Origin of the sequence: Niabella soli DSM 19437 (assembly GCF_000243115.2) — a bacterium.
Lineage (GTDB): Bacteria > Bacteroidota > Bacteroidia > Chitinophagales > Chitinophagaceae > Niabella > Niabella soli.
The window spans coordinates 1,671,801-1,729,471 of the sequence record NZ_CP007035.1; the positions used below are offsets into that span (position 1 = coordinate 1,671,801).

The window sequence follows — 57,671 nt, forward strand, 5'->3', positions numbered from 1 at the left end:
GTTCGTCCATATATCAGATTATTTACGAGTTTCTCTTTTTATATTCGGCAATAACTTGCTCCAAATGTTTTTTAAAACGTCCTTTCAGATCCGGTAACGCATCATAGGGAAAGCCATCCGGCGCCAGGCGTTTTTCATCTTTATCCAGGAAAAAATAAAAAGGCTGTGTGTTGGATCCAAAACGGGACACCTGGATATCGGCGTTCCGGTCGCCCAGGTCTTCGATCTGTTTTCCCAGGTCCTTGGAATAATACTGTTCCGCCTGCGGAAGATCTACCCCGTTGTGCACATCCACATATAAAGAAACAATTACAAATTCATTTTTCAGCAATTGCATCACCTCGGGATCGCTCCATACCTGGCCTTCCATTTTGCGGCAGTTCACGCAATTGATACCGGTAAAATCAAGCATCAGCGGCTTTTTTAGTTTACGGGCCACTTCGAGCGCTTCATTATAATCGAAATAAGTGACCAGCCCGCTGTTTACCACCACATCGGGTTCGTACTTCTTCATTACCGCCGCATAGTTAACCGGCTCCGGTAAGCCGCCGGTGTAATGGGCGGTAGTGTCGTTTTTACCGCTACTGTTTTTAGACAGCGTCCTGAGGTCAAAACCTGGCGGCAGATCATCTGCATTAAAATCCTGGGTGCCCATTGGCGGCAGAAAAGCAGACAACCCTTTTAGCGGTGCGCCGAAAAGGCCCGGCACCATATATACCACCATACTAAAGGAGGCGATTGCAAAAAACAGACGTGTGACTGAAAGATAGGGCAGCCCAAAATCATTCTTTGGCAATTCATCATCATGTTTGAATTTTATTTTGCCCAGCAGGTAAAGCCCCAGCAGAAAGAAGATCACCACCCATAAAACGATAAATACCTCCCGGTCCAGTATGCGCCAGTTCTTTACCAGGTCTGCATTCGACAAAAATTTCAATGCCAGCGCCAGCTCCAGGAACCCCAGGGTTACCTTGATTGCGTTCAGCCACCCTCCTGCTTTTCCCAGTACGTTCAATTTGCTGGGGAAAAAGGCAAATAGGGCAAAGGGCAATGCCAGGGCCAGCGAAAAGCCAAACATCCCGATCAGCGGACCGTAATAGCTGCCTTTGGACGCCGCCACCAATAAGGGCCCGATGATGGGACCGGTACAGGAAAAGGAAACAATAACAAGGGTCAGCGCCATAAAGAAGATACCCCAAAAGCTACTGGTGCCCGCTTTACTATCGACCCGGGTTGACCAGGAACTGGGTAACGAAAGCTCAAAAGCACCCAGGAAGGAAATCCCAAACAACACAAAAATCAGGAAGAAAATAACGTTGGCCACCCAATTGGTCGCCAGGTTATTTAAAGCGGCAGGGCCGTAAATAAGCGTTACCAGGAAACCGATAAAAGTAAAAATGATAATTATTGAAAAGGAATACTGCAACGCATTTTTGATGCCATCCTTTCTTGTTTTGCTTCTCTTGGTGAAAAAGCTTACCGTTACGGGTATCATCGAATAGATACAAGGCGTTAACAGCGCCAGTAGCCCTCCGCCAAATGCAGCCAGGAACACCCACCACAAGGGTTTTGTTTCAGCAGCATTGTCCGTTGGTGCGCCCGTACCCGCGTTGCTGCTTATAGTTCTCGTGTTTTTTACAAAAAATTTAAAAGGCTCTTCAAAACTCGAAAACTCCTCTCCTGATTTATAAGAATAGGTAACGCTGCCTTTAATGACCGCGCTGTCATTTTTTCTCAACTGCACCACCTGGGCCCATTGAATAGAGTCCCTTACATAGGCAACCGGTACATTTAATATGGAATCCCGCGCCTGCACCAGGTTCCCCTGCTGTTGTAAAGAGTCTTTCAGGTAGTTTTTTCCGGTTGAATCAAATACAACTGCTGAAAATATGCCACTGTTTTCCGGTGTTTGGATACCAAATAATTCCGTTCCCGGATGGAGTACCCGCGCCGTTATAATCAGCCGTATTTGATCGTTACCGCTTTGCTCCTGCCGGTAACTAAACTTTATTTTTGACGAGTCCTGGGCTGCTGAAAACTGGGCAATTAAAAACAATAACGCTGTTAGTACTACGAATCGCTTCATTCATTTACATTTATACAAGTATACAAGCTTCAAATATATACAAATAAAAAAACGGAACAGAGGCCTTAGACGACCTCCTGATTATTTAAATAAATTTCAAAATAAGGCGGATCCTGTTCCAGGACCTTTAATAAAAACACCCGTTCATCGGATTTGTTATGCTACTTCCATCATTTCGATACATTTTTTTAAACTACTTTCCCAGTAGGGTATATTAAGATGGAAGGTATCTTTAAAGGATGACTTATCCAGAACAGAATAAGAAGGCCGTTTTGCCGGAGTTGGAAAAGCGGAGGTTGGGATCGGGTGCACCTCACAGCTACTGCTGGCAAGTTTTTTTATAGCAACGGCAAAATCGTACCAGGTGGTGGTGCCTTCATTTGTGTAATGATAAATACCCGCCACCCACTTGCCTTTGGAGACCAGGTCCAGGATTGCCGCGGCCAGGTCGCGTGCATAAGTGGGCGACCCCTGCTGATCGCTCACTACATTAATAGCAGGTCGCTCACTCATCAGCCGGAGCATTGTTTTTACAAAATTTTTCCCAAAGGAAGAATATACCCAGGCGGTGCGAATGATCACGGCATCGGTATGCGCCGCTGCCAATTGTTCTCCCTTTAACTTGGTAGCTCCGTAAACGCTTACGGGGTTAGTGGCGGCATCCGGCCGGTAAGGCTGATGAGCCGTTCCATCAAATACATAATCCGTTGATATATGAACCAGTTTTGTATTATGGGCCGTACAGGTCCTTGCCAGCAGCTCCACAGCATCGGCGTTTATCTGTGTTGCAATAACCGCGGCTGCAGCCTCTTCCGCCTTGTCAACCGCTGTATAGGCGGCACAATTGATACAGTAATCCGGCTCAAAATCCCGGAAACAGCTTTCAACAGCTTCGGGATCGGTTATCGACATATTGGATCGATCCGTAAATTTAAAAACAAGAGCCGGGTATTGATGGCTCAAGGCGTTTAGCTCTGACCCCACCTGCCCGTTTGAACCCGTTACCAAAACTTTTATTTGCTTATTCATAGCAGAAATGCGAATTAATACATTGAAGATTTTTTTCAAACATTAAGAAGTTAAAAAATTTAAGGGAGAGCCCTTAGTCACCTTAATTCCTTAATGGTTTTACAAACTAAAATAACTTCTCTTGCTGATCTTATTTCTATAGATCCCCTTTAGATCCGCGATCAACGCGTCCTCCTTCGTAATGCTACAAAAATAGTCTTCATCCAAGTGCAGGTATTGCCGGTGTGGTACGGTAATAATGACGGCATCATAATTATCCGAAACTCGTTCGGTCAGTCCAAATCCGAAGGCTTTTTCAAGCGCCCCGGAGGAGGCAAAGGGATCTTCCACATGCACCGCTATAGAATATTCTTTTAAAGCAGCTACCACATTTGCCACTTTGCTATTGCGGATATCACTAATATTTTCCTTAAAAGTGGCCCCTTTTATTAGCACCGCCGCATCCGCTATATTCATACGTTTTTTAAGAATATGTTTTACCACTTTTGCCGCTACCTGTGCGGCCATCCGGTCGTTAATATTGCGTCCTGCCAGGATCACATCCGCATTATAGCCCAGTTGTTCTGCTTTATGCGTTAAATAGTAAGGATCCACATCAATACAATGCCCGCCTACCAAGCCCGGCTGAAAATTTAAAAAATTCCACTTGGTACGTGCAGCAGCCAGTACATCAAAAGTATTGATCCCCATTTTGTCGAAAATAAGCGAGAGCTCATTCATCAAAGCTATATTAAGATCGCGTTGCGTATTCTCAATAATTTTTGCGGCTTCCGCAACCTTTACCGACGGCGCTTTATGCACCCCCGCGGTTACCACCAGTTTGTACACTTTTGCGATCTCATCAAGCGCTGTTGCATCACAACCCGAAACAACTTTCACTATTTGAGACAGGGTATGTGTTTTGTCTCCCGGATTGATCCGTTCGGGAGAGTAACCCGATTTAAAATCGGCGCCGTTCTTCAATCCGGCTATTTTTTCAATGACGGGTAAACAGTCTTCTTCGGTGCAACCCGGGTAAACCGTTGATTCAAAAACGACATAATCGCCTTTTTTCAAAGCGCGACCAACCGTTGCCGATGCACTTAACAAAAAGCTAAGGTCCGGAACATGGAAGGCATCAACCGGAGTGGGAACCGCAACAATAAAAAAGCGGGCATGTTTCAGTGTCTCCGGTTCGTTCGTAAAAACAATATCCGCATTTTCAAAAGCGGCAGCATCCAGTTCATTGCTGGGATCTATCCCCTGCTTCATTAAATCGATCCGCTCTGGATTGATATCAAATCCGATAACCTGGATTTTCCTGGCAAACGCCAAAGCGATCGGTAATCCCACATACCCCAGGCCAATAACGGCCAGCTTAGTTTCTTTATTAATCAGTTGCTGATACAATGCTATCTCTTATAAAACCGATAATACTGATTTGGTGATGAACTCAAGTTGTTCGTTATCCATTTCTGTATGGATCGGCAACGAAAGGACCCGCTCGGTTAAATAAGTGGTAACGGGCAACTCCAGATCACCTACACCAAATTGTTTAAACATTCCCTGCTTGTGAGCAGGTACGGGGTAATAGATCATGGAGGGCACGCCGGTGGCATCGAGCTTTTCCTTAAAGCCATCCCGATCCACCCCGTTTAAAAGAATGGTGTACTGGTGATATACGTGGTCTGTATTATCCGCCTTGTGGGGCGTAATTATTTTATCTGTTTGCGCAAAGGCCTTATCGTAATAGGCGGCCACTTGCTGGCGCGCCTGGCAATAGGCGTCGAGGTGCTGTAATTTGATGTTCAGAATAGCTGCCTGTATGGTATCGAGGCGGCTGTTGCAGCCTACCATATCATGATAGTAGCGCCGCTGCTGGCCATGATTGGCGATCATCCGGAGCTTTTCGGCCAATGCCCCATCGTTGGTGAACAGTGCGCCGCCATCGCCAAAGGCGCCCAGGTTTTTACTGGGATAAAAGGAGGTGCAGCCAATATGCCCGATAGTGCCGGTTTTTTTTGAACTGCCGTCAGCAAAATGAAAAGAGCATCCGATGGCCTGGGCATTATCTTCCACTACGTATAAATGATGCTTTTCTGCAATTTTCATGATCGCCTCCATGTTGGCCGATTGCCCGTACAAGTGCACCGGGACAATTGCCTTTGTTTTGGGCGTGATGGCGCGCTCGATGGCCTCGGGATCGATACAAAATGTTTTGGCATCCACCTCAACAAATACCGGGGTCAGTCTCAGCAAGGCAATCACTTCGGTAGTGGCAATAAAAGTGAAAGACGGCGTAATAACTTCGTCACCCGGCTGCAGATCCAGCGCCATTAAGGCAATTTGCAGCGCGTCGGTGCCATTGGCACAAGGGATCACATGCTGCACATCCAGGTAAGCAGCCAGGTTATCGGAAAACGTTTTCACCGGTTTACCATTAATAAAAGCACTGCTTTCCATCACCTCCAGCACTGCCTTATCTACCTCACTCTTAATTTTCTGATACTGCGACTGCGTATCCACCATTTGCAAAGGTTTCATGTTGATTCGTTTGGGCTGCAAAGGTAGTTAAATTGGGCTTTTGTTTTGTCGCCAAGGCGGGAAGATACCGGGGGCATTTAAATGTTGTGAACTACATTTTCATTGCAGTAGCGCATGTCTTTTCTGTGTTTCAGCGTTTCTGTGGCTGATTCTTGCCACAGAAGCACAGAACCGCTGAGGGATTTCGCGGACCGTCCGGTTCATTCGTGCCTGCCCCCGCCCGAATGTGCCATTCGGTACAGGCGGGTATTAGTGGCAGCATTTGAAGCAACGTGGTCGCCCTTCAAATACTTCGCGCCCTGGCGTCTTTGCGGTTTAACCCCGGGAACGTTACATTTGCAAAAAAACAATTTGACCGTTCTTCTTTATACTATTTTCATCCGCTTGTACCGGGCCGGCATCGGTATCGCAGCATTATTCAATCCAAAAGCAAAACTTTGGACAGCGGGCAGAAAAAATATTTTATCCCGCCTTCAGGCCGATTTTGCGGGCAATGCGGCTAAAGTGATATGGATGCATTGCGCTTCTTTAGGAGAGTTTGAACAGGGCCGCACCGTGCTGGAAGCACTGAAACAAAAATACCAGGATCACAAAATATTGCTTACCTTTTTTTCCCCTTCGGGATTTGAAGTGCGTAAAAATTACCCGGCTGCCGACTGGGTGTATTACCTGCCCCTGGATACCCGTTATAACGCTGCCACCTTTATAAAAACGGTCCGGCCGGCTTTGGCCATTTTTGTTAAATACGAATATTGGTATCATTTTCTGAAAAACCTGAATCGGGAAAAAATACCCGTGCTTTTAATCTCGGCTATTTTCAGGGCAGATGCCATTTTCTTTAAACCGCAGGGCGCCTTTCACAGAAAGATGCTGCATTTTTTCAATCATATTTTTGTTCAAAATGCAGAAAGCAAAGAACGGTTGCGTGCCATCATCGGCGAAAATAAGATCACGGTGGCAGGCGATACCCGGTTCGACAGGGTAACTCAAATTGCCGCAGGCTTCGAACCGATACCCCTGATAGAATCTTTTATAGCACCCGGTAAATTTGTAATTGTTGCAGGAAGCACCTGGGTAGACGATGAATACAACTTGTCATATTTCAATAAATTAGACAATAATGATTCTATTTTAATAATAGCTCCCCATGAAATCGATCCGGCTCATATAAAACGAGTGAAAGGACTTTTCCCCGGCTCGGTATTATTTTCAGAATTGAAAGGAACTTCCTATTTAAAAAGCACCATCTTAATCATCGATAATATAGGCATGCTTTCAAGATTATATTACTACGCCACTATAACCTATATAGGGGGGGGATTCAACCCGTCGGGTATTCACAATACCCTCGAAGCTGCTGTTTTTTCAAAACCAGTGCTGTTTGGCCCGAATTATCAAAAATTTTTAGAAGCAATAGAGTTAATTAAAAAAGAAGGTGCAATTAGCTATTATGATGATAAAGAATTATTTATAGAAATAGAAAAACTAAAAACACAACCCGGTTTATTAAACAGGTACAGCACTAACGCCGGAACATTTGTGAAAGAGCGCACAGGCGCTACGGGTATTATCTGTAATTATATTCAGTTGAATTTTCGATAAACCAGCCGGTCAAAATACTCTACATCGCTGTTATTGACCCATCCCAATTTTGTTTTAAGCTCCCGCATCACCCAAAACTCAGCCTCCGCCAGTGTGCGGAAGTTATTAATCGTTTTCACCGAACGGTTATACATGATTTCATCCCCCCTGAAAAGATTTTTTACAAACCGGTCCTTGTCCCCCGCCGATACGTCCTTTGTGAGGTCATTTATAAGCTGCGGCGTCCGGGCTACAGGACCATCGGCCACAGCACTAACAGGCTCACGATTCGTGGCACTGTTCAACCTGCCATTATTTTGCTGTAAAAATAGCGTCGGTATTTCTTTAATAGTATATGGGCAATTGGCATTCAGTATATTATTATAATTTATATCATTTTTAGGTTTAGAATCCTGAGTTACTTCTTTTTTATATAAACCGGCCTGGTGCTGTAACTCCAGCAATCGCAACTCTTCCTCATCTGCATCGGCTTCATCTATCGCTTCCAATTGAAAATACTCATTCTCTACCCCATTATGATCCTTCCTTGTATATCCTTTGTTCACCGAGGGGGCATTGGGAATGAAAACCGCCACGTTGCTGGAGCCCAGCACGGCGGTTTCTTTCTTCTCTCCATTAATTTCACGTTGAATCATCTGTGTGGTGAGAAGCATTTGAGAGAGGGCCGCCTTATTTTTAAATTGTGTTCTTAATTTTTCTATTAGTGCTTCTATTCGCTGCATTATCCTACTTTTGATCAAATATTTTATGGGCGCAATGTTAATGCAAAGTACCTACAAATAGCAGTCCAAAAATTGTTGCAATAATAATAAAAGCGAACATGTTTATAGAACCGAACCTTACGGGCGAGCGACGCGGATGGATTGAAGTGATTTGCGGTTCCATGTTTAGCGGTAAAACCGAGGAACTGATCCGGCGGTTGAAGCGCGTGCAATTCGCCAATCTGAAAGCGGAAATATTTAAGCCCGCCATCGACACCCGCTATGATGAGGAAAATATTGTTTCCCACGATACGAGCATCATTCATTCTACTCCCGTCGACAATTCCCAAAAGATCCTGTTACTCGCCCAGGGGGCCGATGTTATTGGTATTGATGAAGCGCAATTCTTTGACCCCGAGCTTCCGGGCGTTTGCGACCAACTGGCCTACCAGGGCATCCGCGTTATTGTAGCCGGGCTTGATATGGATTATACCGGCAAGCCCTTTGGCCCGATGCCCGAGATACTGGCCCGAGCTGATTATATTACAAAATTGCATGCAATCTGTGTAAAATGCGGAAACATAGCTAATTACTCCTACCGCAAAATCCCGGACGAAGAGCAGGTTATGCTGGGGGCCATCGACGTTTATGAGCCCCGTTGCAGAAAATGTTATATTGATAAAGTCTAAAATAAGTGGCAAGACAAGGCGCTCCTATATTGGTTTTGATAAAAAAGGATTTGTTGCTGGAAATCAGGCAACAATATAGCTTTTATGGCATATTGCTTTATATAATTTCTACCATATTTGTGCTTTTCCTGGTTATGGACGAGCCCGAAGGAAAGATCTGGAACGGTTTGTTTTGGGTGATCCAGTTGTTTATTTGTATTAACGCCGTTGCAAAAAGTTTTTTGCAGGAAAGCCGGGGGCGGATGCTCTACTTCTATTCCATCGCCTCCCCCGTTCATTTTGTTTTAGCCAAGCTATTATTCAATTCAGCCCTGATGCTGATTATGTCGTTCATCAGCCTGCTGCTCTTCTTTGCGTTTTTGGGAAACCCCATTCAAAAAGTGCTTCCCTTTACAGGGCTGGTTCTTTTGGGCGGCTGGAGCCTGAGCATGGTATTTACTTTTTTAGCAGCAATAGCAGCAAAAGCACATCAAAATGCCGCTATCATGGCCATCCTCGGATTTCCGCTTATTGTTCCGCAGTTGATGCTTCTGCTAAAGATCACTTCGGGCACGTTTAACCCGGCTCTGCCTGTCTTATGGAATGATATTGCCCTTTTAATAGCGCTCGATTTATTGGTGGGCGTACTGGCGGTTATCCTTTTCCCGTTTTTGTGGCGGGACTGATGATCGCATAAGAACCTATCACACTAACATACGTTTGCTTATTTTCTTAAAGACATTAGTTAAGGAATACGCTATTTGTTGTCAAAACAGAATTGCCAAAGGGTTTGACTTATATAATTTCTATTTTATACTCCTTTTAATTACTCATTTTTTAATTTTTATTTAATCATCAACTTTCCACTTACTTTTGCGTTTGTAGATTTCTAACGAATACTGATAAGATTAGAATATGTATAAAAAGTGGTGGAAAATTTGCTGTGTCCTTCTCCTGGTTTTTGCTGTTATTGCCGGATTACTCGTTAAAACCCCCAATCTTCCAGCCCTCGATGAAACCATCCGCAATGTATTTTATCATGTGGGCATGTGGAGTGCCATGATGGTCCTGTTCATCTGCTCTGTTGTACATTCAATAAAATATCTCAGAACATCGGATTTGAAGTATGATATTCTTGCAAAAAATTACGCCTCGGTGGGCCTTTTTTTTGGACTGCTGGGGTATGCAACCGGGGCCGTTTGGGCCAGCTATACCTGGGCCGACCCTAACAACCCTGCTTTTGAATCCTTTGGCGCCGTAGCGCGTGATCCACGACTGATCGGCACCGCCGTAGCGCTGCTGATCTACTGTGCTTATTTTATATTAAGAAGCTCAGTATCCGATTTTGATAAAAGGGCTAAAGTAAGCGCTGTGTATAATGTTTTCGCATTTGCGATGCTGTTCCCCACCATTTTTATTATCCCCCGGATATTGCCCAGCCTGCACCCCGGCGGTGAAGGGAATCCCGCGCTTAACTTTAAAGACTCAAGTCCCATTATGCGCTTGGTACAGTACCCGGCATTTATTGGCTGGGCGTTGTTGGGCGTATGGATCGCTACCGTGAAGATCCGCATCAATTTATTAAAAGAAAAATCCCTGCTTAAAAAATGAAAATGAAAACAAAAGGGTTATCCATATTCCTGTTATCCTTATTGCTGTTACCCAATCTTGTAATGGCGCAATCTTCAGTGGATTCATTAATGAGAAGCAGTGGCCGCATCTATGTGGTGGTAGCCGTATTGCTGATCATCCTGCTAGGCGTATTCTTTTACTTATTTGGGATAGAGCGCCGGCTAAAAAAGCTGGAGGAGCAACACAAAAATTAAGCCGCCCGGCCCCGTTTGCTTATTTGCTAAATTGAAAATACAAAAGCTATGTCAGAAAACAATTACAGTTTCTTTGGAGCTGTTGAAAAAAGCTTCCATAAAGCCGCCAAATTTACCAAATGGGATAAAGGCGTACTGGAACAGATCAATGCCTGCAATTCGGTTTACCGGATGCGTTTCCCCATAAAAAGAGAGAACGGCACTATCGAGGTTATTGAAGCCTACCGCGTGCAGCACTCGCACCACAAAACACCCTGCAAAGGAGGTATCCGTTTTTCCATACAGGTAAACCAGGACGAGGTGATGGCGCTTGCTGCCCTGATGACCTATAAATGCGCTATTGTAAATGTTCCTTTCGGTGGCGGCAAAGGCGGTATCAAAATCGATCCGAAAAATTATACGCCTTACGAATTGGAAAAAATAACCCGCCGGTATACTACTGAATTAATAAAGAAAAATTTTATCGGACCGGCAACGGACGTTCCGGCGCCCGACTATGGGACGGGTGAGCGGGAAATGGCCTGGATCGTGGACACTTACAGCGCTATGAAACCGCAGGAAATTGACGCTGCTGGTTGCGTTACGGGTAAACCGGTAAGCCAGGGCGGCGTAAGAGGCCGCCGGGAAGCTACGGGCCTGGGGGTGTTCTTCGGCATCCGTGAAGTGTGCAATATGCACGATGAAATGGAAAAACTGGGCTTAACACCTGGTATTGCCGGCAAGCGGGTTATCGTGCAGGGACTGGGAAACGTAGGCTATCATTCCGCCAAATTCTTCCAGGAGTCTGGTGCAAAAGTGGTGGGCATTGCTGAATATGAAGGCGGCATTTATAATGCAGAAGGCCTCGATGTGGAGGAAGTGTTCCAGCATCGCAAACGTACCGGCTCTATCCTGAATTTTAAAAGCGCTACTAATTTTAAAAACTCGAAAGAGGCAATGGAACAGGAGTGCGATATCCTGATCCCGGCCGCACTTGAAAACGTAATTGATAAGGAAAACGCGCCGCGCATAAAAGCCCGGATCATCGGCGAAGCCGCCAACGGCCCCTTAACGCCCGAGGCCGACGAGATCTTCTTAAAGAAAAACGTGCTGGTGGTGCCGGATATGTACCTCAACGCAGGCGGGGTTACGGTATCTTATTTTGAATGGCTAAAGAACCTGAGCCACGTGCGGTATGGCCGTTTGGAAAAACGCTTTACAGAAAATGTAAACACGATGATCCTGGAAGAACTGGAAGGCCTTTCCGGAAAAAAGGTTGCCGAAAGCAACCGCAAAATGATCATGCACGGGGCGGATGAAATTGACCTGGTGCACAGCGGACTGGAGGAAACGATGATCACCGCCACGCGGGAGATTATGGAAGAATGGCGGAATAACCCTGCCATCCCCGATATGCGCACAGCGGCTTATGTGGTGGCAATCAATAAAGTAGCTACTACGTATGCGGAGTTGGGGATTTTCCCATAGCAAAGAATGGCAAACCTGCGAGGTTTTTAAAAACCTCACAGGTCTTTGCCTTAAAAAACTTCGTATTTTAAGTAAAATCCCGTACCTTTGCACTCCTAATTAAATGGAGGCAGTTGAGTCATGGCTTACAGAAGAGAGTATGATATAGCTTTTGTGGGTTTAAAACCTGGAGTTCATGAGTTCAATTATGCTATAACAGATCGGTTCTTTGAGGCATTTCAACAGCAGGACTTTGCAAATTGCAAAGGGCAGGTAAAACTTTCGCTTGATAAAAAAAGCAGTTTTATGATGCTGAAATTTGAGATCGGGGGTACTTTGGACGTCGTTTGCGACCGGTGCAATAACACCATCGCGCTGGATCTTTGGGATGAATTTGTGATCACCGTAAAAATGGTGGAAGAACCGGAAGTGATGAATGACCAGGAAGAAGATCCGGACGTTTATTATATCAGCCGGGGCGAAAGTCATATAAACATAGAGAACTGGATCTATGAATTTATCAATCTCAGCATCCCGATGCACAAGACCTGTGGTTTTGAAAATGCTGATGGCCCCCAATGTAACAAGGAGGCCTTGAAAATGCTGAATAAACTGGGCGCAGAAATTAAACCGGAAAAAGATACTAATCCGTTGTGGAAGGATCTGGAGAAGTTTAAAGGCCTGGACAATTAAGTTTGTAAATAAGAAAAGAAAAATAATTTAGAACTATTTAATTTTATTAGTTATGCCAAATCCGAAACGCAGGCACAGTCAGCAGAGAAGCGCAAAACGCAGAACGCACTATAAAGCAACTTCAACTACATTAACTACCGATGCAAGTACGGGCGAAACCCACGTACGCCATCGTGCTTATGTAAATGAGGGAAAGCTAATTTACAAAGGGAAAGTAGTAGCAGAAAAAGCGCCTTCAAAAGCTTAAAAAAAAGAGCTGACTCAGCTTTACTTAACTTGTTCATTCCAAATTCATTGACGACCTTTGGTTGGTAATGTATTTGGAATTTTTAATTTTAGCCGGTATATGATGAATGTTGGAATTGATACTATGGGGGGCGATTTTGCGCCACAGGAAGCGTTACGCGGAGTAAAAAAATATCTGGAAGAAGATAAGAGCAATGGGATCAAGATCACCCTATTTGGAGACGCTGAGGCGATAAAAGAAATTATTGTTGCGGAAAACATTCCAACTGGTTCCATTGAAATCGTGGCAACCACCCAGGTTATTGGGATGCACGAACATCCCACCAAAGCGTTAAAAGAAAAAACCGACTCTTCTATTGCCGCAGGATTTCAATACCTGGCCAAAGGCAAAACAGATGCGTTCATCAGTGCCGGGAATACAGGCGCCATGCTGGTGGGGGCTCTTTTTAATCTAAAAACGATCGAAGGGATTTTACGTCCCGTTATTTCATCCATTATCCCCAAACAAAACGGTGGTACGGGTTTGATCCTGGATGTGGGTTTAAATGCCGATTGCAAACCCGAACAGCTCAACCAGTTTGCCACCCTTGGTGCGGTTTATGCACGGCACGTGCTCGAAATAGAAAACCCTAAAGTGGGATTGATCAATGTAGGCGAAGAAGAAGGCAAAGGCAATATATTAACACAAGGCACCTACCCGCTGTTAAAGGAAAATCAACAGATCAACTTTATCGGTAACATTGAGGGCCGTGATACCTTTAACGACAAAGCCGACGTAATGGTATGCGATGGCTTTACGGGGAACATCATTCTAAAACTTGCCGAATCCATTTACGATATTTCAAAAAAGGAAGCGCCGGAAAGCGGCTACCTCAACCGTTTCAATTTTGAAATTTACGGCGGCACACCGGTGCTGGGCGTAGCACACCCGGTAATTGTAGGACACGGCATTTCCAAAGCCACTGCGTTCAGCAATATGATCCGCGTAGCGGAGAAGATGCTTAAAACAGATGTGCTGCACAAATTAAAAGACGCTATACAGCCGCGTTAAATAACGCTTGTCAACCACACAAACAGAGTAGCCACAGAGGTCGCAGCGGTTTGGTAAAGTACTGTGCTCTCCGTGTAAGACCTCTGATTCCTCTGTGCCAGCCCGAAAGATTCATTCTGGCGGGGTTTTATTCCTACACTTTAGGTCCGGCTGCTGATACCGCTGCAGCAGCAACCGTTGCATATTTTTCAAAGTTCCGGGCAAACTGAAAGGCCAGTTGTTTTGCCTGCCGGTCGTATGCCGCCGGGTCTGCCCAGGTATTCCTTGGCGTTAATACCCGCTGCTCCACGCCCGGGCAGGTATCCGGGATCATCAATCCAAACACCGGATCCTTATGATACTCTACGGTATCCAGTTCCCCGTTCAGCGCCGCCTGTATCATGGCCCGCGACCAGGCCAGCTTCATACGGGATCCCGTTCCGTAGGCGCCCCCCGTCCAGCCGGTATTCACCATCCATACTTTTACGCCATGCTTCGTCAGCTTTTCCCCCAGTAAAGCAGCATATTTTCCCGGGTGCAGCGGAAGGAACGGAGCGCCAAAACAGGCACTGAACGTGGCTTTCGGCTCGGTTATTTCCGTTTCGGTGCCTGCTACCTTTGCCGTATACCCGCTGATAAAATAATACAATGCCTGCTCTTTTGTTAAACGGGAAACCGGCGGTAAAATCCCGTAGGCATCACAGGTCAAAAAGAAAATATTGCGCGGTATACCCCCGGTTTCAGCAGGCACACTATTTTCAACAAAATTTAGCGGATAGGCTACACGGGTATTCTCCGTAACGGATGCATCATCAAAATTGATCTGATTGGTACCGGGGTAAAACGTTACGTTCTCTACCAGCGCCCCTGGTCTAATAGCATTATAAATTTCCGGCTCCTTTTCTTTGGAGAGATTGATGCATTTGGCATAACACCCACCCTCAAAATTAAAGACCTGTGTTTCATCCCATCCATGTTCATCATCGCCGATCAATCTGCGATCCGGATCTGTGCTCAGTGTCGTTTTCCCGGTGCCACTTAATCCGAAAAACAAAGCCGTATCTCCCCTTGGGCCAGTATTGGCAGAACAGTGCATACTCAGTACCTTCCGGTTCTCCGGGAGGAGATAATTTAAGATAGAAAAAATACCTTTTTTTATCTCCCCGGTATAACTGCTGCCCGTGATCAAAATCATTTTATGTTTAAAGCTAACCACCGTGGCGTTGCCCTGCCGCACCCCACAGCGAACAGGATCCAGTTCCAGACCGGGCGCGGAAAGTATATGCCATTCAGGGCTGAAAGATTCAAGTTCCTGTTCTGTAGGACGCAGAAACAAATTATGGGCAAATAAATTCATCCAGGGCAATTCATTAACCACCCGGACGTTCAACCGGTATTCCGGCGCTGCGCAAGCATACGAATCGCGTATCCAAAGCTTATCCCGCGTGTTCAGGTATTGTTGTACGTCTGCAAGAATGATCTCAAAATATTTTTCTTCAATGGCATTATTAAAATTGCCCCAATCAACGGTATCCGAGGTTATAGCATCCTCTGCAATAAATTTATCCTTAGGCGATCTTCCGGTGAATTTACCGGTACTGATCACCAAGGCGCCGGTGTCATTCAATACGCCCATTTGCTGCTGCAGTGTTTCGTCAATCAGCTCCTCCGGCGTTAACTGGTAATAGATTTGGTTGTTCAAACTGAGCCCCATCTTCTTTAATTGTTTCAAGGGAATCTCCAATGGCTTTGTAAGCATAACGGGTTTATATTTTTGATTAGAACACAAAAATATAATTTGAAAATATCTAAAAAAAATAATTTTAAAACCTTATTATTTTGATTTTTTCAAATACAATAAGGCTGTTTAATTAAAAATATTCAAAAATAAAATGTTAAACTAACAATTGTTAGCAATACATTACTGATTCCCAAATACTTGTAATTTGAACGGCATATTTTTTTGTTTCCGTTCCGTTTCCTAACTTTGATGCCCTCCCCTATTTTATGGGGTCAGAAGATCTTTAAATTTCTCCCGGCAATACCGGGATCTTATCAAGAAAGGCAGAGGGTTTGGCCCAATGAAGCCTTGGCAACCTGCTACGTACAAGCGTGGCAAGGTGCCAATTCCACCTCCCGTAACCGCGGGGGAAAGATAAGTCAGGCAGCTATTTTTAATCGTATTTACAATAACAGCTCACCTGGGTTTATCCGGTGGGCTTTTTTTATGGCCATATCGCCTGCCGTGATAATTTTTTGAATATGAAAAAAAACGCTGTTAAATTCGTGGTCCACATGACACAAGAAGCAACATACACTGTTCCTACCATTACTCCTGTAATGCGCTGCTGCATTTGCTGTATGCCTTAGCAGGCATACATTTACATTCACCCCTGGCGGGGGCATCCCCGGAATTTTTCAAGAAAATAGATTCTTCATCTTCATTAAATCATATTATTTATGAGCAATCCCTTACATTTTGATACCCTGCAGGTACATGCAGGACAGCAACCCGACCCAACTACAGGAAGCCGTGCGGTGCCCATTTATCAAACCACTTCTTTTGTATTTAAGAATGCGGAACATGCCGCCAATCTTTTTGGACTAAGAGAGTTTGGAAATATCTATACCCGCATTATGAACCCCACTACCGATGTCTTTGAGCAGCGCATGGCGGCATTGGAAGGTGGTGCGGCAGCATTAGCAACCGCTTCCGGCCAGTCGGCGCAGTTGCTTACCATAGCCAACCTGTTACAGGCGGGTGAAAACTTTGTAACCTCACCCTTCTTATATGGCGGAACTTTTAACCAGTTTAAAGTTTCTTTTAAACGATTCGGCATTGATGCCCGCTTTGCCGCTGATGACAACCCGGACAGCTTCCGGCCGCTGATTGATGATAAGACAAAAGCCATTTATATTGAAACGCTTGGAAACCCAAGACTGAATGTTCCCGATTTTGAAAAGTTTGCCGTGTTGGCGAAGGAATACGATCTTCCTTTGATCGTGGACAATACTTTTGGAGCCGGCGGCTATTTATTTCGGCCCATTAAACACGGGGCCAACATTGTTGTGGAAGCTGCTACGAAATGGATCGGCGGGCACGGCAACAGCATCGGCGGTATTATTATAGACGGGGGCAATTATAACTGGGGCAATGGTAAGTTCCCACAATTTTCTGAGCCCTCCGAAGGGTATCACGGGTTAAATTTCTGGCAGGTGTTTGGTGAAGGGAACCCGCTGGGGCTGCCCAATATTGCGTTTGCGATCCGTGCGCGTGTGGAAGGATTGCGCGACTTCGGCCCTGCCATCAGCCCCTTCAACTCTTTTCTGCTGCTGCAGGGACTCGAAACGCTTTCCCTGCGGGTACAGCGCACGGTTGATAACACATTGGCGCTGGCGCAATGGCTGGAGCAGCATGATAAAGTTGATTTTGTATGGTACCCGGGCCTGGAAAGCAGCCCCTATCATGCCCTTGCAAAAAAATACCTGACCAATGGGTTTGGCGGCGTGTTGCAATTTGGTATCAAAGGGGGACTGGAAAATGGAGCCGCTTTTATCAACAACTTAAAACTGGTAAGCCACCTGGCAAATGTGGGCGATACAAAAACGCTGGCGATTCATCCCGCGTCTACCACACATGAGCAGTTAAGCGAAGCAGAAAGAAAAAATGCCGGCGTGCTGGACAATCTTATCCGCATCAGCCTGGGCATTGAACATATTGATGACATCAAAGCAGATTTTGAACAGGCATTTGCAGCGGTGTTTAAATAAGAATAAAAGACCTATAAGGTTGTAACATGCCCGCAGTGGCGGAACCTTATAGGTCTTCATTGAATTTTGAAGTTACACACATGACCCAACAGGTTTTTACATACGACCAACCTTTTGCACTGGAAAGCGGTGCGGTGTTTCATAACCTCCGGCTGGCCTATACCACTTACGGAAGTATGAACGGGGATCGATCCAACATCATCTGGATCTTCCATGCGCTTACCGCCAACAGCAACCCGCATGAATGGTGGCCGGAAATGATCGGCGAAGAAAAGATTTTTGATCCCGCGCGTCACTTTATTATTTGTGTAAATATGCCCGGCAGTTGCTATGGCAGCAGCAGTCCGCTGGATACAAATCCTGAAACGGGCGTTCCTTATTATCACAATTTTCCTTTTTTTACGATTCGGGATATGGCAGGCGCCTACCGGCTATTGCAAAAAGAGCTGGGCATTACTAAAATAAAGATCGGTATCGGGGGCAGCACCGGCGGACAGCAGTTGTTGGAATGGGCCGTACAGGACCCGGAACTGTTTGAACATATTATTCCACTGGCTACGAATGCGGTACATTCTCCCTGGGGTAAGGCATTCAACGCATCGCAACGCTTTGCCATTGAGGCCGACCAAACCTGGAAAAACAAGGCAGCGGACGCCGGATTAAAAGGCATGGAAGTAGCCCGCGGCATTGCCCTGCTTTCCTACCGTAATGCAACCGCCTACAACAAAACACAATCAGAGTCCTCCGAAGACACGCTTGAATCTTTCCGAAGCGAAAGTTACCAGCGGTACCAGGGGACCAAACTGGCCGCACGTTTTAACGCATTCAGCTACTATGTGCTAAGCAAAAGCATGGATAGTCATAACCTGGGGCGTGGACGCGGCACGGTAATAAAGGCATTAGAAGCCATCCGGGCAGCCACTTTGGTGCTGGCGCTGGAAGGCGATCTGTTGTTCCCCCCGGAAGAACAGGATTTTTTAGCAGAGCATATCCCGGACGCCATAGTGCGGCATATCAGCACCGATTATGGCCACGACGGCTTCTTACTGGAATTTGAGCAAATATCGGAAGCGATCAAAAAATTTATCACACATCACGCTGCCAGCGTGATCACAAAATAAAATATAAAATAATGAGCGAACATAAAGAACTTGTGATCGGGTTATTTGGGTTTGGAGTAGTTGGGGAAGGACTTTATAAGGTATTACAGCAAACCCCCTCACTAAAAGCAGTTATAAAAAAAGCCTGTATTAAACACCCTGACAAAAAAAGAAACGCCCCCGGCAGTCTTTTTACAACTGACCGGAATGAGTTATTAAACGACAAAGACATCAACCTGATCGTAGAAGTGATTGATGATGCGAAAGCCGGTTTCGAGATCGTAAGCACTGCATTAAAAAACGGGAAAGATGTGGTCAGCTCTTCGAAGAAAATGATCGCCGAAAACCTGGAAACCCTGTTGAAACTACAGCAGGAAACGGGCAGTTCTTTACTGTATGAATCCGCTGCCTGCGCCTCCATTCCGGTTGTCCGCAACCTGGAAGAATATTACGACAACGACCTGCTGCACAGTATACGCGCGATTGTGAACGGTAGCACCAACTTCATCCTGACGAAGATCTTTGAAGAAAACCTTTCGTTCAGAGATGCGTTGCTGCTGGCACAACAGTTGGGCTTTGCGGAAAGCGACCCCACACTGGATGTAGAAGGCTTTGATGCCCTTAACAAATGGACCATCCTCTTATTACACGCATACGGGATCGTGGCGCATCCTGAAGATATTTTGTTTAACGGCATTCAGAATATTGCAAAATCCGACGCCCAGGTGGCAAAAGCCCGCGGCCAGCAAATCAAATTAGTGGCCCAGGCCAAGAAGCTGATCAATGGCGGTGTTGGGGCTTATGTATTGCCGCAATTTGTATCAACCGAAACACCGTTGTCTTTTGTAAAGAACGAATACAACGGCGTAGTTATCGAAAGCGGCTTTGCCGATCAGCAATTCTTCTATGGAAAAGGCGCCGGCAGTTTCCCCACTGCATCAGCAGTATTGAGCGATATTTCCGCGCTGCGTTATGAGTATCGTTACGAGTATAAAAAATTATATCATCATCAACCGCACCAACTTAACGACGATATTTATCTAAAAGTATTTATAAGCTTTACAGATCTTGCTTTTGTACCGAAAGAAGCATTTGAGTGGATCGAGGAATGGCATGCACAGGAAAGCCGTAAATATTTATCAGGCGTTATTGCATTGAAAAAATTAAAGGAACAGTCCTGGTGGAAAGAGAACGGCACTTCCTTAATTGTAGAAGCCGATGGTATTATTGAAGATATTGAAGAGCGCAAACTCAAAAAGAAAAGTCTGGAGCTGGCGGGGTTGTTGTAGTTCAACGTTTCAGGTTCAAGGTTCAATATTAGCGTCAAAGATTGAACCTTGAACTTTGAGCTTAAAACCCTCTGGCCATAGACGGCACATCCAACGTGGCAAAATCCTTTTCAAGGTACTTGTAATACCCGGTGATAGCGATCATGCCGGCGTTATCGGTACAATACTGAAAATCCGGGATAAACGTATTCCACCCTTTTTCAATGCCCATTTCTTTGAAGGCTTTGCGCAATCCGCTGTTGGCAGAAACACCTCCTGCAATGCAAAGATCTTTAATACCCAGGTCCCGGGCCGCTTTGCTGAGTTTATTCAGCAGGATAGTAATGATCCGGCTTTGAATGGAGGCACAGATATCCGCAAGGTTTTCGTCAATAAATTTTTTGCGCGCTTCTTCCGTTGCCGCAAATTCTTCTTTATAAACCTGCGCCGTTCCCGCATTCCGGAGGAAATATAAAATCGCTGTTTTTAATCCGCTAAAGCTGAAATTATACCCAGGGATTTTGGGCTCGGGAAACCGGAAGCGGTTGGGATCACCGTCTTTTGCATATTTATCGATCAGCGGGCCACCAGGGTAAGGCAACCCCAATAGCTTCGCCGCCTTATCAAACGCCTCTCCCGCTGCATCATCAATGGTTTCACCAACGATCTCCATTCGTGTGGGCGCCAGGCATTTTACAATTTGTGTGTGCCCCCCGCTTACCGTGAGGCATAAAAAGGGGAAGGATGGTTTTTGATCCGGAATAAGATTGGCCAAAACATGCGCCTGCATGTGGTTCACGGCTATCAATGGCTTATCCATTGCCACCGATAATGATTTTGCAAACTGCCCCCCTACCAGCAGACTGCCGATCAAACCCGGCGCCTGGGTAAAAGCGATGGCATCAATATCCGTCAAAGGCAAGCCGCTTTCCTTTAAAGCAACATCCACCACCGGAACGATGTTTTGCATATGGGCACGGGAAGCCAGTTCAGGCACTACTCCTCCGTGCGCTGCGTGCACCGCCTGCGTAGCAATACGGTTGGACAATATAGCGCCATTGCTGCAAACTGCCGCCGATGTTTCGTCACAGCTCGATTCTATTGCCAGTATGTTGATTTGCTTCATTATAAATTACCCTTTTTTGATGCGGAACATGGAACGTACAATGCTTAATGCGAAACGCATAATGCAGCACGCCGCCCATTCACAATTCACTATTGACTATTGACTGACCTAGCTCCTGATCGCTGCCACCGGATCCATTTTTGCGGCCTGCATTGCCGGAACAATCCCTGCAATGACCCCCACCAATATACAGATCAAAAAAGTCCATATCATATTACCAACAGATATAAATACCGGAAAGTTCAGCGCTTTGCTCAGTATCTGCGCCAGTACGTACACCAGCAGCAACCCGATCGTTCCGCCCACCACGCATAAAAAAGCTGACTCCAGCAGGAACTCGGTAAGAATGATCTTCCGCTTCGCGCCCAATGCTTTTTTCAATCCGATCTGGGCCGTACGTTCCTTTACCGTTACAAACATAATATTAGCCACCCCAAACAGTCCAACGATCAAACTAATACCCCCGATCACCGCCCCACCGATATTCAGGCCCACAAAAGCGCCGGAAAGCTGGTCCCTCACATCATTAATATCATTCAAACTAAAGTTGTCTTCCTGCTTGGGGTTTAATTTATGTATCTCCCGCATGGTCACCATCAATTGATCCTTTAGTCCTTTACTGGAAACATTATCCCAGCCCTGCACCATAATTACCGGATCTGTTTTCAACTCGTTATAAATGGTCCTGCCAAACTGAAAGGGAATTACCACGCTCTGATCGAACCCCCAGCCCCCGATCATTTGTTTTCCCTGTTTTACGATAACGCCCGATACCAGTATCCTGCGGCCGGATATGGAAATGGTCTTATTTACGGCCAGCTCGGGGTTAGTAAATAATTTTTCGGCGATCTCGTTACCAATGACGCCAACATTGGTTCCATAACTAAATTCTGCATCGCTGATATAGCGCCCATAGGCCATCGCCAGTGGTTGCACTTTTATAAAATCTTCGTTAACGCTGTACACGTTAATACCGTTTAAAGTAAACCCCGAATACTCCACCTTATTATTAGCGGTACGCTGCAGGGCAAATGCAACATACCGGGCATTAGGCGTACGATCCTTTATTTGCTTTACCTCTTCATACCGGGGAACCGGACGGTTCACATATTTCCACCAGGGGTAATCGGGGCCGCCTTTATAATCCCATTTGTCTACATAAATCGTGTTAGACCCCAGTGAGTTGATCTCATTCTGGATATTCCGTTGCAGACTGTTCACCGTTGCCAGCACGCCGATAATGCAAAAGATGCCGATGGTAACACCAAAAAGCGACAGGAACGTACGCAGCTTATTTTTCCATAGCTCCTGCATCGCCATGCGAAAACTATTGCCCACAATTTCTATCGTACGTCTGAACATCCCGGCAAAGATAAATCAAACTTTAGCAGCAAATACAATCGGCACACATGCCTTTCGGGAGTGCCCACAAATAAAGTCGGTTATTTTTTTTGCCAAAAACATTCGTACCCTTACTTTTGCCGCGGAGAGCTGGCAGAGTGGTCGAATGCGGCGGTCTTGAAAACCGTTGACTGTAACAGGTCCGGGGGTTCGAATCCCTCGCTCTCCGCCGAAGGGGAACATTAATGTTCCCCTGTTTTTATAAGAGGATCTCCTTTTCTCTTTCCTTAACTAATTGCTGTTTGTTTTGGGATCAGATGAATAACTCCTCCACACCAAAACAACTTTCAATCTATACAACCTCCTCCACATCATATTTTAGACTTTAAGTTAAAATGTCTGTAATTTCATTCCGGTGGCCGGCAGTTTGAACAATTAAAAATCCTTACTACTTTCTACCAGCCACCCACGTTTAAATATGCAGAACTGAAAGAATTAACTATGCAATTATACAAGCCTACAAATAAGAATTCTTTTTTAAAAAGGATAAATAATGTATGGTGCCAATTAATAGGAAGCTCCGCAGATTTCACATTAGAGGCCAGGATATTCCATTCTATCAGCATTGGGTTAATTACCCTGGCGGTATTTTATGTTCCTTACAATTTGTTTGCCGGGCTTTATGTAGCGGCAGTTTCCGGTATATTGCTTGCTGGTTTTTTTTATTTTCAATATAATAATTCCAGGTTCCGGAATAAACCGCATAATAATACTATAGCTGCTTTAACGGGGATACTCATTTTTTCAGTCAATTATTTTTCAAATTCAGGTATTAACGGCTCTACCGACCTGATATGGCCCTCGTATTTTGTATTGCTATTAGCCATCTCACCTTATCGTCAGCATTTATTATGGTTATTCGTTTATATTGTGTCCTTCTCTATGCTGCATTTGATCGAATATCGCTATCCTTCTTTGGTAAAGCACCCCTTTGATCTGGGCAAGGGGGAATTTATTGACAGGATTACCGCATTTCCCATACCCATTATTGCTATCACCATTATTATCGGCTTCTTAAAAAAGAGTTATGATAAAGAAAAAACTATCGTGGAAGAAGAGGCCAGGGCCATAGAACTGCGCAACGAACAGATTGTACAGCAAAAACAGGAGCTGGAGCAAATCAATACCGAAAAAAACAAACTCCTGTCCATCATCTCGCACGATCTGCGGGCGCCTTTTGCCAATATACAGAATTACCTGTACCTGCTGAATGAAAACATGCTTGAGGGGCCCGAGCGTCAATTATTGGAAAACGAATTACTCAATGCCACCGACCAAACGATGGAAATGATCTCCAACCTGCTGTACTGGGCAAAATCACAAATGGAGGGCGTTACCACTAACCTGGCGGTGGTAGAACTGCTCCACCTGTTACAGAATACCCTGGAGATCGAAAAGACTCTGGCAGGGAAAAAGGCTATTACCCTGAACTATGAGATCGACACGGGAATAATGATAACTGCCGACCCCGATATGCTGCAGTTAGTGGTACGCAACCTGATCAATAATGCCATTAAATTTACCCCACAGGGTGGAGTAATCCATATTAATGCCCAGGTGCTGAATGCCCAGTGTAAAGTGAGTATTAAAGATAATGGCTGGGGTGTCCCACAGGATAAAACTGATACGCTGTTTTCGATGACATCCGGATCCACATTTGGTACCAATAATGAAAAAGGGGTTGGCTTGGGTTTACCCCTTTGTAAAGAGTTCATGGAGCGACAGGGCGGTAGCATCGGTTTTGAAAGTACGCCTGGGCAAGGCTCTGACTTTTTTATTCTTATTCCGCTGAGCATGCCGCCTGACGCCGATTCCAATTCTTCTTATTCGCCAATCTGCACCGGATAGATTCCGGATACAGGATTTATACCAATCAGACTTTTAAATTACATCAACAGAAAGATATGTCAGGCTGAGGATGACAGCGTTTTTTAATGTCTAATTGGTATTATTCCTTAAAGTTTTTCTTTATAAACACTACCAGTGCATCCGTTAACCGCGTGGGCCATCATACTTCCTTTTCCATTGCAAACACCGGCGGTAGGCAAACCGAAGGCAATGTCCGATATTGCCGGGCCGCTCCATATCCACAACTAACGCCTTCCGTTGCAGCATATGCAGGTCGGGCATAAAAGGCTGGTGCTGCTGGATCTTTTTTAATTGGGCAATTGCCATATCCCCAAAGGAGCAAATAGCCAGCATGCTGGTAAGAAACCGTCGTTTCCGTGGGGCAGGAACGGGAATACGGGCAATTTCAATTTCTAACTGATGCACCCGTTCCAAAAAATAAACGTGAAAGGCATGCGCATCTTTTATAGTTACCGGCAGCGTGCTTATATGCGCCTGCAGATCTTTCCAGATATCAAAAAGATCATTCGTAAGCTGGATAATACCCCCGATCAGGTACCAGCAATTTTTTTCCGCCTCCGAACTCTCCTGATCCAGGTAAAAGGGACAAAGCAGCACTGCATAGCCCCCTTTTTCAAGCGTGATACGTTCCAACTCAGCAGCGCTGAGCGTTGAATGAGCCTGCTGCAATGAATCGATCTGGGCTTTGAATAATTTTTGTACAATCACTTCGTATTCCTTCTTATACCGCACCTGTTTTTTTAATTCCAGGTGTCCGTATAAAAAGGCACGTTCTTCCACACTTGCCGGCTGAAAGGTTTCGGGCGACCAGGAGATGGCAGAAAGATTCTCGGAAGAAAGCGTCTGTTCATCTAAAAAATCATCAAAAGTAGTGCTGCAGATAAAATACAAAAGGATCCGTTCTTTTTCCTTTTGACTGATCTTCTGCGCCCGCAAACCGGAGAAGGAATCAATGATCATCGGCAGATAAATGCTATAGGAAACTATGATCTTGCGAAAGGCCTGCTCACTAAGGCGGCCGCCCAGCTCTTCCTGTAAGTTATTTAAATAGCGCTGCGCCCACCGGGCCTCCTTCCGGCGGGTGAACAGGATATGCACTAATTTGAAAATAATATTTCGGGCAAATTCAAAAAAATACATTATCCTATTTCAGGTTTATAAACAGGAAAAAAAGCATCGAAAGAATGCCGGTAAGCATTACCATTTTTATATTACTGCTTAGCTGGTGGTATTCTTTAACGGTTGTTGCGTTCTTAAATATTTTTTTTGTAATGAACCCAAGAGGAACCAGCACCAGCAAGATTGAATAAAGAGATAACAGGAATGGCTTCATTCCTATCTTCCATAATAAAGGCTGAAGCATTGCAATAACCAGCGTCAGGGCTATCACACTTATTCCGGCAATCTGGTGCACCTTTTTAGCGCCCAATATAATGGGCATGGTCCGGCAGCCGTACCGGCGGTCTCCCTGTTCGTCTTCCAGGTCCTTTACCACTTCCCTTACAAAGGTGATCAAAAAAGCAAACCCCGTATAAAGCAATGTCAATTGCAAAAGAGTGCCATAGGTACTTCCTGTAAGAAGGAAGGCCGGGCGCACGGGAACCAGCAATACGGGGATAGCCGATGCGGTAACAACCGCCACAATAAGGTTACCGATCAAAAAGCGCTTTTTGAACCAGGCCGAATAAAAAAAGAGCAGCAATTCACAAAGTATTATACAGGCGAGCAGCAATAGTCGCTCCCGGGATGGAGCAACAAATACAACCAGCAGCATTGCGGCTGCGTTCATGAGAAAATACGCCAGCAGGGCCGCCCGTTTACTTATGGTGCGCGATATATATATTTTTTGAGGTTTATTAATCAGGTCCAACGGAAGATCATACCAATCATTAATAATGTATCCGGCCGCTGCAATCAATTGGAAACTCAGGGCGATAATCAAAAAATCTTTTGGGCCGGACGCCGGCTGTATCCCATGCTGATCCAGCAACGGACGGATAATACAATATTCAAACAACAACTGGGTTAAGAAAATAATCAGCAGGTTTGGCCATCGGATCAGTTTAAGAAAGCTGAATATCGTTTTCATGCATGAAAAATATTTTGGTTGCCCGGATCGTTCCAATCGTACTATCATTAAACCCTGTCAAGACCGGCCCCCATCCATCAGCATCAAAAATAATGTATTTGCAGAAAATAAAAATGAATATCCCCCGGTTATTGCAAATAGTTTGGAGCCCAACGCTGGCCCCAGATATTGCTATAAGCCGCGCCGGGCAAAAGATCTCCCGTTTTAAAAAATAAACAGTAGCTTGCGGGGAACGATCGTATTTAAATATGAATAAACAAATCCTGCGCAGCAGCAATTGGTTTGGCCGTACCGGGAAAGATGGATTTATTTACCGGTCCTGGATGAAAAATAACGGCATCCCGGATCATGAATTTAAAAAACCGATCATCGGGATCTGTAATACCTGGAGTGAGCTGACGCCGTGTAATTCCCATTTCAGAGACCTGGCGGAATATGTGAAACGGGGCGTGCTGGAGGCCGGTGGCTTCCCGGTCGAGTTTCCCGTAATGTCGCTCGGCGAAACGCTGATGAAGCCCACCACCATGCTTTTCCGCAACCTCGTAAGCATGGATGTGGAGGAAAGCATCCGGGGCAACCCCATTGATGGAGTGGTGCTGCTTTGTGGATGCGATAAGACAACCCCTGCATTAGTAATGGGAGCCTGTAGCGTGAACCTCCCCACCCTCGTGGTTTCAGGCGGGCCGATGCTTACAGGAAAACATAAGGGAAAAAGCATTGGCACCAGTGAGGTGTGGCGCCTGGCCGCAGGGCTGGAGGATGGCTCGGTTACTGAAGAACAATTACGCTCCATGGAAGGCGATCTTTGCCGCAGCCAGGGACATTGCGCGGTAATGGGCACAGCTTCTTCCATGGCATGTATGGTAGAGTCCCTTGGTTTATCGCTGCCGGGTAATGCCGCTATCCCCGCGGTGGACGCCCATCGAAAAGTATTGGCGCAGGCATCAGGCTATCGTATCGTGGAAATGGTAAAAGAAGACCTCACCTTATCCACCGTTCTTACAAGAAACGCATTCGAAAACGCCATCATGACCAATGCGGCCATCGGCGGCTCTACTAATTTTATCATTCACCTCCTTGCCATTGCAGGCCGCATAGGGGTTTCTTTGGAACTAAGCGACTTTGACACCTTATCTAAAAACATCCCGCTGATCGTAAACCTGCAACCATCAGGGCAATTTTTTATGGAGGACCTGTATTATGCCGGCGGACTGCAGGCGGTTTTAAAACAACTGGATGCCGTACTGCATAAAGATACACTTACCGTAAACGGAAAAAGTATTGCCGAAAATTATGCAGCGGCGGAATGTTATGATGACGCGGTGATTGCACCGTTTCACAAACCCTTTTCCGACTTCACCGGACTGGCCGTATTAAAGGGAAACATTTGCGGGGACGGCGCTGTCATTAAACCTTCGGCTGCCAGCCCACAGCTTTTGCAGCATACAGGCCCCGCCGTGGTTTTTGAGAATATTGAGGATTATAAACAACGAATTAACAGTGAAGAGCTGGAAGTGGATGCCTCCAGCATTCTGGTATTAAAGAATGTAGGGCCAAAGGGATACCCCGGCATGCCCGAAGTAGGCAATATGACCCTGCCCAGGAAATTGTTGCAGCAAGGCATTACCGATATGGTGCGGATCTCCGACGGACGCATGAGTGGCACAGGCTTTGGCACCGTGGTGCTGCACATTTCGCCCGAAGCCGCCACAGGAGGCAACTTCAGCGTTTTGAAGACCGGCGACATTATAACACTGGATGTGCCGGCCCGGACGATCCACGTGCACCTTAGCGATGAAGAGCTGGAGAAAAGAAGAGCAAAAGGACAACCGCAAACAATGGAGGCGCCCCGGGGCTACGTACATCTTTATACCCAACATGTACAACAGGCACACCTGGGGGCTGATCTTGATTTTTTAACCGGAGGCAGTGGCAGCGAGGTTACCAAAGATTCTCATTGACACATACTCTTTTTAAGAGAACGGGTATTATAAATACTGCTGTCACGTTCACTACAAGAGGAACCTGTAGTACCGGGAAACGATAAACGCGGGTTATTCCTGTTTCACTCCGAATGGCTATAGGAATGACCTTTTACGATTCACTTAATACTAATAACACAAGCATGAACTTTGAAGATAAAGTAGCGATCGTAACCGGTGCGGGACAAGGGATCGGATATGAGATCTGCAGACAACTGGCCGAACAGGGCGCCGGGGTTATTTTAAATGATGCGGTGCCGGGGTTGTCAGAAAAAGCAACAGCACAAATCAATCAGCAATATCCTGGCCGGGTACAGGCACTCCCCGGCGATTGCAGTGACCCCGCAATCATCAACCGGATGGTTCAGTACGCCATTGAAACCTTTGGGCAACTGGATATAGTAGTGGCCAATGCGGGAATCACCTTGTTTGGCAATTTTCTTGATTATACGCCCGAAGCGTTTGCTAAAGTGATGCAGACCAATTTGGGAGGCTCTTTCTTCCTGGCGCAGGCCGCTGCAAATCAGATGAAAAAGCAACAGCAAGGCGGCTCCATTCTTTTTATGTCCTCCGTCACCGGTCACCTGGCACATAAAGGGCTGGTGGCCTATGGTATGAGCAAGGCCGCATTAGAAATGCTGGCGCGCAATTTAGTGATCGAATTATCGCAATACGGTATCAACATCAACAGCATCGCCCCTGGCGCAACGCTCACCGAACGTACCACCGCTGATAAAAATTATGAAAGGGTATGGAAAAAGATAACCCCCGGGGGCCGGCCGGCAACAGTGGGCGACATCGCCAACGCCGCATTGTTCCTTGTGCATGAGAACGCCAGACATATCAATGGACAAAATATAGTTATCGACGGCGGATGGACAAGCGTTGGCATCCAGCCTGATTAATGCTATTTACAATGATTGAAATTGCCTGTGAACATAAAACACAATTAGGAGAAGGCCCTGTATGGGATGAACAAAAAAATATCCTTTATTGGGTAGACATTGCAAAGGGTATTATCCACGAGCTGAACGTTCTAAGCGGGAAGCACGCTTCATACACTATCGGGCAGCTTACGGGGGCGATCGCATTATGCAATAACAATGACCTGCTGGTAGCGGCACAAAAGGGCCCGGGTATTTTCAATACTCATAAACATTCTTTTATTCAACAGCCTCCGCCCTACCCGGCAACAACAGCAAATCGTTTTAACGATGGCAAATGCGATGCTGCAGGCCGTTTCTGGCTGGGAACAATGGCGCTGGATGAAAAAAAAGCGGCTGGCAGTCTTTTCTGCATGACTGAAGATTTTACCTTCAGGAAAATGCTTCCCCACCTGACTATTCCCAATGGTATGGCATGGACGAGCGACAATAAAATCTTTTATTTTATCGACACTCCTGCTTTTGCTGTGATGGCCTATGATTTCGATTTAGCCACCGCACAAATCTCCAATCCCCGCAAAGTGATCACCATAAAAGAAAAGGAAGGAGCCCCAGATGGCATGACGATCGACAAGGAAGGGATGTTATGGATCGCTCATTGGGACGGGTGGCAGGTTACGCGTTGGGATCCCGAAACCGGCGCACAACTATTGTCGGTACGGCTCCCCGTTGCCCGCGTCACTTCCTGCACTTTTGGAGGACCTGCCTTATCCGATCTTTATATTACCACCGCCTGCGACCGGCTCAACCCCGATCAATACAACGCGCAGCCCCATGCCGGGGCCTTATTCGTGTGGAGTAATTCGGGGTTTACGGGAATGCCCGCAAACCGGTTTCAAACAAAACATGTTCTGCCGGCCATCTGATATAAAAGGGGTTTCTGGTTAAAGCGGCACTTCTATGCAGCATTCGGGGAATGTTAATAATAAAAAAATGGACATACTTGTTATTGGTATAGAGCATATCCATTGTAATCAAACCCGTAAAAAACCGTCTCAGAAGCACGTTGGTGGCTCATGTTCAACTAGCAACGGCACGATTGCACATCAAAATAGTGATATTGTCTTTTAGGGCATCAACAGCATCAGCAATTTCGAAGCTGCAAAAATAACCAATTTATTTCATAACTCAACAACCAGTGAGTTATGACTGTGCTTTTGAAGGCCGCTACTAAACAAAACCGAATCAACAGGCTGTTACCCGGTAAAAAAATCAAACTTAAACCCTTTGAATTCATAAAAATACAATTGAACTCCAAAAGATTTTTAATTCTTCTAAAAATGTCAAATTTAAAAAACAATGATCTTTGCCTGGTATTTGAAAAGACATGAAAACGAGGAAAATTCAGGGACCGATAAGGGATAAGCAAAAAACCATGCAAAAGTTGCTACAGGCAGTGGGAGCTATTTTAAAGAGCGAAGGACATAAAGGACTAAAAGTGAGTAAGATAGCGGACCGGGCAAAAGTAGATAAAAAACTGATTTACAATTATTTTGGAAGCCTCAACGGATTGATCGACTGCTATCTCAAGGAGCACGATTTTTGGAAACGCACCGATCATGTTTTGAAGGCTAACCCCATCACGGATGTTACCCCCGGGCTGATGAGCGGTATCTTTAAAAACCAGTTTGATTTTTTAGAGCGTTCGAATGAAATGCAGAACATCATTCTTTGGGAGCTGAGTGAATACAACCGGCAGCTTTCCGAATTGGTGGATGAGCGGGAACGCTTTGGGGAAGGTATCTTTCAACTTTCGGATAAATATTTTGCCGGCACACCGGTGAATTTCCGTGCGGTTAACGCATTACTCGTCGCAGCGGTGTATTATATTGTGTTGCATAAGCGGTACAATAAAAACACGTTCTGCAGTATTGATGTAACTACTCATGAAGGAAAAGATCAAATTCTTAATGCGATTGACCAAATCATCAACTGGTGTTATACGGAGGCAGCAAAATCAAAAAAGGCAACCGGAAAAAAAATTAATCCGGCGTCGTAAAGCCGTATTTATGGTACACCGCTTTTGCGTCGGCAGTTTTTAGAAAATCAATAAAGTCTTTTGCAGCCTGTTTATGCGGTGCATTCTTTAATATGCCTGCCATATAGGTTGCTGTTATGTTCTCTTTATCGGGGATCGCAACCAATGCAATGGGATGATCGATCAACTGCTGATAATACGCTTCAGAATACCAGACCGGTCCTGCATCGCATTTTTGATAAAGGATCCATAAAGGTGTTTGACGGTGATGGATCTGCGTTAACAGGGTCGTTCCTTTGCTTACCTTCTCCTTCATGATCGCATTTTCCAGGGCTGCGCCGCCCGCTTTAACATAGGCCGCCACAATACGCTTTCCAATACCTTCAAATTCAGGATTGGGCATTGCTACTTTAACATCGCTCCTTGCCAGATCTTTTAAGCCTGCAACCCGTTTCGGGTTTCCCTTTGGTACCATTATGGCTAGTTTATTATACGCATACGCTATGGTGTCGGAAAAAGCATTGGCCATTTGATCAATCCTTGTTTTGCCGGCCGTGTAAATATCCGGCTTTAGGGTTATCCTCATATTACCTACCGTTAAAGAGCCGCCTTCCACCTGCTTTGCAAGGATTCCGGGGGGAAGCGTTTCCGCAAATATCCGGGTATACTGCGGATGCTTTTTTTTAAATGCCGCCAGCAGCTCATCAATACACATAAATTGATTGCCCGCAAAAAACAATACTAATTGCGGATCATTAATATCTCCGTACAGGTCCGGCACATTATCGATGCCGGGTACGGTAAATAGTACGTTGCTTTCGGGTGGCTTGTTCCAGGGCGGATCAAAGCGATGTTCCTGTGCGTTCAGGTCAACCAGGAAATTAAAACTCAATAACAACAGGATCAGGATTCTTTTCATTTGTTTGTTTTTAAATGCAGCGCCGTTCTGAGACCGGCTGGAACATATTTGATTAGCGCCGGATGGCGCTAAAGCGGCGGTTCTGAAACGATTAGCAAACAGGAGCTTCCCGCCTTCACGTCTTCCCGGCTTCCATTGTCGTGCCTCAGGGCTTTATAACCGCCCATCCTTCTGCCTGACGGAGGATCAGTTCCCCGTTGCCGCTGGGCACTACCCCTATAAACGGATAGATCTGGGCTCTTTCAATTTTCCGCTCATGCAATGTATTGGCGCATTGCGCAACGATAACGCCGCGCTCCACCAGGCTTTTTAATGCGGCCTCATATTTACTCCCTTTAATGTAGGCATCGGTTCCGCCGCTAAACGCGATCAGCTCTGCCTGCAACTTCCCTTTCAGCCTTGGATCTTCCAGGGCATTATTAAGATTCCGCAGTACTTTTTCAATGATCTTGGGATCGCCGTTATCCATTTGATAAATCACATGGTATACTTTCTTTGTTGCCTGCGCGCCGGTGACGGCGCTGTTTTTCTTCTCTATCGGGGTCAGCCCCTGTGCAGTAACAGCCATAGCCAAGCTAATTGTAAAAGCAAGCAGTAAAATTTTCTTCATTGTATTTAATTTAAAAGTTTATGACAAACGCCGTTTAAATTTTGCAAAAAATGCTAAGCAACTGTAATCAAAAAACCGCATCAACGTTTTTTATTTATGCGGCACAGCAGCCTGCGCCAATTGTATCGGTCCATAAGGCCCATACTTGTGCTGATGCTCCGAAAAACTATCAACATAAGGACCATAGGGCATATCTACCGGCTTCTTACTTAAAACAGGCCAGTCGGCGCTTTGATCAAACTTCGGCCTTGGCTGGCTGTTAATAAAAGCCGCCACATCCCAGGCCTCCGCATCTGATAATTGCGGACTTTGATACGTGGTGCCCAGCGGCATATTATTTTTCACAAACCCGGCCATGCTCCCGATCCGGAATAAACCCGCGCCGTCATTAAAACTGTTTTGGCCCCATAGCGGCGGATATACAAAACCCGTTTCATCGGCAGTGCGCGCGCCCGCCCCGTCTGCTCCATGACAGCGCGCGCAATTAGCCTCATAAACAATGCGCCCTTTCAGGGGATCGGCCGCGCGATCCATTGGCTTCAGTTTTGCAAGAGAGGTACCTTTATAGATCTTTCCTTTGGGCACCCCTTCCCCCACCCATTTTATATAGGCATAAATGGCCTGCATTTCGGAAGAAGATTTATCCAGCGGTTTGCCATTCAGGCTTCTTTCAAAACAGTCATTGATCCGCATATAAATATCCTGTATCCCGTTATTACGTCCGCGGTAAAGCGGGTAGGTAGAAAAAACTTTGCCAAAGTTATTTCCAAAAGGAACGATCCCGCCATTCAGGTGGCAGTTCTGGCAGTTCATTCCATTGCTGATGGCAGCCACGGTCCCTTTGGGACCCAGGTAATGAGACGTGTTAGCAATTAACTGATAGCCGTAGGCAATTTCTTTTCCGGTTGCGGTATAATCGGGGATCTGATAATGATTCCATCCCCACCAGATGGTATCCTTAGCTGTTGGCAGCCCGCCGGCAACTGTCTTGTGTTGCTCCTCTTTTTTATCATTGCCTTTACACCCGTTCTCAAACAATACAATGACTGCCAGGGATGTGAAAATTAAAGCCGGAACCAGGAATACTCGCATCTTGTTTTTTATTTCTATCACAAATCTACGCACAAAACTATCGTTTAAGTTATCAAGAAAAGCAATTGGCTATAACTTCAGGTTATCGCAATTTTCTATAATATTCCTTGTCAAAAAGGGTGCTCATTCGTTTTATCCTTCCTGTTCCAGTTGTGCTTTATATTGCTGAACATTGGCTTTCACTGCATCGCCGACCGCCGGATATTCAATATCCTTATATTTTTTCAGGGTTTCCAGCAGGATATGGGCCACCAGATACCGGCAAATATCTTTATCATCTGCAGGTAATGCATACCAGGGCGCCCTGTCGGTACTGGTATGTTTTATGGCTTCTTCGTAGCAATGCATATAGTCATCCCACCGTTCCCGTTCAGCCAGATCACCCACTGAAAATTTCCATTGATGTTTTCCTTTCTCCAGGCGCCGGAGTAAACGATCTCTCTGTTCCTTTTTACTCAGGTGCAAGAAGAATTTAAACAGGATCGTGCCATTGTCCACCATGTGTTGCTCAAAATTATTGATCTGCTCAAAACGTTTTTTCCAGAAATTCTTTGGCAGATCGGCTACTGCAGTTATCCCAGGCATCCGTTCATTTAATAAATATTCCGGGTGCACACGTGTTACCAATACATTCTCATAATGCGTGCGGTTGAATACACCGAACTTTCCTTTCTCCGGCAATGCAATGGCATGCCTCCATAAATAGTTGTGCTGCAGTTCCAGGGTAGTAGGCGTCTTAAAACTGTTCACGACCACGCCCCGGACGTTAAATTCCTTAAACACTTCCCTAACCAGGCTGTCTTTACCCGCCGCATCCATCCCCTGTAAACAAACCAGCACTGCATATTTGTTATGCGCATACATTTTATCCTGCAGGGCGCTTAGCTCAACACGTATTTTTTTTAGCCGGCTCTTTGCTTCTTCCGGGCTTATTTCATCCCCGATGCTGGTTGGATAGTTATCAAGCTTAAAATCCTTCCGGGCGGCAAATAACTTTTTTGCGTTTTTTTTCATAAAGCGATCATTGATGATGGTTGAAGATAAAAAATATTTGTTAAGTTGCACGCAACGATACAAAGACTTTCCCGCGGCGATGCAGTGATGCAGCGGCACGCGCGCAAATACATTAAGGGTTTAAACTCTGTGAAAATCCGCGGAATCTGTGAGAAAAAAATGTGTGCGCTCTTTAAGTAAACAAAACTATTATGCTTCCACAGCATCCGCCGTCTTCCTGTTATTCCGCTTTAATAAAACGGCGTGCAAAACAAGCGTAAGACTTATGATGGTAAAGCCGAGGTAGAAACCCTGGTTTAAGGTTTTGTTTTCCTTGAGAATTACAAAGGCCATTAATATGCCATAAAGCGGCTCCAGGTTATACGATAAACTTACGGTAAAAGCAGACAGTTTTTTTAGCGCATTCATCGAAAACTGGAAGGCGATTACTGAACAGAACCAGGCCAATACCAGCAGCCATAAAAAATCAGTCAGCGACGGAAGCAGGGTAGCCACCGGAAAAACCTTCAGGTAAAACGGCATAATGGCAGACAAAGTGATCAATCCCCCCGTCATTTGCCAGGTTAATACCGTTTGCATATTGGTACGTTTCATCGAAAATTTGAGAAGAATGGGAAAAAGCGCCGCAAAAAAAGATGAAATAAAACCCAGTATAATTCCCAGTTTGAACCGTGCATCAAAATGAAAAATGAGGTAGATCCCGAACACAGAGCATATTCCCAGTAATAATTCTTCCTTTTTTATCGGCTGACGCGTGAGCAATGGCTCAAGAATGGCGGAAAAGAAACCGACGGCAGACAGGCAGACCAGGCCGATCGATACATTCCCATACTTAATAGAGGCGTAAAAGAGCACCCAATGGAGCGCAGAAACAAAACCGATCCCCCCGATCTTTAACGCCTCTTTTACAGGAATTTTTTCCAGTTTTCCGGTTACGCTCATCAGCACCCACAAGGTAACCGCGGTAATAAGCAGGCGGTACCAGACCAAAAGGCCGGCATTCAACGAAATGAGCTCTCCCAGGATGCCCGTAAACCCCGCCAGTAAAACCGCTATATGTAGTTGTAAAAATGCTTTTTTCATCCGGAGCGCAAGCTAATTAATTTACTTTGCCGGCAAGCATTCATTCCTGTATTTTTGTCAATAACAAGCGTTAGCAACTTACAATAAAAAAAATATTGATGAAAATAAAAGTGAGTTCGGAGATCGGGTTATTGAAAAAAGTATTGGTGCACAGCCCGGACAGTGGCATTGGCAAAGTGATTCCCTCAAAAGCTCAGGACTGGCTTTTTGAAGATATTGTGCACCTGGATACCATACGGAGAAAAGAGTACGATTATTATACCAAGCTCCTGCTGTACTTTTTAGATCCTTTGTTGATCAAAGGGAAATTAAAAACGGTTGACGCGCCAAAGAACAATTATGATTTTTTTAAACCTGGTAAAAAGGGCTTTCATAATTCTCAAAACGTTATAGAGATACAGGTGCTGCTATCGGATATTCTCAAGGACAGCGCCATCAAACAAAAGCTGGTCGCCTCCGTATGCGCTATTGAGAACTGCTCCTATAAAACCCAGGAGGTCTTATTGAAACAAGACGCGGAAGAGCTTGCAAAAATATTTATCAGTGGAACGGGGAATAACCTGGATATGTTATTCCCCCCCGTTCCCAATTTTATTTTTACAAGAGACATTGGGATTGTGATCAACGACCACATTTTACTGAACAAGCCGGCCAAAAAAGCCCGGCTACGCGAAGCCTTGCTGATGAAATATATTTTCTTTACCCATCCCTTATTTAAGGGGTATAAAGACAAGATCATTGAATTGGCCGATAGCCCGTACCATTTCCTGCTTCCCGTAGATGCAGACGAGTATAATGTTACCCTGGAAGGAGGTGACGTTATGGTAGTAAGCAGCAACCATGTTATCATAGGTATTAGTGAACGCACCAGCATGGCCGCGGCGCACCAGGTAGCTACCCAGCTTTTCAAAAAGAACATTGTTACAAAAGTTTCACTGGTGCAGATCCCCCGGAAAAGAGAATACATGCATATAGACACGATCTTTACGCAAATAAAAAAAGACATCTGGGTGATGCTCGGTTCTTTTTCAAAAAAGCGCACAAAGGCTGCATTGGGCGATGCCATTCTTAAAGCCATTGAAGAGCAGCAACCGGGAACGGCGACCAGCATTATACAATTTAGAAAAAATGATATAACGAAACCCGTCTATTTCGACAGCCTGGAAGACCTGCTGGTTGATATCAGTAAAAAAGACCTGAAGGTAAAAGGGAAAGTAAAGATCATTCATTCCGGAAATGATGAATTCCCCTTCGACCTGCGGGAGCAGTGGACCGATAGCTGCAACCTGCTGGCGCTAAAGGACGGTGTGGTTGTGGGTTACGACAGAAATGATAAAACCCTGGAAGCCTTCCGTAAAGAGGGTTTCAGCATTATTGACGTAAAAGAATTGTTACCGCAACTGGAAAACGGCACCCAAACAACCAACACGCTGAAAAATGTATTTATCACGATCCCCTCGGCAGAATTGTCGAGAGCCAGGGGGGGCTTCCATTGCATGAGCATGCCCCTGCTCCGCGACGACAACTAATTACCAGCAATAACAGAAAACCAAATGCAGACGACATCCCATTTACTAATGATACGGCCCATAGCCTTTGGGTTCAATAAAGAAACAGCCGTTAATAATTCCTTTCAGAAAGAAGGAACCGACTGGAACGTGAATGAAAAAGCACAACAGGAATTTGACCGGTTCGTTGAAGTATTGAGAGCGCAGGACATTAATGTACTGGTGATACAGGACCAGCCGCTACCCTACACCCCCGATGCCATCTTTCCCAACAACTGGATGTCGCTGCACAGCGACGGGCAAATGGTGCTGTACCCGATGTTTGCTCCCAACCGCCGTTCAGAACGTGGCAAAGGTGTTACCGATAAACTAAAGGAGCAGTTTACCGTGTACTCAACTATTGATCTTACAGGATACGAAAAAGAGAACCGCTTCCTGGAAGGCACGGGCAGCATGGTTTTGGACCGCGTGCATCAAATTGCTTACGCCTGCTTATCCCCCCGGACAGATAAAAAGGTATTGCTTGATTTTTGCGCGATGCTGGACTATAAACCGGTTTTGTTTCATGCGGTTGACAAAAGGGATGCGCCCATCTATCACACCAATGTAATGATGTGCATTGCCGATACTTTTGCGATCATTGCAGATGAAACGATCCGCGATCCGGCAGAACGCGCTTCAGTCTTACAAATGCTTAAAGAAGCCGGCAAGGAAATTATACCGATCAGCATTGCCCAGATGGAACAATTTGCCGGAAATGCCTTACAGGTAAAAAACAATAGCGGTGAACCTTTTTTGATCATGTCCGACAGCGCGTATCATTCATTGACCCCGGAACAAATTAAAGTTATTGAGACCTTTAACCCGATCCTTCACGCTCCTTTGAACACTATTGAGCAGAATGGCGGCGGCAGCGCGCGTTGTATGATAGCTGAGATCTTTCTGCCCCGGCATTAACCTTATGGTGGCTTACAAACTATCAATGGGATAAAGAGCAGCTCTCTTTTTTTTCTGGCTCTCCCGTTTCTTTGTATTAAATATCTTATTGCTCAGGGTAAATAAAACACCTCTTTCAGCGGAACAGACACCGGAGAATGGTCCGCATGGGTTTCCATAATATCCTTCATGTGATCCCACCATTTTTTCATCACGGGATGAGCAGGAAGCTGATCCAGGTTCGCCGGATCGGTTATCTTCATGGTCGCAAAAAGAATATTCGTTTCCCTATCCCAGAAAATAGAATAATCCGTTATACCCTGTTCTTTTAGCAGCGCACTCAATTCAGGCCAAATGGCTGCATGCCTTTTCTCATATTCCGATTCGAGGCCCTTAAAGAGTTTCATTTTAAATGCAAGTCGTTTCATATAATTATGTAGTGGTTTTGATTTTTGGAGCTAAATGCGGAACGCGAAACGCATAATGCCAAGCCCCGCGTAGACTATAAACTATTGTCCATTGTCTATTCACAATTCACTCCCCAGCCAGCCGATACACTTCCGTTCCCGCAAGCAGGAAACAGCCCAGTCCGTAGTCTTCAAAATCCGGTTTGCTATTATAGGTAACCGGCTGTCCGTCTTTAGGCTCTTTTCCCGTACCCTGCACATACCCCAATGAACCATCGGGGTGCACCGCGTCTTTAACCATTGCGTTCCATGCTTTGGTAAGCGCCGGCAGGTATTGCTTTTTGTCGAGGAGCCCGTTACGGACCCCCCAGGCAAACCCATAGGTGAACAATGCTGTCCCCGAAATTTCTTTCCCTCCAAAATGGTTCGTATCATGAAGGCTGACCGTCCACATACCGGTAGCCTGCTGACACTGCAATAAAGCGGCGCCCATATCCTTAAAGTCCTGCAGGTATTCTGCATAATGCGCATCTGTTTTGGGAAGGGCATTCAACACCCGTACCAGCGCTGCAAACACCCAGCCGTTGCCCCGGCTCCAATAACAGTTTGCTCCGTTCGGCTCCTTATAGGGTGGTACAAAATCTTTATCGCGCCACCACAGATGTTCTTCTTTATTATATAATCCCTTGCCGCCATGAACATTTTTCGTATAGGCATAGATCTGGTACATTTTATCAAAATAGCGGTGCTCCTTATAAAGCGCCCCCAGCTTTACATATACCGGCATTGCCATTTGTATGGCATCCACCCAACTCCAGTCATCGTTCTTATCAGACGCCACCATATTATCAATACTGGTTTTGATCGCTTTGATCCGCTCCGGCATTTTATCCAGTTTATAAAGATCGATATAAGTTTGCCCGCAACACTGATCGTCGGCATTCCTCGTGGTAATGCCGCTGCGCAGCCCCCATTGATGTTTCGTACCCCAGTCTACCGCATAATCATAGTAGCTTTTCTGCCGGTCGATGGTATACAGAGCCATCAACCCCTCATAATAAACGGCGCGGGTCCATATATTGCTCGGGCGCTCTTTATTGGTAACGATCGGCTTTCCCGGATCAGGCCACTTATTCATAAAGTAGGCATTGCACAGCCGCATTGTTTCGAGTATCTTTTTTTTGGATAAAGTACCTTGCGCATTGCCCGTAGTTGCGCTTAATAATAATACAAAAACCAACAATCGTTTCATAATTTTTTCATTTTGGATGCTGAACTCCGGTTATAAGTCACTGGTTACTGGTTACCCTATTGCCAATCAGAAATCGAATATTCGGCATCATCGCAACCCATTTACTATTAACCATTGACTATTCACTTCCTCCAACACAATGATACATATTAATCCCGTCCCCCGCATCCTGTAGTGTCCTGCATCCGGGGCAGGATTGTGCAGGATTGTTGGTTGGCTGGAAGTTTTATCTTTATTGCCGGCGATTGATCTTTATAAAAAGCGTATTCCTTTATACAATGAATTATTACCGATTATTTTTTTTGCTGCTCTTTTTAAATGGGGCAATAGCTGGTTTTGCACAGCCCGGAACTACAATTGACCGCAAAGCGCTGGTGGAGCGCCATACGATCAAAATAAATAAGGCCGATACACTGGCATCTTTATCGGTCGGCAATGGAGGTTTTGCTTTTACTGTTGATGTAACCGGCCTGCAATCCTTTCCCAACGCCTATGAAAAAGGCGTTCCGCTGGGAACAGAGAGCGAGTGGGGCTGGCATGCTTTTCCCAATGTAAACAACTATCAATTCAAAGACGCGCTAAAGACTTACCATTTAAACGGGCGGGATGTACCCTACGCCGTTGAATGGGGCGGTGGCCCTGAGGCAAATCGAAAAGCTGCAAACTATTTCCGGCAAAATGTGCACCGCCTGCAACTGGGGAATATCGGGCTGGAAATTTTAAAAAAAGATGGCACCCTGGCAACTCTGGCAGATATACAAAACATACACCAGGAGCTGAACCTATGGACCGGCGCCATCAAATCTTATTTTACTATTGAAAAGGTACCCGTCACTGTTTTTACTTACGGGCACCAGAAGCAGGATGCCATTGCGGTAAAGATCAACTCCCCTTTGCTGCAACAAAAAAGACTGCATATCCGCATCCGGCTGCCCTACCCCACCGGCAACTGGGCCGATATGGGTGATAACTGGAACAATGACGACAAGCACCATTCCGCTATTATTGCTAAAAAAAACAACAGCGCTATCATCGAACATAGTTTAGACACCACCACGTATTATCTTTCTGCATTGTGGAAGGGCAAAGCCACATTCATTCAGAAACAGGCACATTATTATTTGCTGCAACCTGCAGCCGCAGGCAGTTTTGAATGTAGCATCCGTTTTGACCAACAGCGCAATACCATACCCCCTCCCACTTTCAGCGCAACAGAACAAAACAGCGCGTTGCGCTGGCAACAATTCTGGACCAGCGGGGGCGCTATCGATTTTTCAGGCAGTACCGATCCCCGGGCGGCAGAACTGGAAAGAAGGATCGTATTGTCGCAATACCTTACAAAGATCCAGTGCGCCGGGGACTATCCGCCGCAGGAAACGGGTTTAACCTATAATAGCTGGTTCGGCAAACCCCATATGGAAATGCATTGGTGGCACGGTATTCATTTTGCATTATGGGGGCGACCCGAATTGCTGGAGAAAAGTTTATCCTGGTATGCACACAATTCCGCCGGCGCAAGGGCCATCGCACAGCGGCAGGGATACAAAGGTGTACGATGGCAAAAGATGACCGACAACGAAGGGCGTGAAAGCCCTTCCTCTGTAGGCGCTTTCCTTATCTGGCAACAACCGCATTTTATTTATTTTGCCGAGCTCTGTTATCGCTCCCGTCCCGGCAATGAACTGCTCAACAAATACAAAGACCTGGTCTTTGCTACGGCAGATTTCATGGCCTCATTTGCCGTATACGATTCAGTAAAACACCGCTATATTTTAGGCAAAGGGGTTATTCCCGCACAGGAGCGCTTTAAACCCGAACAAACCTTTAACCCCACCTACGAGCTGGTCTATTGGCATTGGGCATTAAGCACCGCTCAAAAATGGCGGGAACGGCTACACCTGCCGCGTGATAAACAATGGGACAAAGTGCTGCAAGGGTTATCACCCCTTCCCAAACAGGGGGATAAATACTTATTTACGGAAAGTGCCACGGATTCTTATACCAACCCTGAATTCAGAACGGATCATCCTTCGGTGTTCGGCGCATGGGGCATGTTGCCGTATACTTCCCTGATGGACAAGCAGACAATGCGGCACACATTTGACTGGATCTGGAACAACTGGACCTGGAGAAAAACATGGGGCTGGGATTTCCCGATGACTGCCATGACGGCCACCCGGCTGGGTTTGCCCGGCAAAGCTATTGATGCGTTGCTGATGAACATTCAAACGAATACCTACTTGCCCAACGGGCATAATTACCAGGACGGACGGCTGACTATTTACCTGCCGGGTAACGGAGGACTACTGGCTGCCATTGCCATGATGTGCGCGGGGTACGACCAGGCGACCACCCCCCTGCCAGGTATTCCCAAAAACGGGCAATGGAAGGTAAAAGTGGAAGGGCTCCGGAAAATGCCCTGATTGCACGTATTGTTTAGCCGGTAATGCTTGGAGACGACATCAATTCCCCAAAGACTATTCACTTTTGCCACTATAGCCTGAAAAGCGATGCGGCGCGGTGCTTGTTGCTTTCCGCTCCAATTAAAAAATATCAAAGAAGAACGAGTTCATCTGGGGCTGACTAAAAAGTCCTCATTGTCATGCCCCCGATAGCCATCCATATGCGTCAAGATAAGGAACACGATTCAGGCGCTGTAAGCGCCGCGTGTTTATAGTATTCATGATCCTCTACGCAACGCATCGGCTCTCCCGCCTCAGCGGGACCGTGTAAACACGGGCATCCTATGGGGCCTGAACAAATACCATTGCGATTGCTATAAACACAACGCTCCTAACGGTGCGGAAATGACTCAAAATACTGGTGTAGTTACAGTTCCGGCAGATTGAATGTCGTGCTTAGCTTGACGCGCATGCGATGGCCATCGGGATGATCCGGCGTCTAAATTTGCGAGTGCTTCTTAATAGATTCTGAAACAAGTTCAGAACGACAACGGGTTCTTAACGGGTTTTTTGGTCAGCCTCCCATCTTCTAATGTCTTTTGCGATAAACCGAAGGAAAATCAAATAAACCCGTGACAAAAAAAATACGTTCCGCAAACGTTTGCGCAGGACGGAGCAGGATGCATGATCGTTTTTACGAACGTACTTTAGATCCAACATTTTTTTTAATTCGTAATTGTAGCTATATGACACAGATGCTTAAATACAGACGTTTGTTCCTGCTTTTTATTTTCCTGCTTTTTTTAACCGCCCTGGTGCAGGCGCAGCACCCGGCAACCGTAACCGGGAAAGTAACAGACAATACCGGCCAGCCTATGGAGGGCGCCACCATCCAGGTAAAAGGGAGCGCCGCCACAACGATCAGCGATAAAGACGGTAATTTCAAAATAACTGTTCCTGCGCAGAATGCCGTTTTGCTTGTTACCAATGTTGGTTACGACGATCAACAGGTTTCAGTGGGTAAACAAACCCAGCTAACGGTTTCCATGAAAGCTTCCACCAACTCCATGAACGAAATTGTTGTGATCGGTTACGGAACTGCAAAACGCAGAGATGTAACCGGCGCAGTAAGTTCCATGAGCGGTAAGGGTATTGAAGAAAAACCCGTGACGCGTATCGACCAAGCAATGATCGGGCAACTGGCAGGGGTACAGGTGCAACAACAAACGGGGATGCCTGGTCAGGGATTGAGCATTGTGGTCAGGGGCACCGGCTCGGTATCCAGCGGAACGGAGCCTCTTTATGTTGTGGACGGTTTCCCGTTGGATGTAGTGGCCAAAAACTCTGCCGGAGGCTTTACCTCTAACCCCCTGAACAATTTAAACCCGGACGATATTGAATCCATACAGGTTTTAAAAGATGCCGCTGCCGCCGCCATATACGGATCGCGTGCGGCAAATGGGGTTGTAATGATCACCACAAAAAGAGGGCAGATCGGCAAGCCCAGGATCTCTGCAAATATTAATGGAGGATTCAGCCAGATCGCAAGAAAGCTCGACCTGCTGAGCGCGCAGGAATGGGTCGATATGGCAACCGAGCTTGCTAATGCCAAGTGGGTAGCATCGGGCACGGGCAGAACAGCCGATCAAACCAATGCTCAAAGAAGAACAATTTTAGGCTTGGCGCCAACCGCTAATAACTACACCTACATGACAGATGATCGCTGGACCCAACCCGGGCATCCCGGTTTAACTTACGTTGACTGGCAGGACAAGGTATTTAGAAAAGCGCCCTTCCAGAATTATCAGTTGTCCGCCAGCGGCGGTACAGAATCGGTACGGTATTATTTCTCGGGCTCCTATCTGAACCAGGATGGTGTGTTGCTGAACTCCGGTTACAAAAATTATTCAGGAAGGGCCAACCTGGAAGTAAATCCCAGCAAAAGATTAAAAATGGGACTGAACCTGGCCCCCTCTTATGCCGAGACCAGAACACCCGGTGCAGAGGGAAAAGATAATATCCTGATGAAAATGTATTCGATGGCACCGATCGCTGAAGACACCTCAGGTCTCGCAACCGGCGCCGGAAAAAATAGTGTTTATGGATGGAGCTCGTCTTCTGTAAGCCCGGTCGCCTATTTGAATAATACGATCAACTTTTCAAAAACCAACCGCATTCTTGCTTCTGTATATGCAGATCTGCAAATTATACCAGGATTGAATGCGCGTACAACCGTCAACTACGACGACCAGAATCTAAACAGGAAAACCTACACTTCTGATTATGTAGCGGGTAATATCACCAACTACCTGACGGCCCCGGGCAAGAGCTCCTCCGGCTCCTATAGCGGCAATAAAAAGCAGACATTTGTAAATGAAAATACCCTCAGCTACAACAAGACCTTTGGCGATCATTCGCTTTCAGCAGTGGGCGGTTTTACTTACAACTATGTGCATCTGGAAACCTTTACCATCAGCACCGCCGGAGGCTTCGCCAATGACATTGTAACCACGCTTAACGGAGCCATACCCAGCACCGCCGGTGTAACGGTAACCGGTAATACCACAGAGAGCAACAACTCCATGTTATCGTATTACGGAAGAGCCATCTACAATTATGCGGATAAATACATGTTGCAGGGTAGCATCCGCAGGGACGCGTCCTCCAGATTCGGTAAAGAATCCCGCTGGGGCACTTTCCCTGCGGCGGCGGCGTCCTGGCGTATCTCACAGGAACCCTTCATGAAGAATAGTTCATTGTTTAGCGACCTGAAACTACGGGCAAGCTGGGGCAAATCCGGCAGCTCCAATATCGGGGATTATGCCAACCAGCAAACCTTCTCCAATACCGCGTATAGTTTCGGCGGCTCTTCATCTGCCACCGCAGTCAGCGGCGTAACGATAAGCGGCTTATCCGACCCCAAATTACATTGGGAAACTTCAAACACTTATAACCTCGGCATTGATGCGTCATTTTTAAAAAACAGGATCAACCTGATCGTAGACGCCTACCAGAAGAAAACAACCGATCAGTTTTTAAGATTGCCGGTTCTGGCAACTTCCGGCTTTACCGCCATGCTAACCAATTTTGGAGCCGTAATGAACCAGGGCATTGAGTTTACTGTTAATTCGGTAAATATCCGCAAGGGCGATTTTCAATGGAGCACCAACGCCAATATCGCATTTAATAAAAACAAGGTAGTGGAACTAAATGGCGACGCCGCCGTAAATATTTCAGCAGCCTATAGCGGCAATCCTCCCTTTTTACTGGAAAAAGGTTTGCCGATGTTTTCCTATTATCTGATCAAATCAAACGGCATCCTGACGGCCGATGACGTTGCCAATCCTAAAGTGGCGAAACTAACCGGGGAAACCGTTGGTGACATCAAATACTATGACAAGAACAGCGATGGCATTATTGATGCCAATGACCGGGTTATTGCCGGTCAGCCTACACCAAAATATACCTGGGGATTCACCAATACGTTCCGATATAAGGGCTTTGACCTGAATATACAGGCCTACGGCCAGCACGGCGGATCCATTTACTCCTTCCTGGGACGTGCCATCGACAATCCTGCTAACGGACGGCAAACCACGTTGGGCGTATGGAGCGACCGGTGGACAGCCGATAACCAGAATTATAATGCCCCTCGCGGAAAAATCAGTTATAGCTATACGATCCCGCTGTTTACGACAGACTGGTTATACTCGTCTGATTTCTGGAGAATACAGAATATAACATTGGGATATAATTTAAAAAGTCTGATCAAGACAGGCGTCATGAGCGGCGCCCGTGTTTACGCAACGCTGCAGAATTATTTCGGAAAAGATAAATATAAGGGCGGCGGTAACCCCGAAGCACAAAACACTAACGTAAGCGGCGACAGCAATTTCCCCCTTCCGGGTGATTATGGATCGATGCCGCTGAATAAAACAGTCACTTTCGGGCTAAACCTTTCCTTCTAACTTTTTAAAATATATTCGAAATGAAAAAATTTATATATAGCGCCATTTGTATTTCCAGCCTTTTGATCACGGCCTGCTCAAAGGACCTTACCCAGATACCGGTATCCAGTATTACCACCAATAATTTTTACACTAATGCAAATGATTTCACACAAGCGGTAACGGGCGCCTATAGTGGTTTAAAAGCCTATCCGGATCAGGCACTTTGGATGGGCGAGCTTCGCTCAGACGATATTGCCGCAACATCAGACGGTAACCGCGACTGGCAGGGCATCAACAACTTCTCCCCTAACCTCACCACAACGGCATTTATTGTTAACGCCTGGAATAACAATTTCAATGCAGTTTATAATGTTAACAATGTACTTGACGCGCTGGCAACAAAGGGGGATAAAATTGGCAATGATTCATTGAAAGCCCGTTTTACCGCTGAGTTACGTTTTCTCCGCGCTTTTTATTATTTCAACCTGGTAAAATTTTATGGAAAACTTCCCATTATCGATAAAGTGTATACCACCTACGAGGTGACCACTATCGGCCGCAGCCCGGTATCAGAGGTATACAACTTTATAATTGCCGATCTTCAATACGCAATGGCCCATCTTCCTGTAAGCTATTCGGGCGCGAATATAGGGCGAGCTACCAAATGGGCTGCTGAAGGCTTACTCGGATTGGTGTACCTGACAAAATCCGGACCGACGTATAATATTGAAGGTCCCGGCCTGAACAGCAACGAATACGATAAAGCCCTGGCGTTGTTTAATGATATCATAACTAACGGGGGGTTCAAGTTTGCAGCTAGCTATCCTTCTATCTTCTCTTATACTGCCGAAAATAATCCGGAAGTTTTATTCGACGTACAATTTATGTCTACCAGTAACGGGGCCGATTATCCCAGCCAGTTGGTTCCCGGCGCATACTGGACCGGACTGGGACTATCAAGTTATGACAATGGCTATGGAACCGCAACCTACAACGTATCAAGAAACCTGCTGAGCTCCTACCGGAACAGTGCAGGAACGGCAACTGATATAAGAGATACTTTTTCCATTAGACATGGATTTGCATTGTCAACTTCCACTCCTAATACATTGGACACTACCCGCCCTTTTATCAAAAAGTATATCGACGTAAGCCGGAGGGGCACCAACCGGGCCGATTGGCCGGTCAACTTTATTGTGATGCGCTACACTGATGTGCTAATGATGAAGGCCGAATGTATCCTGCATGGAGCTTCCGGCACGCAGGCCGATGTAAACAGCATTGTAGCACAGGTGCGGGCCAGGGCTGGCGTTCCGGCCCTTACAACGGATGTAACGCTGCCGCTGCTTATGGAAGAAAGAAGAAGGGAATTTTTGGGAGAAGGGTTGCGCTGGAACGACCTGGTGCGCGAAGGGTTGGCCGTTACCACTATGAACGCATGGATAGCAAGCGACACCCTGTCAGCTACCATAAACCAGGTAATGCCCAATTATGTTATCTACCCCCTGCCGCAAGCAGAACTATTAACCGCTCCCGGATTATATACGCAAAACCCCGGATACAATTAATTTCATAAACAATAGCTGTCAACATAATGAAACAAACGATCCTTCCCCTTTTATTAGCCATTACATCCATTTCCTCCTTTGCACAACCCGTACTGGAAACAGGGCCGGGCATGCCTGCGGAATGGATCGACAAAGCTACGGGCCACAAAGTAGTGCGGTTGACCAATAATGGCCGCAACAACCTTAGCTTTTATTTCCACAATAATCCATTTGTGGGTCATAACATGGTATATTACAGCAGCGCAAAAACAAATGCACCCCGCGCGGCCAAGGTAGAAACCTATAACGCCGTTGGCAACGACAAGCAATTATACCTGTTGAACCTGGAGAATCGTCAATCGGAACGGTTGACCAATCACCCCGCCCCCATGCTGGGAGAAATCGTTTCAGCAAAAAGAAACGAGGCCTTTTACCAGGTAAAGGACAGTGTGTTTGCCGTGAACCTTTCCACAAAAAAAGAACGGTTGGTCTATGTTTTTCCGGAAGATTTTAAGGCCAGCATCACTACTATCAATGCGGATGGTACACTCCTGGCGGGGGCAAGAGCAACGGATGAAGAGAAACAGATATTCAAAAACAATCCTAGCAAAAGCGATTACTTCAATAAAATTTACGAAGCAAAATTGCGCAGAACATTGTTTACGGTAAATATTAATACCGGCAAACTGGATAAAATATTTTCAGATACGGCCTGGCTGAATCACATTCAGTTTTCCCCAACCGACCCGGCTTTGTTAATGTTCTGCCATGAAGGTCCCTGGCATAAGGTAGATCGTATCTGGACAATTAATGTGAACTCTAAAGAGGTAAAACTAATACACAAAAGAACAATGCCGATGGAGATTGCAGGGCATGAATGGTTCAGCGCAGATGGCAAAAAGATCTGGTTCGATCTGCAGCAACCGCGTGGCGCCACTTTTTTTGTAGGCGGGACCGACCTGGCAACCGGCACAGAAACCAAATACCAGTTGCAGCGAAATGAATGGTCGGTGCATTTTACCTCCTCTCCCGATGGAAAATTATTTGCCGGCGATGGGGGTGATCCGAATGCTGTTGCAAAAGCCCCGGATGGTAAATGGATCTATCTGTTTACTCCAAACGGCGATCATTTTAACGCAGAAAAGCTGGTAAATATGAAACAGCATAATTATCACTTGGAACCGAATGTACACTTCACCCCAGACCAGCAATGGATCCTGTTCCGGGCAAATTTTGAAGGAAAGGAAGACATTTATGCAGTAGAGATAAAACCGTCAATGGTCAATAGTGAATCAATGTCGTTTCCTTAGGTGCGGATTCCCTGGGAATGTAGAATAAGGAATATTGAATAAAAAATGTAGAAGGGCATTAGTTTAGTATCATGCGATGCTCGTTCCTTTCTGAGGTTTTTTGATTGGAACAGAAAGCAGCAACCTATTGACTATTGACTATTAACTTTTCACCATTGACTTTTCACCGAATAACATTGTATGAAAAAATATTTGTTTACCAGTATCATTTGCCTGGCGGGTCTTGCTGCCAGTGCGCAAACTGTGCCCAAACAAAAAGCCGGCGACTATATTGAAAATATTTCTTACAATGAAAGCAAACGCGGTACGCCGCGCAGTTTACAATATAAACCGGATGGCGATGCTTTTGTTTGCATAAACGGCAAAAACCGCTACACGCGGGCCTTATACGGAGGCCCGACCGCCTTTCGACTGGAAACCAGCGATCGTCCGGTATTTGCAGCGTTCTATGGCAACAATAGTCAGAACATCAGTTTCCACATCACTGTTCCCGGCCACAAACCCGTATCGCTGGATGCTGCAGCTTATTGTGAAGCGCGTTACAGCGCCGGAAGCCGCAGTTATCGTATTACTGATCCTTCATGGGGTAAAGGCACCTTGCAAATAGCGGCGCTGGCGCTGTATCAGGAAGACGGCGCCATCTGGGAAATAACTGCCACCGGCATGCCCAGGGGAAGTGCACTATTCATAGGCATGACAGGGATCAAAGCAAAAAAATTAAACCGCAATGGCGATATGGGAGCAGATCCGCCGGATTGTTTTGAAGCGCCGGACGATCCGCACTACACCAGTACACAGCGCTGGGAGGTAACGGATCATTCAGCATATATAGTACTTTCCCAACAGCACTTAACAATGCCACCCCAAACAAGTGGCAAAACATTATTTACTGAAACCGAAAAAACACGGGCAGCGCTTGCCGCGCGTATACACATCAGCACCCCTGATCCTTTTATCAATACGATCGGTGGTACCTTAGTCACTGCCGCTGATGGCATCTGGGATGGCACTACCTGGCTGCACGGCGCCATTGGCTGGCGCATGCCACTGACCGGCTGGCGTGCTGCCTATGCGGGAGATTTCCTTGGCTGGCATGACCGGGCGCGGATCCATTTTAATGCCTATGCGGCCAGCCAGGTAACCAATGTTCCCAACACCATCCCCCATCCCGCACAGGATACCGAGCTGCACCTGGCGCGTGCGGTAAAACGCTGGGGCACGCCTATGTACAGTAATGGCTATATCTGCCGCAACCCCAATCGTAATGATCAGATGCATCATTACGATATGAACCTGAATTATATTGACGAGCTGCTGTGGCATCTGGAATGGACGGGCGATCTGGATTATGCGCGTACCATCTGGCCCGTGCTTACCCGTCACCTTGCCTGGGAAAAACTCAATTTTGATCCTGATGGCGATGGGCTCTATGATGCCTATGCCTGCATCTGGGCCAGCGATGCGCTGTATTACAATTCCGGCGCGGTCACCCATTCTTCTGCTTTTAATTATCGCGCCAACAAACTGGCAGCACTCATCGCTCAGAAGATCGGGCAAGACCCCAAACCTTACCAGCAGGAGGCCGGTAAGATCCTGGCAGCCATCAATGCCCGCCTTTGGATGAAGAATAAAGGGCACTGGGCCGAATACCAGGATTTCATGGGGTTAAAGCGGCTGCATGAAAACGCCGCAGTGTGGACGATCTATCATGCCATCGACTGTGGCGTAGCCGATCCGTTCCAGGCTTACCAGGCCACGCGGTATGTGGATACAGAGATCCCGCATATCCCGGTACGCGCCAAAGGCCTCACAGATGAGGGGTATGCTACGATCTCCACTACCAATTGGATGCCTTATGTCTGGAGCACAAATAACGTGGCTTTTGAAGAAGTGATGCATACTGCGCTGGCGTATTTTATTGCCGGCCGCAATGAAACGGGATTCAAATTATTAAAAAGTGCTGTTCTCGACGGCATGTACCTGGGTGACAGCCCGGGTAATATCGGGCAGGTCTCTTTTTATGATGCCGCGCGCGGTGAAAGCTATCGTGATTTCGGCGACGCGATTGGCGTAGCGTCGCGCGTGTTCATCCAGGGGCTTTTTGGTATTACACCGGATGCCCTCAACAATCGTTTGTTGATCCGGCCCGGCTTTCCAGCCTCCTGGGATCATGCAGCCATACAAACACCTGATGTTTCCTTAAGCTACCAGCGCACGGAAAACAAAAAACAAAACAGCACAAGTATCGACACTTACCAAATCACCCGTAAGTTTACACATCCCCTAGAGCTTGAATTGCAGGTGCCCGCCCGGTGGGACCAGGTCAACGCTGTAACAGCCAATGGTCAACCGGTCAACTGGAAACGATCAAACGCCGTAGTGGGCTATCCGCTGATCGCTATTACCATCCCGGCTGTCAACGCCGCCGCCACTACTGAAATAACAATTACCTGGGGTGGCAAGCCCATAATTATTCCGCCCGTAACAGGCAACAGAACGGCTTTTAAAGAAATAACACAGGGTGCCATGACCTGGTGGGGCGCGGTGCATCAGCAGGTGGAAACAAAAAAAGAGCCGGTCACGCCCTCATTCATGAGCGTGATCAGCAACAAATGCACTCCTGTGATCATGGATGCTAACTGGAATGCATCGGTTACCGATATTTTCAGTCAGCAATATTTGTCGCCCCGATCGCCTTATACCACTTTACAAATACCTACACAGGGCATCGGCGAATGGTGCCACCCGCTGCAAACGGCTACTATAAACGATTCCGGCTTACGCGCACAGGCACGGGATAACCTGTTTAAAACAAGCATCGGCGTCCCTTTTCGCACGCCTGCAACCGGCAACAACATCAGCTTCACTTCGTTATGGGATAATTATCCCGATAGTGTAAATGTTGCCTTATCGGGGAAGGCTACACATGCCTATCTGCTGTTAGCAGGAAGCACGAACCAGATGCAGAGCCATATCGCCAATGGAAGCATCTGCATCGAATATACCGATGGCAGTAAAAAGACAATTGAATTAATTAATCCCGAAAACTGGTGCCCCATTGAGCAGGATTATTTTGAAGACGGTTTAGCTTTTAAACTAAATGCGCCCCGTCCCTACCGGCTGCACTTAAAAACGGGCAGGGTCAGCAACAACCTGGGAAAAGACCTCAACATCCGCGGTGTTTATGGTCGCGGGATCGATGGCGGCGCGGGACAATTAATGGACATCCAACTGGACCCCGGAAGAACGTTGAAACAACTCACTTTAAAAACCCTTTCCAACGACGTGATCATCGGCCTGATGAGCATCACGCTCCAACGTCCCTAGAAAGGCGCCCTTACTATAAACCCGTATTCTTCACTCTAAACAAAACCATATGAATTCCAGATTTCTAAAAATTACCAGTGGAGCATCCCTCCTGGGTATTGTTCTTTTTGCCGGATCCTGTCAAAAACCGGACCTCGCTAAGGAAGGATCGTTAAACGCGGTCAGCAACCATAACGAAGCCAGGCTTACAGCCCTTGCAGAAGAACGAACGCCTGCCTTTCCGGATGCAGAAGGCTTTGGCCGGTTTGCCACCGGCGCCCGTGGTGCAGACAGCGCTTCTGTTTATGTTGTCACCAATCTTAACGACAGCGGGCCGGGATCCTTCAGAGATGCAGTAAGCAAGCCGGGCCGCTTTGTTGTGTTTGAGGTAACGGGCATTATCAGGTTAAAATCAAATGTAAGCGTGGCGGCCAATACTACCATTGCCGGCCAAACCGCGCCGGGCAAAGGCATTGTATTGTACGGGCGTAAAGTAACTTTTACGGGCGCCAATAACGCCATTGTGCGGAACATCCGCATCCGCCTGGGCGCCAACGACGGCGCTTCCCGCAGCGACGATGCATCGGGCGTAGCCAATGGGAAAAATATGATCTTCGATCACGTATCGTTCTCCTGGGGGCAGGATGAAGTGTTTTCTATCAACTGGGATAATAAAGGGTATGAGCCCGATAGCATCACCTTGCAAAATTGCATTGTAGCGCAGGGATTACATAAAGTGAATCATTCCGCAGGCGGGCTGATACAAACTGCCGGCAAGATCAGCATTCTCAAAAGCCTTTACATAAGCAACAAAACCCGCAACCCTAAAGTAAAAGGCATTAATGAATTTGTAAACAATATTGTTTACGATTGGGGAAACTTGGGCAACCCAATGGGGCATACCGTTTCGGGTGACGGATATATCATGGGCGGATCGGCGGGAGTGTCGCAAGTAAATATTATCAATAATTATTTTATAGCGGGACCGTTAACGCCCGACAGAGCAACTCCCTTTTCGAGAGGCACGGGTACTTTTTATTTGTATGCATCGGGGAATTACTTCGATCGTAATAAAAACGGCGTACTGGATGGCACGTTGGTGCCTGCCGATTCCGTAGGATATCCGGGCATTGAGCCGCAGAATTTTATGCCTAACCCGTATCCCTATCCGTTCAGCACACCAACAATGACGGCAGCCGATGCTTTTAAATATGTAGCTAAAGAAGCCGGAGCAGCCTATCCGCATCGGGATGATGTGGACAAATTATTAATTGAAGAACTACGGTCGGCAGGATTGCAGGGATTGTATGTGTATACAGAATCGGATCTGCCGCTGGCCAATGGCGGACTGGGAGACTTTCCCGTTGCCGACCCGCATAAGGACGGTGATGGCGATGGCATACCGGACGTTTGGGAACGGCAACTGGGCCTGAATCCGGAAGTGAAAGATGCGCTATCGCGCAGTACCGCTGATCCCCGTTACCTTAATATTGAAGTGTACCTCAATACGCTGGCAACGCAAAAAGGCGTTTAAGGAAGGTCTCTTTACGCTGCATTAAATTTAAAACCATTAAGATGTAAAGATTCATTAAGTAAAAGAAATAGCTTTGTTATGTTTCATCTTAATGGTTTTTGAATCGTCTTTTCAATGCGCTTACAATATGAACAAAAAAAACTACGTATTGGTATTGATTTTATTGAACTGTCTGTTTTCAGCAAATGCGCAACCGCCGGGCCTTAGCAGCTATTCTGTTAAAACCCCATATGGCAATTGCAAAATCAATACCCCGGATTTCAGCAAAAGCAAAAAACTGGTCATTACCGGTTTTGGCGCTGTTCCAGGCGATCAACAAAAAAACACGGCAGCCATCGCACGGGCAATCGCTACAGCAAATAAACTGGGCGGGGGCATTGTGGTGATCCCCAAAGGGGAATGGCTTACGGGCAAGATCCATCTTAAAAGCAATGTAAATCTTCATCTTGAAAAAGGGGCTACTTTGCTATTTTCAGGAAACCCTCAGGATTATTTACCCGCGGTAGTTTCAAGTTGGGAGGGAATGGAATGTTACAACTACTCGCCGCTCATTTATGTTTATGAATGTAAAAATGTGGCCATCACCGGTGAGGGAACGTTAAAGGCGCAAATGGCTACCTGGGAAAAATGGTTCGCACGGCCGCGGGCACATATGGAAAGCATTAAACGGCTCTATAACCTTGCCTGGAACCGGGCGCCGCTGGAGCAACGGCAGATGGTAAATGATACAGCACATCTGCGGCCGCAGTTCATACAATTTAACCGCAGCGAAAATATTCTGCTGGAAGGCGTATCTGTTGTCAACAGTCCGTTCTGGACGATCCACCTGTACCTGTCCAAAAATATCAGGCTCCGCAATCTCAATGTTTACGCCCATGGACATAACAACGATGGAGTGGATCCTGAGATGAGCCAGAATGTATTGATTGAAAATTGTGTGTTTGACCAGGGCGATGACGCCATCGCCATCAAATCGGGAAGAAACCCGGAAGGCTGGCGGTTGAAAACGCCGTCAAAAAATATTGTCATCCGCAATTGCACGGTCAAAAACGGGCACCAGTTGGTAGCGATCGGCTCAGAGCTTTCAGGAGGTATAGAAAATGTTTTTATTGACCATTGCACAGTGCTTGACGGCGCGAAACTAAATCATCTGTTATTCATTAAAACCAATGAGCGTATGGGTGGCTATGTCAAAAACATTTATGCTTCCAATATCCGTAGCGGTAAGATCGACCTGGGCATACTGGGCATTGAAACCGATGTATTGTACCAATGGCGCGACCTGGTACCTACCTATGAAAAACGATTAACCCCTATCAAAGATATTTTTCTTACCAATATACATGCATCCGAAGTAAAGTTTATAGCCCGGGTGCTGGGGCAGAAAGCGCTGCCGGTTGAAACGGTATCGCTGAAAAATGTAACGGCCGGCAAAGTGCTGGAGAAAAATACGATCACTGAAAATGTAAATAATTTTACCCGGTTATGAGCCCTATACAAACAAAGATTTTTTTTTGCCTGTTGTTCTTTCTATATGCAGCAGTAAACCTGTCCGCACAACCCGCGAAAAACAAAGTTTTAAAAATGGCAGCCGAACACAGAGGCCCCATTATTGATGCAGACAATCCTGATGTGCTGGCAAGTGCCAACCAGTCTGGCTTTGAAACCGGCCAGGTGATAAAACTGGATGGCATCTATCATATGTTCGTAAACGAAATGTTTGGGCGGGCGCATCTGGATATGCGGGTAGCGCACTGGATCAGTGCCGATGCCGTGCAGTGGAAGCGGCAGGCTACCATTGTAAACAGCATCCCCGGCAGAACGGCCACCAATCCGCGTTCTGAAGTATGGTTAAACACCATCATTTTTAATGAGACTGAAAATGCGTGGAATATATTCTACGTAGCCTACCGGGCCGGCGACAGTACTAAGGGAGAAATCTCCGGCAATGATTACGCAGGCCATATCTGGCGCGCCCGTTCCGTTGTTCCCGGCAAAACGGGTATTGACGGGCCTTACGCCGATATGGGCATCGTATTGCAACCGGATGCACAATCGCAGGCATGGGAAGGACAACAGGCCGTAGCCTCCTTCTTCCCCTATAAGGCCGGAAGGACCTGGTATGGTTTGTATGCAGGGCACAATCATATTCCCCGCGGGCCCTGGCCCATAGGAATGGCCTTTGCAGAAAAATTAAACGGCCCGTGGACCCGGCTTCCTGCGGAATTTAATCCATTGAAAATTGCAGATACCTTTATTGAAAACCCGGTAGTATCGCGTTTGAAAGACGGGCGTTACCTGATGGTCTTTGATTCCTTTGGCGACCGCGAGATCGGTTACAGCCTTTCTGCTGATGGCGTACACTGGGATAAAGAAACACGGGTGAAAGTACAGTCGCCTGGCAATAGCTGGGCCGAGGCCGGCGACCATTCCATGCGCACGCCCCTTTGTGCTATTGAAGAAGCTGATGGCAATTTTACAGTGATCTATACAGCACTAAAGAAAATAAATAACCGGAAATTTTATGCTATTGGCAAATGTACGCTTGCCTGGAAATAAACTATTCAAATAGTACACCATGATAAAAAAGATCTTGTTAATGGTCCTGTTGCTGCTGCCTTTTGCGTTACCGGCGCAGGAAAAAAAGATGTCTGACAAAAAGCTCAACATCCTTACTTTGGGCGATAGTAACGGAACCTTTCCTTATAGCTGGCCGGTGCAGTTGCAACAGGCCCTGCCCAATGCTCAGGTATTTAATATCAGTAAATCGGGCCGAACCATAGGTTTCCTGAACCTCAACGACAGCACCCTGAATTCGTTGCTGGTTATCGAAGAAAACCTGAAGAAGGCGGCAGCATTTACGCAAACCCGGCCCTTTGATTTTGTACTCCTCGAGCTGGGCACCAATGATGCCAAGGCTGTTTTTGCAGAGCGACAAAATGAAGTACCCGTAAACCTGGGCCGTCTGATTCAAAAAATAAAAAACTGTTCCTATCCCTCCATCAATAAAGCCCGCATTATTATTATAGCCCCGCCACCTTATGGCGCAAAAGCCCTTGCAACCGAAAAATATGCCAATGGTGATCAGCGGGTAAAGTCCATGAACGACAGCTTCAAAAAAATAGCCCGTCAAAATAACTGTTTTTTTGTAAGCGGGTACCGTACACCCGGGCTCAACATCAACACGATGACAGCAGACGGGCTGCACCTGGACGCCGCCGGGTCAAGAAAATTAATAGAGCCGGTGGTGGCGCTGATGACAAAATAATATCGGTTCAAACAAGAACCAGAAGAAGCGTAATTGCTGAAAAAAGCTCCCGCAGATCGCAGTGAAAAACGCTAGGGTCTTGTCACAGCCATTCAATAAAGGTATTTGTATCTTTAAGCCATTTACACCTCTAAAAACAATTATCTATGGAAAAG

Annotated in this window: 47 protein-coding genes, 1 tRNA gene and 1 riboswitch (2 of these 49 cut by a window edge); of the genes, 30 read left to right on the forward strand and 18 right to left on the reverse strand. The window is 46.3% G+C overall.

Translation table 11 applies throughout. The annotated features are described in order from the left end of the window. From NIASO_RS07150 to NIASO_RS07170, 5 genes are all read right to left on the reverse strand, one after another. On the reverse strand, window positions 1-10 hold the 5' end (the start) of the coding sequence (locus NIASO_RS07150) for an acyl-CoA thioesterase (RefSeq protein WP_008584837.1). It extends 401 nt beyond the left edge of the window; 10 of the gene's 411 nt are visible here — the first part of the coding sequence; the start codon lies at window positions 8-10; its stop codon lies beyond the left edge, outside the window. Window positions 11-22: 12 nt separating this feature from the next. Beyond that, window positions 23-2,086 (reverse strand): protein-disulfide reductase DsbD family protein, encoded by a 2,064-nt coding sequence (locus NIASO_RS07155; protein WP_008584836.1) that lies wholly within the window; start codon window positions 2,084-2,086, stop codon window positions 23-25. A 156-nt stretch (window positions 2,087-2,242) separates the two neighbouring features. Beyond that, the gene (rfbD, locus tag NIASO_RS07160) at window positions 2,243-3,115 is read right to left on the reverse strand and encodes a dTDP-4-dehydrorhamnose reductase (protein ID WP_008584834.1); all 873 of its coding nucleotides are present in this window, start codon (window positions 3,113-3,115) and stop codon (window positions 2,243-2,245) included. 99 nt (window positions 3,116-3,214) lie between these two features. Continuing rightward, the gene (locus NIASO_RS07165) at window positions 3,215-4,504 is read right to left on the reverse strand and encodes a nucleotide sugar dehydrogenase (protein ID WP_008584832.1); all 1,290 of its coding nucleotides are present in this window, start codon (window positions 4,502-4,504) and stop codon (window positions 3,215-3,217) included. A gap of 9 nt (window positions 4,505-4,513) precedes the next feature. Continuing rightward, on the reverse strand, window positions 4,514-5,638 hold the full coding sequence (locus NIASO_RS07170) for a DegT/DnrJ/EryC1/StrS family aminotransferase (RefSeq protein WP_008584830.1): 1,125 nt from the start codon (window positions 5,636-5,638) through the stop codon (window positions 4,514-4,516). 351 nt (window positions 5,639-5,989) lie between these two features. On the opposite strand from NIASO_RS07170, the gene NIASO_RS07175 reads away from it, so the two are divergent. Further along, complete coding sequence (locus NIASO_RS07175) at window positions 5,990-7,240, forward strand: 3-deoxy-D-manno-octulosonic acid transferase (RefSeq protein WP_025298776.1); 1,251 nt, start codon at window positions 5,990-5,992, stop codon at window positions 7,238-7,240. On the opposite strand, the gene NIASO_RS07180 is transcribed toward NIASO_RS07175, so the two are convergent. Further along, window positions 7,222-7,962 (reverse strand): hypothetical protein, encoded by a 741-nt coding sequence (locus NIASO_RS07180; protein ID WP_008584827.1) that lies wholly within the window; start codon window positions 7,960-7,962, stop codon window positions 7,222-7,224. The genes NIASO_RS07175 and NIASO_RS07180 overlap by 19 nt on opposite strands. Window positions 7,963-8,060: 98 nt before the next feature. Between NIASO_RS07180 and NIASO_RS07185 the strand changes: the two genes are divergently transcribed. The 8 genes from NIASO_RS07185 to plsX all read left to right on the forward strand — a co-directional run bounded on the left by NIASO_RS07185 (window position 8,061) and on the right by plsX (window position 13,871). Further along, entirely contained in the window at window positions 8,061-8,630 is a 570-nt protein-coding gene (locus NIASO_RS07185) for a thymidine kinase (RefSeq protein WP_008584825.1), read from the forward strand. 5 nt (window positions 8,631-8,635) lie between these two features. Then, window positions 8,636-9,295 (forward strand): heme exporter protein CcmB, encoded by a 660-nt coding sequence (locus tag NIASO_RS07190; RefSeq protein ID WP_008584823.1) that lies wholly within the window; start codon window positions 8,636-8,638, stop codon window positions 9,293-9,295. A gap of 229 nt (window positions 9,296-9,524) precedes the next feature. Beyond that, window positions 9,525-10,220: a cytochrome c biogenesis protein CcsA gene (ccsA, locus tag NIASO_RS07195; protein WP_008584821.1), complete on the forward strand. Its 696-nt coding sequence runs from the start codon at window positions 9,525-9,527 to the stop codon at window positions 10,218-10,220. Window positions 10,221-10,222: 2 nt separating this feature from the next. Then, window positions 10,223-10,435 carry a CcmD family protein gene (locus tag NIASO_RS07200; RefSeq protein ID WP_008584819.1) on the forward strand — a complete coding sequence of 71 codons (213 nt, stop codon included), beginning with the start codon at window positions 10,223-10,225 and terminating at the stop codon, window positions 10,433-10,435. A 48-nt stretch (window positions 10,436-10,483) separates the two neighbouring features. Further along, entirely contained in the window at window positions 10,484-11,902 is a 1,419-nt protein-coding gene (locus tag NIASO_RS07205) for a Glu/Leu/Phe/Val family dehydrogenase (RefSeq protein WP_008584817.1), read from the forward strand. A gap of 120 nt (window positions 11,903-12,022) precedes the next feature. Next, window positions 12,023-12,574, forward strand: coding sequence for a YceD family protein (locus NIASO_RS07210; protein ID WP_008584815.1), 552 nt, complete (start codon window positions 12,023-12,025; stop codon window positions 12,572-12,574). 52 nt (window positions 12,575-12,626) lie between these two features. After that, a complete protein-coding gene (gene rpmF / locus NIASO_RS07215) occupies window positions 12,627-12,821 on the forward strand; it encodes a 50S ribosomal protein L32 (RefSeq protein WP_008584813.1) in 195 nt (64 codons plus the stop codon). Between the two features lie 99 nt (window positions 12,822-12,920). Further along, a complete protein-coding gene (plsX, locus tag NIASO_RS07220; RefSeq protein ID WP_008584811.1) occupies window positions 12,921-13,871 on the forward strand; it encodes a phosphate acyltransferase PlsX in 951 nt (316 codons plus the stop codon). Window positions 13,872-14,004: 133 nt separating this feature from the next. Here the strand turns inward: plsX and pckA are convergent, their stop codons facing one another. Continuing rightward, window positions 14,005-15,609 carry a phosphoenolpyruvate carboxykinase (ATP) gene (pckA, locus tag NIASO_RS07225; protein ID WP_008584809.1) on the reverse strand — a complete coding sequence of 535 codons (1,605 nt, stop codon included), beginning with the start codon at window positions 15,607-15,609 and terminating at the stop codon, window positions 14,005-14,007. 290 nt (window positions 15,610-15,899) lie between these two features. Further along, window positions 15,900-16,012: riboswitch (SAM riboswitch) on the forward strand. A 298-nt stretch (window positions 16,013-16,310) separates the two neighbouring features. Between pckA and NIASO_RS07235 the strand changes: the two genes are divergently transcribed. From NIASO_RS07235 to NIASO_RS07245, 3 genes are all read left to right on the forward strand, one after another. After that, entirely contained in the window at window positions 16,311-17,621 is a 1,311-nt protein-coding gene (locus tag NIASO_RS07235; protein WP_008584805.1) for an O-acetylhomoserine aminocarboxypropyltransferase/cysteine synthase family protein, read from the forward strand. An 80-nt stretch (window positions 17,622-17,701) separates the two neighbouring features. Beyond that, entirely contained in the window at window positions 17,702-18,742 is a 1,041-nt protein-coding gene (locus tag NIASO_RS07240; RefSeq protein ID WP_025298779.1) for a homoserine O-acetyltransferase family protein, read from the forward strand. An 11-nt stretch (window positions 18,743-18,753) separates the two neighbouring features. Next, window positions 18,754-20,010: a homoserine dehydrogenase gene (locus NIASO_RS07245; protein WP_008584801.1), complete on the forward strand. Its 1,257-nt coding sequence runs from the start codon at window positions 18,754-18,756 to the stop codon at window positions 20,008-20,010. A gap of 61 nt (window positions 20,011-20,071) precedes the next feature. On the opposite strand, the gene tsaD is transcribed toward NIASO_RS07245, so the two are convergent. Further along, entirely contained in the window at window positions 20,072-21,115 is a 1,044-nt protein-coding gene (tsaD, locus tag NIASO_RS07250) for a tRNA (adenosine(37)-N6)-threonylcarbamoyltransferase complex transferase subunit TsaD (RefSeq protein WP_008584800.1), read from the reverse strand. Window positions 21,116-21,223: 108 nt separating this feature from the next. Beyond that, window positions 21,224-22,477: an ABC transporter permease gene (locus tag NIASO_RS07255; RefSeq protein WP_008584799.1), complete on the reverse strand. Its 1,254-nt coding sequence runs from the start codon at window positions 22,475-22,477 to the stop codon at window positions 21,224-21,226. A 123-nt stretch (window positions 22,478-22,600) separates the two neighbouring features. On the opposite strand from NIASO_RS07255, the gene NIASO_RS07260 reads away from it, so the two are divergent. Further along, window positions 22,601-22,685: transfer RNA gene (locus tag NIASO_RS07260), tRNA-Ser, on the forward strand. Window positions 22,686-22,957: 272 nt separating this feature from the next. After that, window positions 22,958-24,364: a sensor histidine kinase gene (locus tag NIASO_RS07265; RefSeq protein ID WP_008584797.1), complete on the forward strand. Its 1,407-nt coding sequence runs from the start codon at window positions 22,958-22,960 to the stop codon at window positions 24,362-24,364. Window positions 24,365-24,508: 144 nt separating this feature from the next. Here the strand turns inward: NIASO_RS07265 and NIASO_RS07270 are convergent, their stop codons facing one another. Together NIASO_RS07270 and NIASO_RS07275 are read right to left on the reverse strand one after the other, a co-directional pair. Next, window positions 24,509-25,525, reverse strand: coding sequence for a class 1 isoprenoid biosynthesis enzyme (locus tag NIASO_RS07270; RefSeq protein ID WP_008584795.1), 1,017 nt, complete (start codon window positions 25,523-25,525; stop codon window positions 24,509-24,511). A 4-nt stretch (window positions 25,526-25,529) separates the two neighbouring features. Continuing rightward, window positions 25,530-26,474: a geranylgeranylglycerol-phosphate geranylgeranyltransferase gene (locus tag NIASO_RS07275; RefSeq protein ID WP_008584793.1), complete on the reverse strand. Its 945-nt coding sequence runs from the start codon at window positions 26,472-26,474 to the stop codon at window positions 25,530-25,532. Between the two features lie 248 nt (window positions 26,475-26,722). Here NIASO_RS07275 and NIASO_RS07285 point away from each other — a divergent pair, with 248 nt between their 5' ends. The 4 genes from NIASO_RS07285 to NIASO_RS07305 all read left to right on the forward strand — a co-directional run bounded on the left by NIASO_RS07285 (window position 26,723) and on the right by NIASO_RS07305 (window position 31,399). Then, window positions 26,723-28,435 (forward strand): IlvD/Edd family dehydratase, encoded by a 1,713-nt coding sequence (locus NIASO_RS07285; protein WP_008584791.1) that lies wholly within the window; start codon window positions 26,723-26,725, stop codon window positions 28,433-28,435. A gap of 164 nt (window positions 28,436-28,599) precedes the next feature. Further along, the gene (locus NIASO_RS07290) at window positions 28,600-29,361 is read left to right on the forward strand and encodes an SDR family NAD(P)-dependent oxidoreductase (protein WP_025298781.1); all 762 of its coding nucleotides are present in this window, start codon (window positions 28,600-28,602) and stop codon (window positions 29,359-29,361) included. Between the two features lie 11 nt (window positions 29,362-29,372). After that, window positions 29,373-30,266 (forward strand): SMP-30/gluconolactonase/LRE family protein, encoded by an 894-nt coding sequence (locus NIASO_RS07295; RefSeq protein WP_008584788.1) that lies wholly within the window; start codon window positions 29,373-29,375, stop codon window positions 30,264-30,266. A gap of 509 nt (window positions 30,267-30,775) precedes the next feature. Continuing rightward, window positions 30,776-31,399 carry a TetR/AcrR family transcriptional regulator gene (locus NIASO_RS07305; protein ID WP_245605242.1) on the forward strand — a complete coding sequence of 208 codons (624 nt, stop codon included), beginning with the start codon at window positions 30,776-30,778 and terminating at the stop codon, window positions 31,397-31,399. Here the strand turns inward: NIASO_RS07305 and NIASO_RS07310 are convergent. From NIASO_RS07310 to NIASO_RS07330, 5 genes are all read right to left on the reverse strand, one after another. Further along, a complete protein-coding gene (locus tag NIASO_RS07310; protein WP_008584781.1) occupies window positions 31,383-32,297 on the reverse strand; it encodes a molybdate ABC transporter substrate-binding protein in 915 nt (304 codons plus the stop codon). The two genes, NIASO_RS07305 and NIASO_RS07310, sit on opposite strands and share 17 nt — an antisense overlap. Window positions 32,298-32,442: 145 nt before the next feature. Then, window positions 32,443-32,907 carry a DsrE family protein gene (locus NIASO_RS07315; protein WP_008584779.1) on the reverse strand — a complete coding sequence of 155 codons (465 nt, stop codon included), beginning with the start codon at window positions 32,905-32,907 and terminating at the stop codon, window positions 32,443-32,445. A 90-nt stretch (window positions 32,908-32,997) separates the two neighbouring features. Then, window positions 32,998-33,999, reverse strand: coding sequence for a c-type cytochrome (locus tag NIASO_RS07320; protein ID WP_008584778.1), 1,002 nt, complete (start codon window positions 33,997-33,999; stop codon window positions 32,998-33,000). Window positions 34,000-34,131: 132 nt separating this feature from the next. Then, entirely contained in the window at window positions 34,132-35,013 is an 882-nt protein-coding gene (locus NIASO_RS07325) for a PPK2 family polyphosphate kinase (protein ID WP_008584776.1), read from the reverse strand. A gap of 189 nt (window positions 35,014-35,202) precedes the next feature. Beyond that, window positions 35,203-36,096, reverse strand: a complete 894-nt coding sequence (locus tag NIASO_RS07330; protein WP_008584775.1) for a DMT family transporter — start codon at window positions 36,094-36,096, stop codon at window positions 35,203-35,205. A 98-nt stretch (window positions 36,097-36,194) separates the two neighbouring features. Here NIASO_RS07330 and NIASO_RS07335 point away from each other — a divergent pair, with 98 nt between their 5' ends. Beyond that, a complete protein-coding gene (locus NIASO_RS07335) occupies window positions 36,195-37,625 on the forward strand; it encodes an arginine deiminase family protein (RefSeq protein WP_008584772.1) in 1,431 nt (476 codons plus the stop codon). 24 nt (window positions 37,626-37,649) lie between these two features. Continuing rightward, a complete protein-coding gene (gene ctlX / locus NIASO_RS07340) occupies window positions 37,650-38,561 on the forward strand; it encodes a citrulline utilization hydrolase CtlX (RefSeq protein WP_008584771.1) in 912 nt (303 codons plus the stop codon). 92 nt (window positions 38,562-38,653) lie between these two features. Here ctlX and rhaM read toward each other — a convergent pair whose 3' ends face one another. Together rhaM and NIASO_RS07350 are read right to left on the reverse strand one after the other, a co-directional pair. Then, window positions 38,654-38,968, reverse strand: a complete 315-nt coding sequence (gene rhaM / locus NIASO_RS07345; protein ID WP_008584769.1) for an L-rhamnose mutarotase — start codon at window positions 38,966-38,968, stop codon at window positions 38,654-38,656. 106 nt (window positions 38,969-39,074) lie between these two features. Then, a complete protein-coding gene (locus tag NIASO_RS07350; RefSeq protein ID WP_008584767.1) occupies window positions 39,075-40,199 on the reverse strand; it encodes a glycoside hydrolase family 88/105 protein in 1,125 nt (374 codons plus the stop codon). 278 nt (window positions 40,200-40,477) lie between these two features. On the opposite strand from NIASO_RS07350, the gene NIASO_RS07355 reads away from it, so the two are divergent. The 10 genes from NIASO_RS07355 to NIASO_RS07400 all read left to right on the forward strand — a co-directional run. Further along, window positions 40,478-42,622 (forward strand): hypothetical protein, encoded by a 2,145-nt coding sequence (locus tag NIASO_RS07355; protein ID WP_008584766.1) that lies wholly within the window; start codon window positions 40,478-40,480, stop codon window positions 42,620-42,622. A 734-nt stretch (window positions 42,623-43,356) separates the two neighbouring features. Further along, window positions 43,357-46,569: a SusC/RagA family TonB-linked outer membrane protein gene (locus NIASO_RS07360; RefSeq protein WP_008584765.1), complete on the forward strand. Its 3,213-nt coding sequence runs from the start codon at window positions 43,357-43,359 to the stop codon at window positions 46,567-46,569. A 20-nt stretch (window positions 46,570-46,589) separates the two neighbouring features. Further along, entirely contained in the window at window positions 46,590-48,119 is a 1,530-nt protein-coding gene (locus NIASO_RS07365) for a RagB/SusD family nutrient uptake outer membrane protein (protein WP_008584764.1), read from the forward strand. Window positions 48,120-48,145: 26 nt separating this feature from the next. Further along, a complete protein-coding gene (locus NIASO_RS07370) occupies window positions 48,146-49,408 on the forward strand; it encodes an oligogalacturonate lyase family protein (protein ID WP_008584762.1) in 1,263 nt (420 codons plus the stop codon). A gap of 180 nt (window positions 49,409-49,588) precedes the next feature. Then, complete coding sequence (locus NIASO_RS07375) at window positions 49,589-52,735, forward strand: DUF4450 domain-containing protein (RefSeq protein WP_008584761.1); 3,147 nt, start codon at window positions 49,589-49,591, stop codon at window positions 52,733-52,735. 49 nt (window positions 52,736-52,784) lie between these two features. Continuing rightward, complete coding sequence (locus NIASO_RS07380) at window positions 52,785-54,248, forward strand: pectate lyase family protein (protein ID WP_008584759.1); 1,464 nt, start codon at window positions 52,785-52,787, stop codon at window positions 54,246-54,248. A gap of 127 nt (window positions 54,249-54,375) precedes the next feature. After that, window positions 54,376-55,737: a glycoside hydrolase family 28 protein gene (locus tag NIASO_RS07385; RefSeq protein WP_025298784.1), complete on the forward strand. Its 1,362-nt coding sequence runs from the start codon at window positions 54,376-54,378 to the stop codon at window positions 55,735-55,737. 95 nt (window positions 55,738-55,832) lie between these two features. Beyond that, window positions 55,833-56,807, forward strand: coding sequence for a glycoside hydrolase family protein (locus tag NIASO_RS07390; RefSeq protein WP_157547211.1), 975 nt, complete (start codon window positions 55,833-55,835; stop codon window positions 56,805-56,807). A gap of 19 nt (window positions 56,808-56,826) precedes the next feature. Beyond that, complete coding sequence (locus NIASO_RS07395; RefSeq protein WP_025298785.1) at window positions 56,827-57,516, forward strand: GDSL-type esterase/lipase family protein; 690 nt, start codon at window positions 56,827-56,829, stop codon at window positions 57,514-57,516. A gap of 146 nt (window positions 57,517-57,662) precedes the next feature. Beyond that, a protein-coding gene (locus NIASO_RS07400; RefSeq protein WP_008584751.1) for a hypothetical protein crosses the window boundary here: on the forward strand, window positions 57,663-57,671 show its 5' end (the start). It continues 723 nt past the right edge of the window; only the first 9 of its 732 coding nucleotides appear in the window; its start codon is at window positions 57,663-57,665; its stop codon lies beyond the right edge, outside the window.

Coding starts and splice junctions, on each gene's coding strand:
- NIASO_RS07255 (WP_008584799.1), bottom strand. CDS start 22,477: ATGTTCAGACGTACGATAGAAATTGTGGGCAATAGTTTTCGCATGGCG.
- NIASO_RS07285 (WP_008584791.1), top strand. CDS start 26,723: ATGAATAAACAAATCCTGCGCAGCAGCAATTGGTTTGGCCGTACCGGG.
- ctlX (WP_008584771.1), top strand. CDS start 37,650: ATGCAGACGACATCCCATTTACTAATGATACGGCCCATAGCCTTTGGG.
- NIASO_RS07360 (WP_008584765.1), top strand. CDS start 43,357: ATGCTTAAATACAGACGTTTGTTCCTGCTTTTTATTTTCCTGCTTTTT.
- plsX (WP_008584811.1), top strand. CDS start 12,921: ATGATGAATGTTGGAATTGATACTATGGGGGGCGATTTTGCGCCACAG.
- NIASO_RS07380 (WP_008584759.1), top strand. CDS start 52,785: ATGAATTCCAGATTTCTAAAAATTACCAGTGGAGCATCCCTCCTGGGT.
- pckA (WP_008584809.1), bottom strand. CDS start 15,609: ATGCTTACAAAGCCATTGGAGATTCCCTTGAAACAATTAAAGAAGATG.
- NIASO_RS07155 (WP_008584836.1), bottom strand. CDS start 2,086: ATGAAGCGATTCGTAGTACTAACAGCGTTATTGTTTTTAATTGCCCAG.
- NIASO_RS07245 (WP_008584801.1), top strand. CDS start 18,754: ATGAGCGAACATAAAGAACTTGTGATCGGGTTATTTGGGTTTGGAGTA.
- NIASO_RS07330 (WP_008584775.1), bottom strand. CDS start 36,096: ATGAAAAAAGCATTTTTACAACTACATATAGCGGTTTTACTGGCGGGG.
- NIASO_RS07320 (WP_008584778.1), bottom strand. CDS start 33,999: ATGCGAGTATTCCTGGTTCCGGCTTTAATTTTCACATCCCTGGCAGTC.
- NIASO_RS07275 (WP_008584793.1), bottom strand. CDS start 26,474: ATGAAAACGATATTCAGCTTTCTTAAACTGATCCGATGGCCAAACCTG.
- NIASO_RS07200 (WP_008584819.1), top strand. CDS start 10,223: ATGAAAACAAAAGGGTTATCCATATTCCTGTTATCCTTATTGCTGTTA.
- NIASO_RS07355 (WP_008584766.1), top strand. CDS start 40,478: ATGAATTATTACCGATTATTTTTTTTGCTGCTCTTTTTAAATGGGGCA.
- NIASO_RS07235 (WP_008584805.1), top strand. CDS start 16,311: ATGAGCAATCCCTTACATTTTGATACCCTGCAGGTACATGCAGGACAG.
- NIASO_RS07365 (WP_008584764.1), top strand. CDS start 46,590: ATGAAAAAATTTATATATAGCGCCATTTGTATTTCCAGCCTTTTGATC.
- NIASO_RS07315 (WP_008584779.1), bottom strand. CDS start 32,907: ATGAAGAAAATTTTACTGCTTGCTTTTACAATTAGCTTGGCTATGGCT.
- tsaD (WP_008584800.1), bottom strand. CDS start 21,115: ATGAAGCAAATCAACATACTGGCAATAGAATCGAGCTGTGACGAAACA.
- rhaM (WP_008584769.1), bottom strand. CDS start 38,968: ATGAAACGACTTGCATTTAAAATGAAACTCTTTAAGGGCCTCGAATCG.
- NIASO_RS07310 (WP_008584781.1), bottom strand. CDS start 32,297: ATGAAAAGAATCCTGATCCTGTTGTTATTGAGTTTTAATTTCCTGGTT.
- NIASO_RS07240 (WP_025298779.1), top strand. CDS start 17,702: ATGACCCAACAGGTTTTTACATACGACCAACCTTTTGCACTGGAAAGC.
- NIASO_RS07170 (WP_008584830.1), bottom strand. CDS start 5,638: ATGAAACCTTTGCAAATGGTGGATACGCAGTCGCAGTATCAGAAAATT.
- NIASO_RS07335 (WP_008584772.1), top strand. CDS start 36,195: ATGAAAATAAAAGTGAGTTCGGAGATCGGGTTATTGAAAAAAGTATTG.
- NIASO_RS07295 (WP_008584788.1), top strand. CDS start 29,373: ATGATTGAAATTGCCTGTGAACATAAAACACAATTAGGAGAAGGCCCT.
- NIASO_RS07205 (WP_008584817.1), top strand. CDS start 10,484: ATGTCAGAAAACAATTACAGTTTCTTTGGAGCTGTTGAAAAAAGCTTC.
- NIASO_RS07395 (WP_025298785.1), top strand. CDS start 56,827: ATGATAAAAAAGATCTTGTTAATGGTCCTGTTGCTGCTGCCTTTTGCG.
- NIASO_RS07375 (WP_008584761.1), top strand. CDS start 49,589: ATGAAAAAATATTTGTTTACCAGTATCATTTGCCTGGCGGGTCTTGCT.
- NIASO_RS07270 (WP_008584795.1), bottom strand. CDS start 25,525: ATGTATTTTTTTGAATTTGCCCGAAATATTATTTTCAAATTAGTGCAT.
- rpmF (WP_008584813.1), top strand. CDS start 12,627: ATGCCAAATCCGAAACGCAGGCACAGTCAGCAGAGAAGCGCAAAACGC.
- NIASO_RS07325 (WP_008584776.1), bottom strand. CDS start 35,013: ATGAAAAAAAACGCAAAAAAGTTATTTGCCGCCCGGAAGGATTTTAAG.
- NIASO_RS07370 (WP_008584762.1), top strand. CDS start 48,146: ATGAAACAAACGATCCTTCCCCTTTTATTAGCCATTACATCCATTTCC.
- NIASO_RS07390 (WP_157547211.1), top strand. CDS start 55,833: ATGGCAGCCGAACACAGAGGCCCCATTATTGATGCAGACAATCCTGAT.
- NIASO_RS07290 (WP_025298781.1), top strand. CDS start 28,600: ATGAACTTTGAAGATAAAGTAGCGATCGTAACCGGTGCGGGACAAGGG.
- rfbD (WP_008584834.1), bottom strand. CDS start 3,115: ATGAATAAGCAAATAAAAGTTTTGGTAACGGGTTCAAACGGGCAGGTG.
- NIASO_RS07385 (WP_025298784.1), top strand. CDS start 54,376: ATGAACAAAAAAAACTACGTATTGGTATTGATTTTATTGAACTGTCTG.
- NIASO_RS07210 (WP_008584815.1), top strand. CDS start 12,023: ATGGCTTACAGAAGAGAGTATGATATAGCTTTTGTGGGTTTAAAACCT.
- NIASO_RS07180 (WP_008584827.1), bottom strand. CDS start 7,962: ATGCAGCGAATAGAAGCACTAATAGAAAAATTAAGAACACAATTTAAA.
- NIASO_RS07350 (WP_008584767.1), bottom strand. CDS start 40,199: ATGAAACGATTGTTGGTTTTTGTATTATTATTAAGCGCAACTACGGGC.
- ccsA (WP_008584821.1), top strand. CDS start 9,525: ATGTATAAAAAGTGGTGGAAAATTTGCTGTGTCCTTCTCCTGGTTTTT.
- NIASO_RS07185 (WP_008584825.1), top strand. CDS start 8,061: ATGTTTATAGAACCGAACCTTACGGGCGAGCGACGCGGATGGATTGAA.
- NIASO_RS07305 (WP_245605242.1), top strand. CDS start 30,776: ATGCAAAAGTTGCTACAGGCAGTGGGAGCTATTTTAAAGAGCGAAGGA.
- NIASO_RS07265 (WP_008584797.1), top strand. CDS start 22,958: ATGCAATTATACAAGCCTACAAATAAGAATTCTTTTTTAAAAAGGATA.